This is a genomic window from Pseudomonas sp. RAC1 (assembly GCF_030658255.1).
GTDB classification, from domain to species: Bacteria; Pseudomonadota; Gammaproteobacteria; order Pseudomonadales; family Pseudomonadaceae; genus Aquipseudomonas; species Aquipseudomonas boreofloridensis.
The window spans coordinates 1-57,671 of sequence record NZ_JAUTXS020000034.1 but is presented as its reverse complement, the minus strand read 5'-3'; the positions used below and the strand labels follow the sequence as shown (position 1 = coordinate 57,671).

Below are 57,671 nucleotides of genomic sequence, written 5' to 3'. Positions count from 1 at the left end.
CCCCGCCGAATTGCTCCTGCATTACGGCACCGATGAGCAACGCAACCATTATCTGCCGCGCCTGGCGCGGGGCGATGAGATCCCTTGTTTCGCCCTCACGGGACCGCTGGCCGGGTCGGATGCCGGCGCGATGCCCGACACCGGTATCGTCTGCAAGGGCCAATGGAACGGCGAAGAAGTCATCGGTTTGCGCTTGAATTGGGAGAAACGCTACATCACCCTCGGCCCAGTCGCCACGCTCCTGGGCCTGGCGTTCAAGGCTTACGACCCCGACCATCTGCTCGGCGAGGAAGAATCACTGGGCATCAGCCTGGCGCTGATCCCCACTGACACCCCCGGTGTACAGATCGGCCAGCGCCACCTGCCCCTGGGCGCAGCTTTCATGAACGGTCCAAACAGCGGAACGGACGTGTTCGTACCACTGGACTTCCTCATCGGTGGCCAGAACATGCTCGGCAAGGGCTGGATGATGCTGATGAACTGCCTGTCCGTGGGTCGCTCCATCTCGCTGCCCGCCGTCGGCACCGGCGCCGCGAAATACACCAGCCTGGTGACCGGACAATACGCGCGCATTCGCGAGCAGTTCAATGTGCCGCTGGCCGCATTCGAGGGTATCCAGGAATCGCTCGCGCAGATTGGCGGCAATGCCTGGCTGATGGACAGTGCGCGCCTGCTCACCGCCAAGGCGGTAGACCTCGGTGAAAAACCCTCTGTCCTGTCGGCGATTCTCAAGTATCACCTCACCGAGCGCGGTCGAGCGTGCATCCAGCACGCCATGGACGTGCATGGCGGCAAAGGCATCATCATGGGCCCCAACAACTACCTGGGCCGCAATTGGCAAGGCGCGCCGATTTTCATCACGGTCGAGGGGGCGAACATCCTCTCGCGCAACCTGATGATCTTCGGCCAAGGGGCGATCCGTTGCCATCCGTTCGTCCTCAAGGAGATGGCCCTGGCAGGCCGTGAGGACCGCGATCAGGCACTGAAAGAGTTCGATGATTTGCTGATGAAGCACATCATCTTCGCCACCCGCAATGCGGCGAGTACTTTTGTATTGGGGTTAGGTCTTGGACACTTCGACAAGGTGCCGGGCGATGCACTCAGCCAGGGCTACTTCCGTGCACTGAACCGGCAGGCAGCAGCCTTCGCGCTGCTGGCAGACCTGTCGATGATGCTCCTGGGCGGCGCCTTGAAGCGTCGCGAGCGCCTCAGTGCACGACTGGGCGACGTGCTGAGTTACCTGTATCTCTCGTCCGCCGCACTCAAGCGCTACCATGATCTCGGCGCGCCCGACTACATGCAGCCTTTGCTGCGCTGGGCGCTGGAAGAGAGCCTGGGACAGGCAGAAACGGCCCTGGATCGATTGCTCGACAACTTCCCCAATCGCTTCGTCGGCGGCGCCCTGCGGGTACTGGTGTTCCCCTTCGGTCGGCGGCATACCGGCCCCAGCGATGAACTGGACGCTGAAGTGGCTGCACTGATCGGTCGGCACAAAGGTGACCCCGCTCTGGAAGAACTGCTCGCAGGGTGCTTCCGTCCTCAGGCGGATGGCGATCCGGTAGCAGCGCTGCAACAGGCTTGCGATCTACTGGACGACACCGAGCCGCTGCAAAAGGCTGTTCACCAAGCGCTCAAGGAAGGCAAGTTGCACCCTGCGCCCGGCCAGTCCTTGATCGATGCGGCAGTGCAATCAGGTGTGCTGCAGACCGCCGAGGCCGAGCGGCTGCGAGCGTCGGAGGCTGCACGCCGTGTCGTGATCGATGTGGATGCGTTCGACAAAGAGCAGCTCTTACCCACAGAAGGCAAGATTCGCTGAAGTGAATCTCTGACTCGATTGCCGACCGCCCTGGCGGTCGGTGGTCGACGTCAATCGCCCACCCTGCCCCCGCGAATAAAACCTGCGTATACTCCGCCCCCCGTTTCAATACCCGAGGACAGCCCCATGGCCAATTCCCACCTGGAGTATCACCTGCAACTGCTTCGACATCTGCGCACCATCCTGGTGGCCCTGGGCGAAGCCGAGCAGGTACCGGAAGAAAGCCATCTGCTGTTCCTGGAACGCTTCGACGAACTGTTGAGCCTACTGCCGCAGGATCCACTGGAAAGCCAGTACCTGGGCCAGGACATCATCTGCCAAGTCATCACCCGCTACCCGCAGATCGCACACTTGGTGCCGCGTGATCTGCTCTGGTTCTTCGGTGGCGACTGCCTTCACTACATGCCGGATGACGAACTGGATCTTTATCAGACCCTGGAAGAGCGGCGTTATGAGGCCGAACAGCAGGGCGAGCCGTTTGACTGGCATTTGGAGAAACAACTGCTAAGCGCCCCGGATCAGGGCGAGCGCCACTAGGCCTGAGTCACCCGCTGCTTGAGTTGCTAAGCGCCACTGCAATGACGTGGCGCTTTTCTTGAATCAGAGCATCACCGTTGGCTTGTTCCAAGGCGTGTTGAAGGCTCGTTGATGGGGTGACCAACGATAAGGGCCAGTCGAGAACATCTGGCTGCGGAAAACGCAGGAACGAAAAAAGACGCCGAAGCGTCTTTTTTGTGATTCAACAACATTTGAAAACGTTGAAGATCAAGATATGGAGCGGGAAACGAGACTCGAACTCGCGACCCCGACCTTGGCAAGGTCGTGCTCTACCAACTGAGCTATTCCCGCAATGTAAACCAACCACTTGAGGCTTGAAGTGACCTGAGCCCTTCAACACCGCTGTACCGTCATGAACGCCACAGAATTAACTGGAGCGGGAAACGAGACTCGAACTCGCGACCCCGACCTTGGCAAGGTCGTGCTCTACCAACTGAGCTATTCCCGCAAATGGCGTCCCCTAGGGGACTCGAACCCCTGTTACCGCCGTGAAAGGGCGGTGTCCTAGGCCACTAGACGAAGGGGACATACCCAACGCTTTTCAGCGCACCAGGTGTAAAGCCTCGCGGCTGACCCTGGATTTCTTTTCCAACCCTGCCAGACGGCAGCGTCGTGAAACTGGAGCGGGAAACGAGACTCGAACTCGCGACCCCGACCTTGGCAAGGTCGTGCTCTACCAACTGAGCTATTCCCGCAATGGCGTCCCCTAGGGGACTCGAACCCCTGTTACCGCCGTGAAAGGGCGGTGTCCTAGGCCACTAGACGAAGGGGACACGCTAGATCTTTTCACTGCCTGCGGCGCTTGGCGAAGAGCTTTACGCTGCAAGTGGCGCGCATTCTAGGGATGCACTCGGAAGCCGTCAACCCCTTTGTGGAAATTTATTTAAATCAATGACTTCCGTAATTCCCTGGTGTGCCCGCACAGGTGCCCGGGGATTGACGTTGCTTTTCTGGCGGCGGCCCGGCAAGCTCGCTGCAAAGTGCCAGCACTGTAGTTTTATGCGCCCGTGCCGACAACGCTATGGGCGCTTGAATGCGCTGCCCGCCAGGCTGCACTGTTCGCGCCCCCGCGGACTCACTACACTCAATGATGCAAAACTTCTTCATGAGGCGTTAACGGTGACACCACTTCTGATCACCCTGCTCATCGTGGCGGGTATCGCGTTGCTGATCGTGATCGGCTACCTCAACAATGTCGTGGAAAACGCCAAGCTCGAACGCACGCGCTTGAAAATCGAGCTCACCGATCGTTTGCGCCGGTGCGGTGAGATCACCGAGACCTTTCCCGGCCAGTTGATGACCCCGGCGCTCAAGCTGCTGCTCACGCGCCTGGAGTTGAACATCAATCAGCGGCAGTTGGCGCTGGACAAGCAAAATAGCGATATAAAGGCGCGAATCGGCGAACTGGAAGCCTTGATCGCCTTGGGCGACAAGCTGCCGGTGAACAATCCGCCCAGCCCGATCCAGACCGAGGTCAAGGCCAAGGACGTGCGGTTTCTGCTTGAATCGCTGCACAACCAGATCGTCCGGGCGACCCAGGAGAACTTCCTGCAGTCCAATGAAGGCAAGTACTGGGTCAAGGAAATCCGCCACATCCTCGTGCTGCTGCACATCGAGTTCTTCAATAACCTGGGACAACAGGCTTTGCAGCAGGGCCAACCCGGGCAAGCCCGACTGGCGTTCGAGCGCGGCGTGCAGTATCTGCGTAAGCAACCTGAGCCCAAGCAGTACGAAGAACAGTTGATCTACCTGGAGAAGCTACTGGCGCGGGCCAATGCCCAGGTACTCGACCAGATGGAGCCGACCGAGGACGAACAGAACGCCTTGACCGAAGGCCTCAAGACCGATGAAGACGAAACCTGGAAAAAGCGCGTGATCTACGATTGATCCGCGAATTCACTTGAGGAAGGGCCGCGCTGCGGCCCTTCTGTCTTTCAGCAGTCGCTCAAGCTGAGGAAGATCGAGGCCAAGTGCTCAAGCCCGCGCTGGTCTGCCTCGCTGAAGCGCGCCAAGGTCGGGCTGTCCAGATCCAGCACGCCGATCAACCTGCCCTCTTTCACCAGCGGTATCACCAGCTCGCTATTGGACGCGCTATCGCACGCGATGTGGCCGGGGAATGCATGCACGTCCTCGACCCGCTGGGTCTGCCGGGTCGCTGCCGCAGCGCCGCACACACCCTTGCCAAAAGGAATGCGCACGCAGGCCACCTGCCCTTGGAACGGGCCGAGCACCAGTTGCTCGTCGCGATTGATGTAGAAGCCTGCCCAGTTAAGGTCTGCCACTTGGTGATAGATAAACGCCGAGAACTGCGCGGCATTGGCGATGAAATCACGCTCGTCGGCGAACAGCGCCTGGACTTGCGCCGCCAGAAGTTCGTAGCCATCCAGGCCTTTGCCACTGGCATTGAGGTCGATCATTGATTCTGCTCCAGCAATTGCAGTCCGACCCAATAGCGGGCGAACTGATAGGCACAACGGCCATTACGGTTGCCCCGGCCGGTCGCCCAGCGCGTGGCGAGGATGTCGAGCGCTTCGTTGCGCTGCCATGTCAGCCCGGCGGTCGTGGCAAGCTGACCGATCCAGTGCTCGACCACATCGAGGAAGTGTTCCTGGGTGAATGGATAGAACGACAACCACAGGCCGAAGCGGTCGGACAGTGCAATCTTGTCCTCCACCGCTTCGTTGGGATGAAGTTCCCCATCGACCATTTTCCAGTTCTCGTTATCGCTCTGCTTCTCCGGCACCAAATGTCGACGGTTAGACGTGGCATACAGCAGCACGTTGTCCGGCGCCTGTTCGAGGGAGCCGTCCAGTACACTCTTGAGCACCCGGTAGTCACCCTCGCCCGCTTCGAACGACAGGTCGTCACAAAACAGGATGAAACGCTGGTCTAAACCCTGCAACTGTTCGACCACCCGCGGCAGGTCGGCCAGATGATCGCGCTCGATCTCGATCAGGCGCAGCCCCTGACCGGCGTGCTCGGCCAGTAACGCCCGCACCAGCGACGATTTACCGGTGCCACGCGAACCCCACAGTAGCGCGTGGTTGGCAGGCATGCCCTGAATGAACTGGTGCGTGTTGCGACCCAATTGCTCTCGCTGCTGATCGACGCCGATCAGATCGCTCAGGCGCATATCCAGGCTCACCTGCAACGGCATCAAATAGCCGCTGCGGCCATCACGCTGCCAACGCGCGGCCAGCGTTTCGCTCCAGTCTATAGTCGGCCGTTGGGCCGGAAGCAGCGGCTCAAGGCGCGCCAGCACCGATTCGGCGCGCTCCAGAAATGCGGTCAAGCGGGCGTCCATGATGGCTCCTACGATTTTCAGTGAGGCATGCCCGACGACGGCACACCAGGGAATCAACTGAAATGAACAGACAGACCCGCCAGCAGCCGGGGCTGATCGGCTATGCTTGCGCAGCGCAAAGGGCGTAGAGCCGGCTCGGGAAGCATGGATATCAAGTTCACCAATCGCCTGTCATACAAGCAAGCCCGGTTGACAGTCCTGGTCGGCTTCATCCTGGGGACATTGCTCAGTCTCATCCAGATCGGCATCGATTATGCCAGCGAAGACGCGTCCATCAACCGCGAAGTGCAGGCGCTGCTGCAAATAAGCCACGACCCGGCATCACGCATCGCCTACAACATCGATGCCGAACTGGCCCAGGAACTGACTCGGGGTCTGCTGCAGTCGCCCGCCATCGTGCGTGCTCGGCTGATCGACAACAACGATACCGTGCTGGCCGATGTGAGCCGTCTGCGCCAGGAAAACAGCTACCGGCCGCTAAGCGATTTTCTGTTCGGCGAGCAGCGCCAATTCAAAGACCCGCTGTATCTGGCGCACATGCCCAAGGACTACCTGGGCACGTTGTACCTGGACGTCGACACTTACGCCTTCGGCAGTCGTTTCCTCGAGCGCGCCGGCATCACCTTGCTCAATGGTTTTGCCCGCAGCCTGGTGCTGACGGTGATCCTGCTGGGGCTGTTCTACGTCATGCTGACCAAGCCGCTGGTCACGGTCATCAGCGCGCTGAGCAGCCGCGATCCGCGCCAACCCGGACAGGCGCGCCTGGACTACCCCAAAGGCCACGAGCACGATGAGATCGGCGTACTGGTCAAGGTCGCCAACCAACAATTCATCAGCATGGCCACCGAGATTCAGCAGCGGCGCAACGCCGAAAATCGCCTGACTCAATACCTGAACGAACTGGAAGACATCGTCTCGGCCCGTACCGACGAACTCAAAGCCAGCAACAGCCGCTTGAGTCAGTCCAATCAGGAACTGGAGGATGCCCGTCGCCGCGCCCTGGACATGGCCCAGGCACGCGCGGCCTTTCTGGCCAACATGAGCCACGAGATCCGCACACCGCTCAACGGCATGCTCGGCATGCTTTCCCTGGCGATGGACAGCGGCCTGAGCGGCGAGCAACGCCAGCAACTGTCGATCGCCCACGATTCGGGCAAGGTGCTGGTGGAACTGCTCAACGATATTCTCGACCTGTCCAAGTTCGATGCCGGGCAACTGGAGTTGGAACGCATTCCATTCGACCTCGGCACCTTGCTCGAGGACACCGCCAGCCTGCTGTCGCAGAATGCCGCGGCCAACGTCGAGCTGACCTGCCTGATCGCCTCGGATTTTCCGGCGAGCGTGCTGGGCGACCCAACCCGCGTGCGGCAGATCGTCAGCAATCTGTTGGCCAATGCGCTGAAGTTCACGCGCTTCGGGCGGGTCGATGTGCGCCTCTCGAGCATCGTCGGCGGCATTCGTCTGGAGGTGTCGGACACCGGCATCGGCATCCCCGAAGATGCCCAGGCGCGCATTTTCCAACCCTTTACCCAGGCCGGTGCAGGTATCACCCGCCAATACGGCGGCACCGGTCTGGGTCTGACCCTGACCCGCAACTTGTGCAAGGCCATGCACGGGCACCTGACCATTGAGTCGCAGACCGGATTCGGCAGCCGTTTCAGCGCCGACCTGCCCTTGCCCGCTCACCTGGAGGCGGTCCACCCGCCTGCGCTGCATGGACGGATCGTGGCCCTGACCAATGCCGCCAGCGGTCTGGCCGAACTGCTCGATCGCCTGCTACCGAACTGGGGCTTGGACTACGGGCGCTGCGAGCACACCGAGGAGCTCGACGGTGCCGCCCTGGACCTGTTGATCTGTGACGATGCCGAGCAACTACCTGACCTGCGCAAGCGAACACACGCACCGATCCTGCTGATCACCGCGTATGGCAATTTCCTGGCCGCCGAGCAGGCCCTGCGCCTGGCGCCCTTGCATCAGCTCGCGCGCCCGCTGGCACGCAATACGCTCTATCAACTGCTGCGCCGAACGCTACAAGGGGAAAACGGTAACCCACTGCCGACAGGTACAGCGCTATTGGCCGAGCGGCGGGCGCACATCCTGCTGGTCGAAGACAATCCGGTGAACCAGCTGGTGGCCATCGGCATGCTGGGAAAACTCGGCTGCCAAGTGCAAGTGGCTGCCCACGGCGCAGAAGCGCTGCAAATGCTCGAACACGACCGCTTCGACCTGGTGCTGATGGACTGCAACATGCCAGTGATGGACGGTTACGAAGCCAGTAGACGCATTCGTCAGGACGGTCGCTGGAGTCAGTTGCCGATCGTGGCCCTGACCGCCAACGCCATGCCCGAGGAGCGCGAGCGCTGTCGCGCAGCGGGCATGGACGACTACCTGGCCAAGCCGTTCCGGCGCGAAGAACTGCTGGCACTCATCGACCATTGGGTACCGTTCAACGGCTGAGCAGCCGCTCGATGTCGGCCTCCAGTGCCTGGGGCTTGGTGGTGGGTGCGTAGCGGGTGACCTTGCCGGTAGAGGGATCTAACAGAAACTTGGTGAAGTTCCACTTGATCTTCTGGGTGCCGAGTACGCCGGGGGCACGGCGCTTGAGCTCGGCGAACAGCGGATGGGTACCGGGTCCGTTGACCTCGATCTTGCGGAACAACGGGAAGCTCACACCGAAATTCAACTCGCAGAACTGCGCGATCTCGTGCGCATCCCCCGGCTCCTGCTTGCCGAACTGGTTGCAAGGAAAGCCCAGCACCACCAGGCCGCGACCGGCGTAGGCCTGCCACAGTTTCTCCAACCCTTTGTACTGCGGGGTAAAGCCGCACTGACTGGCGGTGTTGACCACCAGCAGCGCTTTACCGGCAAAGTCGCCCAAGGTTTTCTGCTCACCGCCGAGGGTGAGGCAGGGAATGTCCAGCAGCGCATCGGTCATGGGGGCTCTCCGTTCAATCACGCGGTTGGAAATCCAGGCACACCGAGTTGATGCAGTAACGCAGCCCGGTCGGCGGCGGACCGTCCGGGAACACATGGCCCAGGTGCGCATCGCACTGAGCGCAGGTCACCTCGGTGCGAATCATGCCGTGGGAGGTGTCGCGAATCTCGATCATCGCGCTGTCTTCGATCGGGGCGTAGAAACTCGGCCAGCCGCAGCCGGAGTCGAACTTGGTCTGCGAATCGAACAGCGGCAGACCGCAGCAAATGCACGAGTAGGTGCCCGCGCGCTTTTCGCTGTTGTACTTACCGGTGAAGGGCCGCTCGGTGCCTTTCAGGCGGCACACTTGATATTGCGCGGGATCGAGCATTTCGCGCCATTCTTCCAGGGTTTTGTCGATCTTTTGCATGGCTGGACCTCGGCAGGCTGAATTTCACCCTGCGCCGTCTTTTCCCTGGCGCGGGTGGCACGTATATTAGTCGGCTTGTGTGCAGACGGTCAGTCTGGCACCCGCGCCGCGTCCTTTTCAAATCTTTAGACGCCCGCGCCCCGCGACTTATCCATTCGGGATCACATCATGCAGTTCAGCAAATCGAACAAGCTCGCCAATGTCTGCTACGACATTCGCGGCCCGGTGCTCAAGCACGCCAAACGCCTGGAAGAGGAAGGCCAACGCATCCTCAAGCTGAACATCGGCAACCCGGCACCTTTTGGTTTCGAGGCGCCGGACGAAATTCTCCAGGATGTGATCCGCAACCTGCCGACGGCCCAGGGCTATAGCGACTCCAAAGGTCTGTTCAGCGCCCGTAAAGCGGTCATGCAGTATTGCCAGCAAAAGCAGATCGACGGTGTCGGCATCGAGGATATCTACCTGGGCAACGGCGTCTCGGAACTGATCGTGATGTCGATGCAGGCGTTGCTCAACAACCATGATGAAGTGCTGATCCCCGCGCCTGACTACCCGCTGTGGACGGCGGCCGTCAGCCTGGCCGGCGGCAAGCCAGTGCATTACCTGTGCGACGAGCAGGCCGACTGGTTCCCCGACCTGGACGACATCAAGGCCAAGATCACCCCCAATACCAAGGCGCTGGTAATCATCAACCCCAACAACCCGACGGGTGCGGTGTACTCGAAGGAATTGCTGCTGGGCATGTTGGAACTGGCTCGCCAGCACAACCTGGTGGTGTTCTCCGACGAAATCTACGACAAGATTCTCTATGACGAGGCCGTGCACATCAGTACCGCTTCGCTCGCGCCCGACCTGCTGTGCCTGACCTTCAACGGACTGTCCAAGTCGTACCGCGTCGCCGGCTTCCGCTCCGGTTGGCTGATCATTTCCGGACCCAAGCACAACGCACGCAGCTACATCGAAGGCATCGACATGCTGGCCAACATGCGCCTGTGCGCCAACGTGCCGGCCCAGCACGCGATCCAGACCGCCCTGGGCGGGTACCAGAGCATCAATGACCTGGTACTGCCGCCGGGCCGCTTGCTCGAACAGCGCAACCGTACCTACGAACTGCTCAACGACATTCCCGGCGTGAGCTGCGTCAAGCCCATGGGCGCACTGTATGCCTTCCCGAAAATCGACCCTAAGGTCTGCCCGATCCATAACGACGAGAAGTTCGTACTTGATCTGCTGCTGTCGGAAAAACTGCTGATCGTGCAGGGCACTGCGTTCAACTGGCCATGGCCGGACCACTTCCGCGTCGTCACCCTGCCACGGGTAGATGACCTCGAACAGGCCATCGGCCGTATCGGCAACTTCCTGCGCACCTATTCGCAGTAAGCTTTCTGACGCCTGCGGCACCTTTATCCAAGGTGCCGCAGGAATAGGCGCCCTCCCCCTCGGATGAATTCTTACATCCTGCAACGGTCTATCCACCGGCGCGCCTTTGCGCCTCTGGCATACTGCCGGGTACACAGTTTGAAATAGTCGGCCGGTTGAATCGCCCAGGCCGCCCCCTTATATACCCCGCAGTAGAGCGACATTTTCATCCGTCAGGAGAACGTAACAACCATGATGCGCATTCTGTTGTTTGTGGCCACCAACCTTGCGGTGGTGCTGGTTGCAAGCATTACCCTCAGCCTGTTCGGCTTCAACGGGTTCATGGCCGCCAACGGCGTCGACCTCGACCTGAGCCGTCTGCTGGTCTTCTGCGCCGTGTTCGGTTTCGCCGGCTCGCTGGTCTCGCTCTTCATCTCCAAGTGGATGGCGAAGATGACCACAGGTACGCAGATCATCACCCAGCCGCGCACCCATCACGAACAGTGGCTGCTGCAGACGGTCGAGGAGCTGTCCCGCGAGGCGGGCATCAAGATGCCCGAGGTGGGCGTGTTCCCCGCCTACGAGGCCAACGCCTTCGCCACCGGCTGGAACCGCAACGATGCCTTGGTCGCGGTATCCCAAGGTCTGCTCGAGCGTTTTTCGCGTGACGAGGTGCGTGCCGTGCTGGCCCACGAGATTGGTCACGTGGCCAATGGCGACATGGTCACCCTGGCGCTGGTGCAGGGCGTGGTGAACACCTTCGTGATGTTCTTTGCGCGAATCATCGGCAACTTCGTCGACAAAGTGGTGTTCAAGAACGAGGAAGGCCAAGGCATTGCCTACTATGTTGCCACCATCGTCGCCGAACTGATCCTGGGCATCCTGGCCAGCATCATCGTCATGTGGTTCTCGCGCCGTCGCGAATACCGCGCGGACGAAGCCGGTGCGCAACTGGCAGGCACCGGGGCGATGATCGCGGCACTGCAACGCCTGCGCTCGGAGCAGGGCATGCCGGTGCATATGCCCGATACGCTAAAGGCCTTCGGCATCAACGGCGGCCTGAAGCAAGGCCTGGCGGGCCTGCTGATGAGCCACCCGCCGCTGGAAGACCGTATCGACGCGCTGCGTCGCCGCGGCTGAGTCAATCGGCAGTGCAAAAAAGGGCGACTTCGGTCGCCCTTTTCATGTTTCATTTTTCAATGAAGTGCACGCTCAGCGCCGCACAGCGTAGACCCTCTCCAGCAGGCTAGTGACACCCGCCGCCTGAAATTTGGGGCTGCTGGCGATGACCTGAGGCGCCTGCAACTCCGTCACCTGCCATCCGCCGAGCCCTTGCCTCACCTGCGCTTGTGGCACTGAAAACGGCGGCCCCTCCATGAGCGATTGATCGTACTCCAGCGTCACCAACAGGCCTTCGCAGCGATCTGGCAAACAGCGGGACAGGTGATCCAGATAGCGCTCACGCATACTCAGGGGGAACGCGATCAGCGCGGCTCGGTCGTACACCGCCGTGCAGTCTGCCAGGTCCGACGCACGCAGTGCGAAGAAGTCCCCACACCACAACTCGAAGTCTGCACTGCGCCATACTTCGAACGCTCCCTGCCGCTCGACTTCGGCGGCAAGTCCCTGCTCGACGAAGAAGTCTTCGACTGCACGCCGCGACAGCTCCACGCCGAGCACCCGATAGCCCTGCCCCGCCAGCCAGACCATATCCAGACTTTTGCCGCACAAAGGTACGAATACCCGACTGCCTGGCGCCAACGTCGGCCAATGGCCCTGCAGATAGGCATTCACCTGAGGCTGATGAAAACCGATCTGGTTATCCGCCCACCGCTTGTGCCAAAACGCCGGCTCCATGATTTCTCCAGTATTTTCGATTGATTGACCGCAAATCTTATATTGGATATCGATCTTTACCTGATCGAAGATGGCAGCATCTTAACGCCCCAGGACACCGCCATGTTGCCCAGCCTGTTCATTTCCCACGGCTCCCCCATGCTTGCCCTTGAGCCGGGTGCCAGCGGTCCGGCGCTTGCCGGATTGGCTGCCGGCCTGCCGCGGCCGAAAGCGATCGTGGTGGTATCGGCGCACTGGGAAAGCCGTGAGCTGATGCTTACCAGCGCCGCTCGTCCCGAAACCTGGCACGACTTTCGCGGTTTTCCAGCGGCGCTGTACGCGGTGCAGTACCCGGCGCCCGGCGCGCCGGACCTGGCCAGGCAGATCGTCGACCAGCTCGGTCAGGCCGGCTTGATTGCGCACCTCGACGCCCACCGGCCGTTCGACCATGGCGCCTGGGTACCGCTGTCCTTGATGTACCCAGAAGCCGACATTCCGCTGCTCCAGCTTTCGCTGCCCAGCCATCGCCCTCCGGCGTTGCATGTGCAGATTGGCCGGGCGTTGGCCGGCTTGCGCGACCAGGGCGTTCTGCTGGTGGGGTCGGGCAGTATCACCCACAACCTGGGCGAACTGGATTGGCAGGCTGGCCCGGAGGTCATCGAACCCTGGGCGCGCAGTTTCCGCGATTGGATCGTCCAGCGACTGGTCGACGGTGACACCGCGGCTCTGCAGGACTATCGCCAGCAGGCCCCCTTTGCGGTGCGCAACCACCCCAGCGACGAGCACTTGTTGCCGCTGTTCTTCGCCATGGGCGCAGGCCAGCATTTTGGCATCGTGCATCAGGGATTCACGCTGGGTGCGCTGGGCATGGACATCTATCGGTTCGACTGAGACCGCCTTGCGCTTGATCGCACGGACAAAAAAAATCCCCAGCCTGAGCTGGGGATTTTTCATGACCGCGGGACTCAGTCCTCGCGATAGCGACGCAGCTTGAGCTGCTTGCCGGCTACGCGGGTGTCCTTGAGTTTGGTCAGCAGACGCTCCAGACCCTCCTCAGGCAGCTCGACCAGACTGAAGCTGTCGCGCACCTGGATGCGGCCGATGGCGTCGCGGGCCAGACCGCCTTCGTTGAGGATCGCACCCAACAGGTTCTTGGCGGCGATGCCGTCACGTGCACCCAGGGCAGTCCGGCAACGCACGCGGCCTTCAGCCAGTGGCATCGGTGCACGACGCTCGCGGTCGCCGCGCTCAGCGCGCTCGCCACGGTCACTGCGCTCGCCGCTACGCTCGCGCGGCGTGTGGGTCGGCACCAGCGGCTGCTCGCGCTCGACGGCGGCCAAGTCCAGCGACTGACCGTTGGTCGCCTTGCGCAGCAGGGCGGCGGACAGCGCACGGGCCGAGCAGCCCAAGTCGGCAGTCAAGCGATCGAACAGCTCACCGTGGGTCGCTTCGGCCTCGGCCACCAACGGTGCCAGGCTGGCGGTCAGTTTCTTGATGCGCGCATCCAGCACGGCTTGCGGGCCAGGCAGACGGGCTTCGGCGACCTTCTGCCCAGTGACGCGCTCGATCACCTGCAGCATGCGACGCTCACGCGGGGTCACCAACAGCAGGGCGCGACCTTCACGACCGGCACGGCCAGTACGACCGATACGGTGCACGTAGGATTCAGGATCGTACGGCATGTCCACGTTGAACACGTGGGTGATGCGCGGGACGTCCAGACCACGGGCAGCGACGTCGGTCGCGACGACGATGTCCAGACGACCGTCCTTGAGCGAGTCGATGACGCGCTCGCGCTGGTTCTGGGCGATGTCGCCGTTCAGCGCAGCGGCCTTGTAACCCTTGGCTTCCAGCGCAGCAGCCAGATCCAGGGTGGCCTGCTTGGTACGCACGAAGGCGATCAGCGCGTCGAATTCCTCGACTTCCAGCAGACGCAGTACGGCCGGGATCTTCTGGTCGGCATGGACCATCAGGTGCGCCTGGTCGATGGCGGTGACAGTCTGGGTCTTGCTCTGGATCTTGACGTGCTTGGGCTCGCGCAGATGACGCTCGGCGATCGAGCGGATCGACGACGGCAGGGTCGCGGAGAACAGCACGGTCTGACGGGTCGCCGGGATCGCGTCGAAGATCACTTCGAGGTCGTCCATGAAGCCCAGCTTGAGCATCTCGTCGGCTTCGTCGAGTACCAGGTACTGAACGGTGGAAAGCACTTTCTCGTCACGGCGCAGGTGATCGCAGAGACGGCCTGGGGTGGCGACCACGATCTGGGCGCCATTGCGGATGGCGCGCAACTGTGGACCCATCGGGGCACCACCGTACACGGCCACGACATTCACGCCCGGCATCTGCTTGGCGTAGGTTTCGAAAGCGGTAGCTACTTGCAGCGCCAACTCACGGGTTGGCGCCAGGATCAGGGCTTGCGGTTCGCGCTTGCTCACGTCGATCTTGTTGAGGATCGGCAGGGCGAAGGCAGCGGTCTTGCCGGTGCCAGTCTGCGCCTGGCCGATCATGTCGTGACCGGCGAGGATGATCGGGATCGACTGTTGCTGGATGGCCGATGGCTCTTCATAGCCTGTGGCCAATACGGCAGCAACGATGTTCGGATGAAGATCGAGAGCGGCGAATCCGCCGGTTTCCTGGGTCATGGGTCTGCCTCTATGTGCATCCGCAAAGACCCATGCTCCAAAGCTGCACATGCCTTGAAAGACCCGAAGGTCACCCAGGCAGCTTTGGCGGCGGGGATTTGCGAAAACGATTGAAAAAGAATTACGTGGGAAGGTCCGCCTAGCGGACGTGCAGCCGAAGCTGGACTCGGAGGATTTGCACCGCCTGATTTTGAGGTCCGCTAAAAGACCGGCGCGTACTATATACGAATTCGCGTAGCACCGTGAGAAAAATTTCTACGGGAACCCGCAGTCGGGCACGAGACGGACGCCGCCGACTGAAACGTTTCCGTTTCGCTCAACTGGCGGGCCTGATCGCCTTGATCAGATACTCCAGCGAATAGCCCAGACGCGTCGCCAGCGCTGCCGCCCGGTCACCCACCGCGTCCTGATCCAGGCTCTGCTCGAGGTCCGCAGGCACCAGCAGGATCACATTGCCTTCCTTGACCGGCAGCTCCCAGTAATGGCGGTGATACAAGCCGCGCAACAGCGCCGCCCCCAATGGCCGACCGTCATCGGCGGCCCATTGGTTGATCACCAGCCAGCCCCCCGGATTGAGCTGCTGCTGGCATTTTTCCAGAAAGCCCCACGCCAGGTGGCCAACGCCCGGCCCGTAGTCGGTATACAGGTCGACGAAGATCAGGTCGGCCTTTTCCGCCGTAGGCAGCAGTTCGAGTGCATCGCCGATGCGCACGTACAGGCGCGGATCGTCGTCCAGGCCCAGGTACTCCATGGCCAGACGCGGCACATCCGCGCGCAGTTCGATGGCTTCGACGTCTTCCAGCGGCAGGAATTTCAGACAGGCCTGGGTCAGGGTGCCGGCGCCCAGCCCGAGAAACAGCGCGCTTTCCGGTTGAGGGTGGCACAGCGCGCCGACCAGCATCGCCCGGGTGTAGTCGTACTCCAGCCAACTCGGATCGGCGGTGAAGGTGCAGCTTTGCTCGATGGCGTCACCGAACTCAAGGAAACGGTAGTCTTCGACCTCGTAAACGCTGATGACCCCGTAGGCATCCTCAACCCGGGCCAGCCGCCGCTCTTCCCGATCCATCGCCATCGCCGCCACCTGCCCGCGCAAAACCGGCATTGTCCGCCAATGCCTGCAGTGCAACAAGCCGGCGGGCAACTGTTACCATGGCCCGCATGCCCGAACCGACCTGACCGAGCCGATGATGAACCGACCCTGGACCCCCGACAGCTGGCGCGCCCTGCCGATCCAGCAGCAGCCGATCTACCCCGATGCCGCACACCTGCACAAGGTCGAGCAGACCCTGGCCAGCTATCCGCCGCTGGTGTTCGCCGGCGAAGCCCGCGAACTGCGTCGCCAGTTCGCCGAGGTCACCCAGGGCCGCGCGTTTCTGCTGCAAGGCGGCGACTGCGCCGAGAGCTTCGCCGAATTCTCCGCCGCGAAGATCCGCGACACCTTCAAGGTGCTGCTGCAGATGGCGATCGTCATGACCTTCGCCGCCGGCTGTCCGGTGGTGAAGGTCGGGCGCATGGCCGGGCAGTTCGCCAAACCGCGCTCGGCCAACGACGAAACCCTGGGCCAGGTCACCCTGCCCGCCTATCGCGGCGACATCGTCAACGGCATCGGCTTCGACTCGGCCAGTCGCATTCCCGACCCCGAGCGCCTGCTGCAGGCCTACCATCAGTCCACAGCCAGCCTCAACCTGCTGCGCGCCTTCGCCCAGGGCGGCTTCGCCGACCTGCACCAAGTGCACAAGTGGAACCTGGACTTCATCGCCAACTCGGCGCTGGCCGAGAAGTATCATCAACTCGCCGACCGCATCGACGAGACCCTGGCCTTCATGCGCGCCTGCGGCTTGGACAGCGCGCCGCAACTGCGCGAAACCAGCTTCTTCACCGCCCATGAGGCGCTGCTGCTCAATTACGAAGAAGCGTTCGTGCGCCGTGACAGCCTGACCGGCGACGCCTACGACTGCTCGGCGCACATGCTGTGGATCGGCGACCGCACCCGCCAGCTCGACGGCGCTCACGTCGAGTTCCTGCGCGGGGTGCACAACCCGATCGGGGTCAAAGTCGGCCCCAGCATGAACCCTGAAGAACTGATCCGCCTGATCGACGTGCTCAACCCGGACAACGACCCCGGTCGTTTGAACCTGATCGTGCGCATGGGCGCGAACAAGGTCGGCGACCACCTGCCACCGCTCATTCGTCATGTCGAGCGCGAGGGGCGCCAGGTGCTGTGGAGCTCCGACCCGATGCACGGCAATACCATCAAGGCCAGCAGCGGCTACAAGACGCGCGACTTCGCGCAGATCCTCGACGAGGTGCGGCAGTTCTTCCAGGTGCACCAGGCCGAAGGCAGCCACGCCGGCGGCATCCATATCGAGATGACGGGGCAGAACGTCACCGAGTGCATCGGCGGCGCGCGCCCGATCACCGAAGACGGCTTGTCGGACCGCTACCACACCCACTGCGACCCGCGGCTCAATGCCGACCAGTCGCTGGAGCTGGCGTTCCTGATCGCCGAAACCCTCAAGCAGGTGCGTCGCTGAACACAGCCCAAACCGGTTCGATCCGGGCGCCAGCCGCGATCGACGTCGAGGGCGGTCTTTACCGAGCCTTTACCCTGACCTGACCGCGCTTGACCTTGCGCACCCTAGACTGGGCTCATCCGGTAACCACCGGCCTGAAAAAGGAGAAACACCCATGCGCAAGACCCTGACCGCACTGATGTTCGCTGCCGCCCTGCCGACCGTCGCCATGGCCATGCCTGAACCCGGCCCGCACGGCGAAGGCCCTCATCACCGTGGCCCTGCGGCTTTCGCCCAGCTCGACCTGACCCCGGAGCAGCGCCAGCAGATCGGCCGGCTGATGGGCGAGCAGATGAAACAGCGCCGCGAGATCACCGAGCGCTACCTGGACAAGCTGCCGGCCCCTGAACAGAAGGCCATGAAGGACGAGATCAAGGCCGGTCACGACAAGACCCAGACCCAGATCCGCGCCCTGCTCAAGCCCGACCAGCAGAAGCAATTCGACGAACTGCAAAGCAAACGCGCGGCCGACAAAGCCGAGTGGGAGCAGTTCCAGGCCTGGAAAGCTGAAAAAGCCGCCAAGGCCCAGTAAGCTGCACGTTCGACGCCCGGCCCGCACTCCAGCGGGCCGGGCCTTTTCATGTCTGGGAGGTACTCGTCTTGCGCTCACTGTTCTGGCGCATCCTGGCCAGCTTCTGGCTGGCCATCGCCCTGGTCGCCGGCCTGTCGATCCTGCTTGGCCACATGCTCAATCAGGATGCCTGGATCCTCAGTCGTCACCCGGGCCTCAACACCCTCGCCAGCCGCTGGGTCAAGCACTACGAGCAGGAAGGCCTGCAAGCCTCGCAACGTTTCCTGGAACGGCGTAAACAGCGCTACAAGATCGACGTCCAGGTGCTCGACGACAGTGGCGACGCCGTGGTGCCCGGTACCTTCCCGCGTCGCGCCGAAGACTTCGAGCGCCGTCAGCACAATGACGAGCGCCTGCCCTGGCGTCGCCTCACCGAGGAGTACACCAGCCCCACCACCGGCCAGACCTACCTGCTGATCTACCGCATTCCTCATCCGGAACTGATGGCTTGGCACCGCGAGAGCCTGATCTGGCCGCTGAGCGCCCTGGGCATCGCGCTGGTGGTACTGACGTTGTTCAGTTTGCTGGTCACGCTGTCCATCACCCGTCCGCTGAGCCGTCTGCGCGGCGCGGTGCACGACCTGGGGCAAACCACTTATCAGCAGAACAGCCTGGCGCAGTTGTCGGTCAGGCGCGACGAGTTCGGCGTACTGGCCAACGACTTCAACAAGATGGGCGCGCGCCTGCAAAGCCTGATTTCCAGCCAGCGCCAATTGCTGCGCGACGTGTCCCATGAGCTGCGCTCGCCGCTGGCACGCCTGCGCATCGCCCTGGCCCTGGCCGAGCGGGCCGAGCCCGAGCAGCGCCAGGCGCTCTGGCCACGACTGACACGCGAGTGCGATCGCCTGGAAGACCTGATCAGCGAGATTCTGGTGCTGGCCCGGGTCGATGCCGAGCAGGCGCACCCGGAGCCGGTGGACGTCAACGCACTGCTGGGCAGTGTGCGCCGGGACGCTCAGCTCAGCGAAGCGGAGCAGGAGGTGCGCCTGGAAGCAGAACCCGGCTTGACCCTGCAGGGCTGGCCGACCTTGCTCGAACGGGCGCTGGACAACCTGGTACGCAATGCCCTGCGGTTCAACCCGGCGGGCCAGCCCATCGAAATCCATGCCCGCCGCGAGCACGAGCAGGTGCTGCTGAGCGTGCGCGACCATGGCCCTGGGGTCGCGCCGGAACACTTGCTGCACCTGGGCGAGCCGTTCTTCCGCGCGCCGGGGCAGCAGGCGGCGGGGCATGGGCTGGGCTTGGCAATCGCCCGCCGCGCCGCCGAGCGCCATGGCGGAACGCTGGTGCTGGAGAACCACCCACAAGGCGGGTTCGAGGCCCGGCTGGCGCTGCCGGTGACTCAGGCGCCCGTTTAAGGGCGCACGCCATCAGGCCTTGGTCACTCGCCCCAGGCGGTGACGAAGTCGGCGGTGTCCAGTACCGGCGGTGTGCGCGGCTCGCTAGTCGGGGTGCCCAGGTACAGATAGCCGATCAGCTCTTCATTGTCGGCCAGCCCCAGCCCCTTGTGCACATGGCTGTCGAAGGCCATGTCGCCGGTGCGCCACACCGCACCGATGCCTTGGGCATGGGCGGCGATCAGGATGCCGTGGGCCGCGCAACCGGCCGCCAGGCGCTGTTCGGACGCCGGCACCTTGGGATGCGCCTGCAAACGTGCGATCACCACCACCAGCAACGGCGCACGCAGCGGCATGGCCCGGGCCTTGTCCAGCGCAGCCTGGCTGGCATCGCCTTGGGCCTGAATCGCCTCGGCGAACAGCTCGCCCAACGCTTCGCGCGCCGCCCCCTCGATGGTCAGGAATCGCCACGGTCGCAGCTGTCCGTGATCCGGTGCACGCAGCGCCGCCTGGAACAACCCTTCACGCTGGGCCGCATTGGGCGCGGGATCGGTCAGGCGCGGCACGGAAACACGGTTGAGCAAAGCGTCGAGAGCCTCCACGGGCTACCCTCCTGGCAAATTGAAAGTGCCGCCATTCTCAGGTGCCCAGCCGCAAGCTTCAAGCTGCAAGCTGCAAGCTGTCAGCCAACGCCGGCTCGCTTCAACTTGCCGCTTGCAGCTTGAGGCTCGCCGCTTAAAATGTCGCCCTTTCCCGTTTCGAGTCAGATCACATGGCGTTGCCGACCTTAAGGATCATCGCGTTCATCATCGGCATCTTCCTGATCACCCTGGCCGTGAGCATGGTCGTGCCCATGGCCACGCTGATGATCTTCGAACGCACGGCCGATCTGCCCTCGTTCCTGTGGTCGAGCCTGATCACCTTCATCGCCGGCCTGGCCATGGTGCTGCAGGGGCGACCGGAACACGTGCACCTGCGCCCGCGCGACATGTACCTGCTGACCGTCAGCAGTTGGGTCGTGGTCTGCGTGTTCGCCGCCCTGCCCCTGCTGCTGACCCAGCACATCAGCTACACCGACGCCTTCTTCGAAAGCATGTCAGGCATCACCGCCACCGGCTCGACAGTGCTCAGTGGCCTGGACAGCGTGTCGCCGGGCATTCTCATCTGGCGCTCGATGCTGCACTGGCTCGGCGGCATCGGCTTCATCGGTATGGCGGTCGCGATCCTGCCGCTGCTGCGCATCGGCGGCATGCGCCTGTTCCAGACCGAATCGTCGGACCGTTCGGAAAAGGTCATGCCGCGTTCGCACATGGTGGCCAAATACATCGTCGCGGTGTACGTGGGCATCACCGTGCTCGGCAGCCTGGCGTTCTGGTGGGCCGGCATGAGCCTGTTCGATGCCATCAACCATGCCATGTCGGCGATCTCGACCGGCGGTTTCTCCACCTCCGATCTGTCCCTGGCGAAATGGGACATGCCGGCCGTGCACTGGGTGGCGGTGGTGGTGATGATCCTCGGCAGCGTGCCGTTCACGCTGTACGTGGCGACCCTGCGCGGCAACCACCGCGCGCTGTGGCGCGACCAACAGGTGCAGGGCCTGCTCGGTCTGCTGGTGGCCACCTGGATAGTGCTCGGCACCTGGTACTGGGCCACCACCGACCTGCACTGGCTGGACGCCTTCCGCCACGTGGCGCTGAACGTCACCTCGGTGGTCACCACCACCGGCTTCGCTCTGGGCGACTACAGCCTGTGGGGCAACTTCTCGCTGATGCTGTTCTTCTACCTGGGCTTCATCGGCGGCTGCTCCGGCTCGACCGCCGGCGGTATCAAGATCTTCCGCTTCCAGGTGGCCTACATCCTGCTCAAGGCCAGCCTCAACCAACTGATCCACCCGCGCGCGGTGATCAAGCAGAAGTACAACGGTCACCGCCTCGACGAAGAAATCGTGCGCTCGATCCTGACCTTCTCGTTCTTCTTCGCCGTGACCATCTGTGTCATCGCCTTGCTGCTGTCGCTGCTGGGCGTGGACTGGATGACCGCACTGACCGGCGCCGCCAGCACCGTCTCCGGCGTGGGCCCGGGATTGGGCGAGGTGATCGGCCCGGCCGGCAACTTCGCCAGCCTGCCGGATGCAGCAAAGTGGATCCTGGCCGGCGGCATGCTGCTCGGTCGCCTGGAGATCATCACCGTGCTGGTGTTGTGCATGCCGGCGTTCTGGCGCCATTGAGCGACGCCTCCAAGCGCGCCCGGTACTCGCTGGGCGTGGCGTCGAACCAGCGACGGAAGGCCCGGTAGAAATTGCTCGGGTCGGCAAAACCCAGCAGGTAGGCGGTTTCCAGCAAGGTCATGCCAGGCTGCGCCAGGTACTGCTCGGCCAATTCCCGACGGGTGTCGTCGAGCAGGGTCTGGAAGCTGGTGCCCTCCTCCTGCAACCGGCGCTGCAGGGTGCGCTGCGAAAGGTGCAGGGCCTGGGCCACGGTATCGCGCTTGGGTTCGCCCTGCGGCAGGATGCGGCACAGGGTCTGGCGCACCCGATGGGTCACTCGGCTTTCGGAAAAGCGTGCCAGGTACTCGCCCGCGAAGCGGTCGTGCAGTATGGCCATCGCCTCGTTGGCGGTGGGCAGCGGCGCCTCCATGTCCGCGCGTTCCAAGACCAGCGCATCGTGCCGCGCGCCGAACTCCAGAGGCGCACGGAAGGCCTGTCGGTAGGGTTCGATGTCTTTGGGCTGCGTGCCCTGGATCAGCACCCGCCGCGGCTGCACCGGGCGGCCGCTGAGCCAGGCGCACAACGACAGCGCACAGGCCAGCGACGCCTCGGCGCTGTGGCGGGTCGGCGGCAGGTGATCGCCATGCACGGTGAGGATCAGCGAGTAGCCTTCAGGGCCGAGGGTGAAGCTCAGGTCGGAGCTCTCGGCGATGATGCGCTGATAGCGTACCAGGCGCTCGAAGCCTTCTGCCAGGGTTCGACTGGACATCAGCGCATACCCCACCACATGGAACGACGCCGGGCGCACCACCCGCGCCATGTTCAGGCCGATGGCCTGGTTCCCGGACAGCTCGACCGCCAGCAACCACAGACGGGTCATGTCATCCTGGGGAAAGCGTGCATCCGGGTCGTCCAGCGCCGCGAAGTCCAGCCCCAACTGCTTGAACATGGCCCGGCAATCGAGTCCTTCGAGCTCGAGCGCTTTGACGATCCCTGAGGCCCAGCTGGCCGACGTGGTTCTTTCGCTCATGACAGGCTTCTTGTGCTGACCGCTCCTGCGGTGAATCGAAAGGATACTCAAATGGCGCCAATTGTCACTGGTGGGCGCTCCCAGTGACTCTAGACTCGAAACAGGCTCCACGCCGTATACCCCGAACAAAAACGCAGCGGCGAGAACCCCGCCATGAACAGCACGACGCAGTTTCGCAGTTTCGCCGAGTTCTATCCCTACTACCTCGGCGAGCATGCCAACCCCACTTGCCGACGCCTGCACTTCGTCGGCACCAGCCTGGTCATCGCGCTGTTGGCGTATGCCATCGGCAGCGGTCAGTGGCTATTGCTGCTGGCCATGCCGGTGGCCGGCTATGGCTTCGCCTGGGCCGGGCACTTCTTTTTCGAGAAGAATCGGCCGGCCACTTTCACCTATCCCCTCTATAGCCTGATCGGCGACTTCGCCATGTTCCGCGACATCCTGCGCGGCAAGATCAGCCTCTGAGCACGGGGCTCAGACCAGCTCGCGCAGCGCCGCCAGGCGCTCGCTTTCCTGGGCTTGCGCCTCGGCCAACCGATACAACTCGATATGACCGTCCCAGTGCTCGATGAGCGCGGTGCACGACTCGACCCAGTCGCCGCAGTTGAGGTATTGCACATCGCCCACCTGACGAATCTCGGCGTGATGGATATGCCCACAGACCACGCCTTGAAAGCCGCGTCGTGTGCATTCGTGGGCAATCGCATCCTCGAAATCGCTGATGAAGTTCACCGCACCCTTGACCTTGTGCTTGAGGTACGCCGACAGCGACCAGTAGCCATAGCCGTAACGGGCGCGCCAGTGGTTGAGCCAGCGGTTGAGCACCAGGGTGAATTCATAGGCGCGGTCGCCGAGAAAGGCCAGCCAGCGGTGGTAGCGGGTGATCACGTCGAATTGATCGCCATGCACCACCAGCAGGCGACGGCCGTCAGCCGTGAGGTGTTCGGCCTCGTCCACCAGTTGGATGTTGCCCAGGATCAGCCGTGAGTAACGGCGCAGGAATTCGTCGTGGTTGCCGGTGACGTAGATCACCTCGGTACCGCGTTTGCTCATGGTCAGCAAGCGGCGGATCACATTGGTGTGAGCCTGCGGCCAGTAGACGCCGCTGCGCAGCTTCCAGCCGTCGATGATGTCGCCGACCAGATAGATGCGATCGGCCTGATACCCCTTGAGGAACTGCGACAGGTGCTCGGCCTGGCAGTCACGAGTACCCAGGTGCACATCGGAGATCCACAGGGTTCGCACGCGTTGCTTGCGTGACGGGCGGAGCAGTTCGGCGTGTGTCATCGGGCGGCCTCCGGCGTTGTTTGCAGGAGACTGGCAGGTGCGGATGACAGGTTGGTGGCAGTCGTGTGACGAGTCACGCGCTGCCCACCGACACCCCCTCAGCGGTCGTTGTGGCCCAGGTCACGCTGCGGGTCGATGCAATCGCGCACCCGCTGCTTGAGCACCTTGGCTTCGGGGAAGCCGCCGTCGGCCTTGCGTTCCCAGAGCTGTCGCTCGTTGCAGGTGATGCGGAACACACCGCCGCTGCCCGGCTGCAGCGTGACCCGGCCCAGGTCGTCAGCGAAGGTGCTGAGCAATTCCTGCGCCAACCAGGCGGCGCGCAGCAGCCACTGACACTGGGTGCAATACTCGATGACGATTTCGGGCTTGGCATCGGCCATGGTCAAACGTCTCCTGCTGAAATGGGCCGCTTATACTAGCGGTCTTTGCCCACGGTTTTGAGACTCACGATGCGCCGTCTGCTGTTATGCCTGTTGCTGACCCTCACCCCGCTTGTCCTGCACGCGGCCGACGCGGCCCGGCCCAAGGTCGGCCTGGTACTGTCCGGCGGCGCCGCCCGAGGCCTGGCCCACATCGGCGTGCTCAAGGCCCTGGAAGAACAGGGCGTGCGCATCGACGCCATCGCTGGCACCAGCATGGGAGCGGTGGTCGGCGGGCTGTACGCCTCGGGCTACAGCATCGAGGAACTCGAACACCTGGCGCTGACCCTCGACTGGCAGCAGGCGCTGTCCGATGCGCCACCGCGCAAGGACGTGCCGTTCAGGCGCAAGCAGGACGACCGCGACTTCCTGGTCAAGCAGAAGCTCAGCTTTCGCGACGACGGCAGCCTGGGTCTGCCGCTGGGGGTGATCCAGGGCCAGAACCTGTCGCTGCTGCTGGAAAGCAAGCTGGCCCACACCGCCGACATCCGCGACTTCGACAAACTGCCCATTCCGTTCCGCGCCGTCGCCACCGACATCGCCAGTGGCGAAAAGGTGGTGTTCCGCCGTGGCCACCTGCCGCAGGTGGTGCGGGCCAGCATGTCGATTCCAGCGGTGTTCGCGCCGGTGGAGCTGGACGGCCGCCTGCTGGTCGACGGCGGCATGGTCGACAACATTCCGCTGGATGTCGTGCGGGAAATGGGCGTCGACCTGGCCATTGTGGTGGACATAGGCACCCCGCTGCGCTCGCGCAAGCAACTGGCCACTGTGGTGGACGTGCTCAATCAGTCGATCACCCTGATGACCCGGCGCAACTCCGAAGAACAGCTGGCCAGCCTGGGCCGCGAAGACATTCTTGTGCAACCACCGCTGAGCGCCTTCGGCGTCACCGATTTCGGCCGCGCCCAGGACATGATCGACGCGGGCTACCGTGCCACCCGCGCCCTCGACGCGCGCCTGGCCGGGCTGCGCCAGGCCGGTGACGCCGAACTGGCCGTGGCCCGCTCACCGCGCCAGCGCACGCCGGTGATCACGGCGATCAAGGTCGAGAACGACTCGAAGGTCAGCGACGAGGTGATCCGCTACTACATCCGCCAGCCCATCGGCGAGCCGTTGGCGCTGGATCGCCTGCAAACCGACATGGGCACCCTGTACGGGCTGGACTACTTCGACCGCGTGCAGTACCGCGTGGTACACAAGGGCGACGACAATACCCTGGTGATCAATGCCCGTGGCCGGCGTGGTGGCACCGACTACCTGCGTCTGGGCCTGAACCTCTCGGACGACATGCGCGGCGACAGCGCCTTCAACCTCGGTGCCAGCTACCGCGTCAATGGCATCAACCGGCTGGGCGCCGAATGGCTCACGCGCGCGCAGATCGGCGACCAGCAGGAGCTGTACAGCGAGTTCTACCAACCGCTGGACGTGGGCTCGCGCTACTTCGTCGCCCCCTATCTGTCCCTGGGTTCGCAGAACATCGAAGCCACCCTGGACAACGATCCGGTCGCCGAGTACCGCCTGGAACGCTACGGGTTCGGCCTCAACCTGGGCCGACAGATCGGCACCTACGGCGAAGTGCGACTCGGCGTCGGCAAGGCCTGGGGCGAGGCTGAGGTGCGTATTGGCGATCAAAGCCTGCCCAAAGTCAGCTTCAACGAGGGCTTCTACGAACTGAAGTACTCCTTCGACACCTTCGACAACGTCTACTTCCCCCACAGCGGCGAAGACATCGGCCTGAGCCTGCGCAAGTTCGACCGCTCGCTGGACTCGGACAGCGACTACCGCCAATGGCAGTTCCACCTGGACAAAGCCTTGAGTTACGGCGCCAATACCTGGGTGCTGGGTGGCCGCTACGGGCGCACCCTGGACGATACCGAGGTGGTGACTTCCAGCTTCGTGCTCGGTGGAGCCAGGCAACTGTCGGGGTTCCGCCAGGATTCGCTGTCAGGCCAGAACATCAGCCTGATGCGCATGGTGTATTACCGCCGGCTGACGCCTCGGGCCTATGTGCCGTTGGATCTGCCCTTGTACCTGGGCGGGTCGCTGGAGCGTGGCCGCGCGTGGAACAACGACAACGACTTCGACAGCGGCTACATCAACGCGGCCAGCGTGTTCCTGGGACTGGAGACGCCACTGGGGCCTTTGAACATCAGCTACGGGATCAACACCGAGCATCAGAAGGCGGTGTACTTGAATTTGGGCAGCAGCTTCTGAGTGTCGACGGGCCCGGCCAAAGAAATGGAAAAAGCGGATGGGGCCGCCATCCGCTTTTGCGTGTGCGCGCGGGTGCGCCGTTAAACCTCAAGGCTTCTCCAGGTTGCCGAGAATTTTCGCATGCACCCGCATGCACACGTCCAGGTCCGCCTCGTCAACGCCGGTGAACAGCTCCGCGCGCAAGGCGTTAGCGATGGTCTCGATCTGGTCGATCAGCGGCTTGGCCGGCGGACACAGCAGGATTTTCTTGGCGCGGCGGTCTTCCATGACGGCCTGGCGACGGACCAGCCCCTGGTTTTCCAGGCTGTCGAGCAGTCGCGCCAGGGTAGGACCTTCGACGCCGACGCTCTGCGCCAGCTCGCGCTGGGTGGGTGCTTCGCTGAACCGGGCCAGGTGCAGCAACACCAGCCACCGCGCCTGGGACAGATTGAGCCCGGCCAGACGACGGTCCAGTTCGGCACGCCAGCCTCGGGACATCTGTGCCAGTTGCATGCCGAAGCGGTGTTGATTGTCGGTGAGGGGCATAGGCAACTCTGTGGAGGGAAACTAATAGTTAGTCAGCTAATCATGCCCCACAGGATCAGGCAAGGCTCGGCCTGTGGGAATTCGCCGAAAATCGACGCAGAGCATGACGCCGGTCAGCTCAGAGCTCGAACTCGGCCGCCAGTGCTGCGCGTACGCAGTACAGCACGCCTTCCGGCACCCGCTGCGCGAACTGTGGCAACAAGGCCGACACCGGTGGCAGCTCGCCTTCGCCGTCGAGGAAGGCGTCCTGAATTTCCATCATCAGCTCCTCGGGCAGGTCCAGCGCCTGCTCCAGGCTCAGTTCCTGACGACCGATGGCCTCGGCCAGCAGGCTGTACACGTTCTTCTCGCTGCACGCCAGTTGCCCGGCGATCTGCGCCGGCGTCATCCCCGCACGGGCCAGACTGACCAACTCGTGGCGCAGGTCGAGCACCACCTTGGGCGCCTCCTCGGTGCCACCGGCGCCGTTGAGCACCTCGAGGAAGGCCTGGCCATAGCGCTCCAGCTTGCGTGCACCGACGCCGCTGACCTGGGCCATGTCGCTGAGGCTGGTGGGCTGGCTGCGCAACATCTCCAGCAAGGTGGAGTCGGGGAAGATGACGTACGGTGGCACGCTGTGCTCCTCGGCCAACTTGCGCCGCAGGGTGCGCAGCGCCTCCCACAGCTCGCGCTCCTCGGCACGCACCAATTGGCTGGCCGGGCTGCCGCCACCGCTCGAGGACTTGGCCACGGTTTGCGGCTTGAGGTCGCGGCGCAGTTGCAGGTTGACCTCGCCGCGCAGCAGCGGCCGGCACGTGTCGGAAAGCCGCAGGCCGCCGTAGCCTTCCAGATCGATGTCCACCAACCCGCGCGCCACCAACTGGCGGAACAGCGAGCGCCATTCGTGTTCGCCCAAGGCCTTGCCGACGCCGAACACCGAGAGCTTCTCGTGACCGAAACTGCGCACCTTCTCGTTGTCCTTGCCCAGCAACACATCGACCAGATGCCCGACACCATAGCGCTGTCCGGTGCGGAACACCGCCGACAGGGCCTGGCGCGCGGGCTCGGTGGCATCCCAGGTCTGCACCTGGTCGACGCAGTTGTCGCAATGGCCACAAGGCTGCTCCAGCACTTCGTCGAAGTACGCCAGCAGCGCCTGACGACGGCAGCGGGTTTCCTCGCACAGCGCCAGCATGGCATCGAGCTTGTGCTGCTCGACACGCTTGTGGCGCTCGTCGCCTTCGGAGTTCTGCAGCATCTGCTTGAGCATCACCATGTCCTGCAGCCCATAGGCCATCCAGGCATCGGAGGGCAGGCCGTCACGTCCGGCACGGCCGGTTTCCTGGTAATAGGCCTCGAGCGACTTGGGCAGGTCGAGGTGGGCGACGAAGCGCACGTTGGGCTTGTCGATGCCCATGCCGAAGGCGATGGTCGCGACCATGATCAGCCCCTCCTCGTTGAGGAACCGGTGCTGGTTGGCCGAACGGGTCTCGGCGGGCAGGCCCGCATGGTACGGCAGCGCCGGGAAGCCTTGCTCGCAGAGGAAGGCCGCCGTCTCGTCGACCTTCTTGCGCGACAGGCAATAGACGATACCCGCGTTACCCCGACGCTCGGCGAGGAAGGCCATCAATTGCTTGCGTGGCGATTCCTTGGGCACGATGCGGTAGAAGATGTTGGGCCGGTCGAAACTCGACAGGAACCGCTCGGCGCCCTGCAGGTGCAGGCGCTGGACGATTTCCTCGCGGGTCCGCATGTCGGCGGTGGCGGTCAGGGCGATACGCGGCACATGGGGGAACAACTCGGCGAGCTGACCCAGTTGCAGGTACTCGGGACGGAAGTCGTGCCCCCACTGCGACACGCAGTGCGCTTCATCGATCGCGAACAGGGCGATGTCCAGGTCGCGCAGGAAGTCCAGCATGCGCGGCTGCACCAGGCGCTCAGGCGCCAGGTAAAGCATCTTCACTTCGCCGCGGCGCAGGCGCGCGGCCAGGTCGCGCTGCTGCTCGGCACTCAAGGTGGAGTTCAGCGCCGCCGCCGCCACGCCGAGTTCGTCGAGGGTGGCGACCTGGTCGTCCATCAGCGCGATCAGCGGCGACACCACCACGGTCAGGCCGTTGCGCAACAGGCCGGGCACCTGGAAGCACAGCGATTTGCCGCCGCCGGTGGGCATCAGCACCAGCGCATCGCCACCGTTGGCCACGCATTCGATGATCGCCGCCTGGCGACCCCGGAAGCTGTCGTAGCCGAAGATGTCCTTGAGGACGCGCTGAGCCTGTTCGAGCATTTGCCACTCCACGATCGTCGTACCATCCCGCAGACAGGCTGGACGATAAATCCGCTGCGCACACGCCGGATGCGTAAGCGTTTTTTGCCGAATGACGCCAAGGCGCCACCTGGCTCGAAAACGGCGAAGTATACCCCACTGCCCTGCCCTGCGGCAGGCTGGGATGACAGACGTTCCCTTTGCCCCGCCATCGCTGCAAGGTGCTAGAATTCAGCATCGTTTATTCCCCAAGGTAGCCCCGTAATGTCCTTCGCCGAGCAACTGACCCGCCTGCAAGCCTTCCTCGACGCCGACGAGCTGCACGAAGAGGCGCTGGACTACGTCGCCGCACACGGCTACCTGACCGCGCTGTCGATCTGCTCGGAGGAGGTGCCCGAACGTGAATGGATCGACGCGCTGTTCGCCGAGGAACCGCATTACGCCAGCGAAGCCCAGCACGTCGAAATCGAGGCCACCCTGGTCGCCCTCAAAGGCCACATCGCCCGCCAACTGGCCAGCGACGAGGAATTCGACCTGCCCTGCGAGCTCGACCTGACCGACGAGCCGGACGATTCCGAACTGCGCGGCTGGTGCATCGGGTTCATGGAAGGCGTGTTCCTGCGCGAAGAAGCCTGGTTCGAGAATGCCGAAGAGGAAGTCAGCGAAATGCTGCTGCCGATCATGGTCGGCTCGGGCCTTTTCGACGAACAGCCGGAGTTCGCCGACATCGCCAGCAACGCCAACTTGCAGGACGACATGATCGTGCAGATTCCCGAGGCCCTCAGCGCCTTGTTCCTGCTGCTGCACGCCCCGGAAGAGAAGCCGGCACTGCTCAAGCCACGCCACCACTGATCGGCGGTGGTGCGCTATCTGCTGCTGGCCATTGGCTGGCTCAGTGTCGCGCTGGGGGTGATCGGCATCTTCCTGCCGGTCTTGCCGACCACCCCGTTCCTGCTGCTGGCAGCCGCCTGTTTCGCCCGCAGCTCCCCGCGCTTCCACGCGTGGTTGGTCGAGCATCCCCGGCTCGGCCCCTGGATCCGCGACTACCTCGATGGACAGGGCATTCCACTCAAGGGCAAGGTGTACGCCATCGGCCTGATGTGGGCCAGCATCGGCCTGTCGTGCTACCTGGTGCCCTTGTTCTGGGCACGGGCCTTCATGCTCACCAGCGCCGTGCTGGTCAGCCTCTACATCCTCAAGCAGAAGACCCTGCACCGGCCCTGAACAGACCGGCGCAGCCGCCTGGCAATCAGACCGTATCCACCTTCAACGAATGATCGTTGAGCATGCCGTTGATCAGCGCCGCCGTGTCGTAGCCGGCAGCGATCAAGCCGCCAGCGCCCGGGGTCACCCCGTAGTGCTGCGCCAGGTCGACACCCGCCAGGTCGATGGTCTGGGTCGGCGCCGCACCCGCCACGCTGCTCACTTCCAGGGTCGATACCACCCCGGCACCACTGCCGCTGATCTTGAAATGCAGGTAGTCGTCCAGTGACGCCGCCGTGGCGTTCTCGCCCTGCAGCAGTTGCGACAGATCGAGCGTGTCGCTGCCTGGGGTGAAGTCGGTGACGCGGTCGTGCCCGCTGTCGCCCTGCTGCCAGATGAAGGTGTCGTTGCCGCTGCCCCCCGTCAGGGTATCGTTGCCCGGCCCGCCGATCAGGGTATCGTTACCCGCGCCGCCGACCAGCAGATCGTCGCCCTTGCCGCCATTGAGCACATTGTCGCAGTCGTTGCCGAACAGCCGATCGTCATGGTCAGAACCGATCAGGTTCTCGATGCTGACCAGGGTATCGAGCCCCGCACCCACGGTATTCTGTTGCCCGACATGGGCCAGATCGACGGTCACGCCCGTGCCAGCGCTGGCATAGCTGGCGGTGTCATTGCCCGGGCCGCCGTCGAGCAGGTCGTCGCCTGGCCCGCCGATCAGCAGGTCGTTGCCCTCCCCACCGTACAACCGGTCGTTGCCCTCTCCCCCCACCAGCACATCGTGCCCGGCGCCACCGATCAAAGTGTCGTCGCCGTTACCCGCCAACAGCACATCGTCGCCCGCACTCCCCACCAAGGTGGTCCCCGGCTGATAGGTGATGTCCACAGCGCCAGTGGCGACGCCGCCATGGTTGTCGCTGAGGGTATAACTGTCGTCCCGGACTTCGTTCTCGGCCTGGCTGTAATCGATCACCAGGCTCAATTTGTAACTCTCGGCCGCCTTGCTGTTGCCTTGCGCATTCTCAGTGTTGATCACATGCAGGCTGTACACCCCGTCATGGCTGGCGGTGAAGCGGCCACCCTCGTCGATAGCCTGATAATTGCCCGTGGCGTCCTTCCACTGCATCTGCAGATTGCCGGCCGGACGGTCGTGATCCAAGGTCAGGCTCTCACCCTTGCGCAAGCTGACCGTCAGCGTGTCTTCGTCGTTGGCATTGCTGGTGCTGATGGCGCCCAGGTAGCCCGCGACCACCAGCGCGGCGGTCATGCTGCTCGACACCGCCGTGAAGTCGCTGCGCAGCAGTTCCTTGAATTGGTTCGCCGTGGTGTTGGCCGTACCGTCGAAGCGCAGGGTCTGCACCTGACCGGCGGCGGCGAAGCCGGCCCCCTTGTCGGCGAAGCCGGTGGTGAAGGTGGTCGGCGCGGCACTCAGGCGATCATGGTCAGCATCGCTGTCGTTGGCCAACAGGGCCTGCATCGGCACGTTGATGCTGGCCCCCGTGATGTTGGTGATGATGTGGTCGGCCCCGGCGACCGGCGCGCTGTTGCTGTTGAGCTGCACCACCAGGCTGGCGCTGCTGGTATCGCCGTCGTTGTCACTGACGGTGAAGCCGAAGCGCTCCACGTGGCGACTGCCATCGTCCTTGGGCGGTGCGTAGGTGAACTCGCCGGTGTCCATGTCCACCAGCAGCGTACCGCCGAGTGCGGTCTTGACTGCCAAGGTATTGCCCTGCGTGTCGAAGCTGGCCTTGTCCGGTCCGCCCGACACGCTGTAGCCACCCTGCCCGCCATTGGCTTTGGGGTCGAAGGTGTAGGTGGTGCCATCGACCAGCAATGCCTTGATGAAACCGCCGTCGGCCCCAAAGTGCCCGCCACTCATCAGGCTGCCGGTGATCGGCGCGCCCTGCACGGTGCCGGTGAGTACCGCGCTGAGCTGACTGAGGTCGGTGACCACCACCGAGCCGGTGTCGACATGGCTACTGCCGTCGTAGGCCAAGGGATCGAGATTGGCCTGATTGACCCCGGTGCCCATACCGATTGCGTAGGACTTGATGCCCTGGTCGTCAAGGAACCGCTCCCAAGCGGCCTCGCGCACCGACGTCATCGCGTGCCCATTGGTCGGTACGCCATCGGAGAAGAAATAGCTGACATTCTGCGCCCCGGCGATCTTGCCGCTGCTGAGGAAGGCTTCTTGGGCCTTGGTCACCGCCGAGTCGTAATAGGTGGAACCGTCGGCGGTCAGCCCTGCGACCACGCTCTTGGCCTCGGCGATCGACACCCAGACCGGCGTCTTGACCCAGGCGCCGGTAGCAAAGGTCACCACCTGCACCTTGATGTCGCCCATCTCGTCGTAGCGTTCGAGCAACGCGTTGATCGACTGCTTGGCCAGGTCCAGTCGGCTCAGCCCTTGAACACCGGAGGCGAAGTTCATGCTGCCGGACACGTCGATCACCAGCAGGATGTTGGAGTCCAACTGGCCCGGCGTGATGCTGCGCTCGGCGCACACGGCTTTGGGTACGTCATCGACGATGGAAATGGCGATGGTGCTGGTCACGCTGTTGCCCAGCGAATCGGTGGCTTTGTAGGTGAATTGCTCGATGACCCGGTTGGCACCGTCATCGGCACCACTCGGCGTCTTCGGCGCTGAGGTAAGGGTGTAGGTGTAGGTGCCGTCCGCATTGACCTGAATCTGGCCGAACTGACCGACCGTACTACCGACCAGGCTATAGGTCACGACACCCACGCCACCGCCGACCGAGCCCGCCAGGTTGCCAGTGGCCGTTTCGCCGGTGGACTGCGGATCGCTGCCGATGACCGTACCCGCGGCCAGATCGTGGCCGTCCTTGACCAGATCCAGCGCCTTTTCGTACACCGTCACATCGCTGTTCTCACAGGCCAGCAAGCGGCTGTCCTGCACGTTGATGGTCAGAGTCGTGCTGCTTTCATCGCCATCGGCATCACGGATGGTGTAGACGAACACGTCGGTGGCACCGGCCTTGGATACGCTGTTCGGGTTGGCGTGATAGGTGGCGTTGCCTTGGGCGTCGAGGGTCAGGTAACCGTACTGGCCAGCCACCTGCACACCGAGCTGGCCAATTGCCGATGTCGAGGTATCCGACCCGACGCGCACGCCCACGACATACTGGCCGTCGGTCCGCACGTCGGCGCCGACGATGTCATTGTCCAGCACATTGCCGCTGACCGCGCCGCCTTCGGTCACGCTGGCGACGTCGCAGTGCGCCTTCGGCACGTCATCGACGATGCTGATGACCACGGTGCCCGTGGTCGAATTGCCCAGCGAATCCTTCACCTGATAGGTGAACGACTCGGTCAGCGTATTCGCCCCGTCATTGAGGTTATCCGGCGACTTCGGCGCCGAAGTGAGCGTGTAGGTGTAGGAACCGTCGGCGTTGAGCTGGATCTGGCCGTATTGGCCGACCGCGTTGCCCACCAGCGCGAAAGTCATTGCACCGATGCCGCCGCTGACCAACCCGGCCAGTGAGCCAGAGGCGGTTTCCACGGTGGAATGCGGATCGCTGCCGATGACCGTGCCCGACGCCAGGTCATTGCCGTCCTTGACCAGATCGAGGGCCTTTTCGTACACCGTCACGCCACCACCTGGCGCAACCACCAGCGAGCAGTCGTGGATATCGATGGTGATGGTGGTGGTGCTTTCGTCGCCGTCGGCATCGCGGATGGTGTAGACGAACACGTCGGTGGCACCGGCCGGCGTCACGCCGTCCGGCCTGGCGTGATAGGTGGCGTTGCCCTGGGCATCGAGGGTCAGGTAACCGTACTGGCCGACCACCTGCACGCCGAGCTGGCCAATGGCCGAGGTGGAAGTGTCGGCGCCCGCGCGCACGCCCACGACATACTGGCCGTCGGCCCGTACATCGGCACCGATCACATCGTTGACCAGCACATTGCCGCTGACGCTGCCGCCCTCGTAGACGTTGACAAAATCGCTGTCCGCCTTCGGCACGTCATCGACGATGCTGATGACCACGGTGCCCGTGGTCGAGTTACCCAGCGAATCCTTCACCTGATAGGTGAACGACTCGGTCAGCGTATTCGCCCCGTCATTGAGGTTATCCGGCGACTTCGGCGCCGAAGTGAGCGTGTAGGTGTAGGAACCATCGGCGTTGAGCTGGATCTGGCCGTACTGGCCGACCGCGTTGCCCACCAGCGCGAAGGTCAAGGCTCCTACGCCGCCACTCACGGTTCCGGCCAACGTTCCGGACGCGGTTTCCGCGTTCGACTGCGGGTCGCTGCCCACCACGGTGCCCGGGGCGAGGTCGTTGCCGTCCTTGATCAGATCGAGCGCCTTCTCGTACACCGTCACCCCATCGTTGGGACCGACGATCAGTGCACAGTCGCGGACATCGATGGTCAGGGTGGTAGTGCTCTCGTCGCCGTCTCCGTCGCGCAGGGTGTAGACGAAGACATCGACCGCACCGGAGGGCGGTGCGACATTGGGATTGGCGTGGTAGACCGCATTACCGGCGCCATCGAGGGTCAGGGTGCCATACAGGCCCACCACGGCAGTTCCCAGGTTGCCGCTGGCCGAGGTCGAGGTGTCGGCGCCCGCGCGCACGCCCACCACATACTGGCCGTCGGCCCGAACATCGGCGCCGATCACATCGTTGACCAACACGTTGGCGCTGACGTTGCCGCCCTCGTAGACCGTAGCGACGTCGCTAGACGCCTGAGGCACGTCGTCGACAATGTTGACGTCCAGGCTGGCCGTGGCGCGGCTGCCGTCCGTGTCCTGGGCAATCACACTGAAATGCTCGCTCAGGCTGTTCGCCCCCTGGCCGGCAGGGTGGCCTTCGTTACCGCGCAAGGTGTAGCTGTAGCTCACCACGCCGGTGGCCGGATCGTAGCCGAGCAGGGTCAAGGTGTTGCCCAGGGCCGTGACGATCGACTGCGGCAAGCCCGCGACCACGCCACCACTGACCACGGCGATGCCACCGACGCTCAGGCTCTGCAGGCCGTCTGCCGCGCTGACGGTGAAGCTGCCCTGCTGGGTCAACGCCGCCGGATCGGGGGAGGTGCCCGTGCTCAGGTTCTTCTCGTAGACCGTCAGCTCACCGCCGTCCACGTCCAGGCCACGGAGGATCACCGGATCGTCCAGATTGGTGACGTTCAGGGTCAGGGTCGCGCTGCTGGTATCGCCGTCGGCGTCGCGCAGGGTGTAGGTGAAGGTCTCGGTGCCGCGCCCGCCTCCGTGGAGGTTCTTGAAGTCCGCAGCGTCGGGGTCGAGGGTGTAGGTGTAGGAACCGTCGGCCGCCAATTGCAGGGTGCCATAGGTGCCGGCATAGGTGCCGGCGACCACCGGGCCGCTGGCGATGCGGTCGGCGCCCTGGATGTCGTTGTCCAGCACGTTGCCGGTCAACTGCACTGACTGTTCGTTGGCGCTGAGCGGATTGCTGTCGTTGACCGCCGTGGGCACGTCGTCGCGGATGATCACATCCAGCGAGCCGCTGGCGGTATCGCCGTCGGTGTCGCTGGCCAGCACCGAGAAGTGCTCGCCCAGCAGGTTGGCGCCGTCGCCTGCGGGGTGCTGCTCGGCGCCAGTGAGGGTGTAGCTGTAGCTGACCAGGCCGTTGGCCGCGTCATAGCCGGTAATGGTCAGTTGGTTGCCAAGGCCGCTGGTGATCGACTGGCCGACACCGGTCACCACGCCGGCGGTGACCACGTTGATGCCGCCGACGCTGAGGTTGAACAGCCCGTCGAGCGCGTCCACGGTGAAACTGCCGGTTTGCGTCAGGGCCTGGGGATTGGGCGCCGAGCCTTGTGGCAGATTGGCTTCGTTCAGGCTCAGCTCTGCAGGATTCAGGTCGAGACCGCCCAGGGTGACGGGGTGGTCTGGGGGCGTAACCGGCGGCGTGACAGGCGGATTCACCGGAGGCGTCACCGGCGGTGTAACAGGTGGGGTGACCGGTGGAGTCACAGGCGGCGTGACAGGTGGCGGATTGGTCGCGGGGCCCGCGCCTGGGGGGTTACCGCTCGGGTCGAGTCCGCCGAGGTCACGATTGGCCAACTCGGGCGTGCCATTGAAACCGGCGGTGGGGAAACCGACCGTAGGGTCGACTCGCCCGGCGACCTCGGTCAGCAGCACGAAGCTGTGCCCACCGCCCAACGCACCCGGTGCGCCATTGGCACCGGGACCGGCGGCAGGCGCCTCGCCTTCCTGGGTCGGGTCACCGCCCGCGGCGATGGCCTGCTGCAAGCGCTCGACGTCGCTGAACTGGGCCTGGGTGGGCGTCGGATCGGGCGCCTGGACGTGGGGCGCATGATGGGCCAGCAGGTCCGGCGTGAGCGTCAGGCTGCTGCCTCGCCCGAGGGTCAGCTCGGCACCGTTGGCTAAACGAACTGCCACGGCACCACCCAGGCCCGTGTCCAGTTGCTCCCCAGCGAACAGCCGATCGCCCTCCACCAGCAAGCGCCGGGCCCCATCACTGGCGACCGCGAACACCTGACCGATCACCTTGCTCACCACCCCGATTGAACCCGCCATGAACATACGCCTCCGATGCTGGTGCTCGTTACAGGCGATTCCGGAAACCGCGCGACGCGATCAGGTTCAACCACTTCACCTGTCAGATCCGTGAGAAATCCCGCTCACTTTGGACCTAATACGCAGGGACTAATACCAAGTAGCCATCAATTAATCGCCAATATTTTGTCGCCAAAATACGCCTAAATTTTGCTTTCCGGCGCCCGCACTGCAAACAAACGTGGAACTTTCAGTAAAGCCCGGAAATCAGGTACTTCAGCCAATTAACCGAGCGACTGTGTAGAACAATGTCTCGGTTTTCTTAGAGCTCATAAGTTTTTTTTCGCATAGCACTTATGAAGAAATCTTCTTAACTTTGCCACGAAATGTTCTTAGCTCTGTTGTTACAAACCTGAAACGGTTTTAACATGCATTTCCGTCATTTTTTTGGCGAGTGCAGCACCTTATTCGATCAGGGAGAAGTACCCGATGCGCGTTCCAACCCCCATCACCAGTGCCATCTTGTTGGCCATGGTCTGTGCCAACGCACAGGCGATGTCGATCACCGAGGCCGTCCAGAGTGCCGTGGACTACCACCCTCAGATCAGTTCCAACCGCAACAGCAAGCTCTCGGCCGATGAGGATGTGAAGTTCGCGCGCGGCGGCTACTTCCCCACCGTCGACCTGGTCGCCGGCTACGGGCGCCAGCGCTCGGACAACCAGAACACCCGTGGCGTGAACCCTGATGGCACGCGCAACCACGACAAGGCGACCCTGAACTACACACAGTCCGAACTGCGCCTGCGGCAGATGATCTTCGACGGTTTCAACACCTCCAACGAAGTCGGTCGCACGCAATCGGTAGCCACCTCGCGCGCCTACTACACCCAGGCCGTGGCCCAGGACGTGGCGCTGCGCGCCATCGAGGTGTACCTGGAGGTGCTCAAGCGCCGCGAACTGGTGACCCTGGCTCGTAACAACCTGCAAGCGCACCTGCGCGTGAACGATCAGATCGGCCTGCGCAGCGAACGCGGCGTAGGCAGCACCGCCGACCTCGACCAGTCCCGCGCCCGACGCGCGCTGGCGGAAAACAACCTGGACACCGCCGAAGTGGACCTGGCCGACGCCGAGGCCAACTTCTACAGCGTCGTCGGCCGTCAGCCGGAAGAGCTGGAAGCACCGAGCAGCATCAAGATCCAGATGCCCAACACCCTGGACGAAGCCCGCCAGGGCATGCGCGAGAACAACCCGTACCTGAAATCGGCACAAGCCGACGTGAATGCCGCCGAGAAGCAGTACGAAGTGGCCAAGTCGCCCTTCTACCCGCGCCTGGATGCGGTGCTGGCCACCGGCGCCAACAACAACACCGGCGGTGAGCGCGGTCACAGCAACAACGACTGGCAAGCCGGCGTCGAGCTCAGCTACAACCTGTTCCGTGGCGGCAGCGACAAGGCGCGCCTGGAGTCCGATTCGTACAAGATCAACCAGGCCATGGACATCCGCAACAACGCCCTGCGCGAGCTCACCGAGAACCTGAGCCTGGCGTGGAACGCCATGAACAATGCGCGCAAGCAGACCCCGAGCGCCCGCGAATACGCCGAGACCACCACGCGGGTGCGCGCGGCGTACCAGGACCAGTTCGGTCTGGGCCAACGCACCCTGCTCGACGTGCTCGACAGCGAAAACGAGCTGTACAACGCCAACCGCCGCTACACCGAAGTGCGCTACACCGAGGAATACTCGATGTACCGCGTGCTGGCGACCATGGGCGAGCTGCTGACCAAGCAGCGCATCACCCTGCCGCCGGAAGCCATCGCCACCACCGAAGTCCGTACTCAGGCGCAATTGCCCGAAATGCGTTGAGTCCTGCGACGCGGTCGGGGCTCAGCCCTGGCCGTGATTGCGCTTGAAGGTCTCGGCGCCCATGGCTTTGATCTGCCCTTCGATCAGCGCCTCGAACGGTCGCAGCAGCGCATCGAACCGGACCGGCGCCTCCAGGACGTCGAGCGCCTGCACCACCGCCTCGATCGTCGACAGCGCCCCCGGCTGCGGCGCCTTGCGCAGGCGATAACGCGAAGGCGGCACTTGGCCCAGGGTCAGGCGTGGCAGCGCGTCGAGCAGTGGGTTGAGGTACAGCAGCTTGCGCGCCTTGCGCCAGGTACCGTCGGGCACGATCAGCAGCAGCGGCAACGCGTCGTGCTCGGCGTAGGGCTGCACGATCTCTGCCTGCTCGCCGGGAAACAGCAGCGCCGGACGATAGCCTGGCGTGGCCAGCAACGCGGGCAGTTCGTCGAACACCTCGCCGCTCAGCAACTCGGCATTGCGCAGGCCCAAGGCGGCCAGTCGCGCGGTGTTCAGCGCATGGGGGGTCTCGCTGGCGTGCTGCAGCAGGACCACGCGGGTACGGCTGGGCAGCGATGGGATCAGCGCGCAGAGGCAGTGGGCAAGCGGACGCTGGCAGCGTGTGCAGCGGGGTCTGGACATGGGCTCTCCTCAAGGCGCGCAGTGTGCCACACCGGCCTGCGGTGTGGCTGCTGATCGCCGCGATGACGCCCTCTTCGCGCTTACCGGCTGAAGCGCTCCGCCAAGCTGTGCAGGTACTCGGCCATGCGCTCCAGGTCCTGGCTGATCTCGGCGCCCTGCTTGGCCTGCCCGGCGCTCTCGTCGCACAACTGGGCGATGCGCACGATCTGCTGGTTGATGTCCTCGGCCACATGGCTCTGCTGCTCGGAGGCCGTCGCCATCTGCTGGCTCATGCCGGTGATGCGGCTGACGGCCTGGACGATGCCGGTCAGCGCCGTCTGCACCGCCTCGACGCTGTGCATGCTGTCGCGGGAAATCTGCTCGCCGCGCCCGGCGCTGGTCACCGCACGCTCGGCGCCAGCACGCAGCGTATCGATGATCTGGTGAATTTCCTCGGTGGAGGTGCGGGTGCGCTGCGCCAGCGAACGCACCTCATCGGCCACCACCGCGAAACCGCGTCCCTGCTCGCCCGCACGCGCGGCTTCGATGGCGGCGTTGAGCGCCAGCAGGTTGGTCTGTTCGGCGATGGCGGTGATCACGTCCACCACGCTGCCGATGCTCAGGGTCTGCTCGGCCAGGGCGTCGACCGCCTGGCTGATGTCGCCGACCGCCTCGCTCATGCTGCCCATGGCGCGCAGGCTCTGGCGCGCCAGTTCGCTACCCTGCTGCGCCAACTGGTCAGCATCGCCGGCAGCATGGGCGGTGCTCTGCACATTCTGGGTGACCTCCTGGATGGTCGCGGCCATCTCGGCGATGGCGGTGGCCGACTGGTCGGTTTCGCTGCGCTGACGGTCGAGCATCCGCGCCTGGGCGTCGGACAGCTCAGCCGACTGCGCAGCCCGCGACTTGACCCCGACGCCCGCGTCCACCAGGCGAGTCAGGGCCGTCTGTAGCCGTGCCTCTTCGCTGATGATGGCCAGGTCGAGCTGCCCGCGCAGACCCGGGTTGTCGCTGTAGGTCAGCGCCACCAGCGGGCTGGTGAAGGCCTTGGGGTGATCGGCGAGGGTGCGGCGGATGGCCCGGTTCTGGCGGTGCTCGATCAGCCAGCCGGCGCCGAGCAGGCTGGCCAGCAGCACGCCGAGGGCGCCCGGCAGCGGCAGCCACAGCATGCCCGCGGCGGCGATCGCTGCCGCGACCAGCAGGGGTCCACCGGTGCCGAGCCATTGGGTCAGGCGCGCCACCTTCGGCACCGCTGAACGTCCGGCATTGAGCCGCGCATAGAGCGCCTCGGCGCGGCGAATCTGTTCGCGGCTGGGCACCGAGCGCACCGACTCGTAGCCGCTGAGCCGACCGTTCTCGTAGACCGCCGTGACATAGGCGCTGACCCAGTAGTAGTCACCGTTCTTGGCCCGGTTCTTCACCACCCCCATCCAGGCTTTGCCTTGCTTGATGGTGTCCCACATGTGACCGAATACCGCCGGTGGCATGTCGGGATGGCGCACCAGATTGTGCGGCTGGCCCACCAGTTCCTCGTAGGTGAAACCGCTGATGGCCACGAAGGCCTCGTTGCAATAGGTGATCCGACTGTCCAGGTCGGTGGTGGAGATCAGCCGCTGCTCACTGGGGAAAGTTCTTTCTTGCTCGGTCACGGGCAAATTCGTGCGCATCGCGGGCGGTCCTTGCTGGTTCGGGTGTAGGAATTGAACAAAACGTTTACAGGTTTAGCAGAGCGCGTCAGTGCCGGATAACGCCATTCGACGAACAGCCACCGACGCGACGACGCGGTGATAGGAAAAGGCCGATCAGGCCCAGGGTGGCGCCGGTCATCAACCGACGTTCAACTGCGACTTGAGCAAGTCACGAAAAGTCTGGATCAGCGGTTCGCGACTGCGGCCCCGGCGAATGATCAGGGAAAACGGCGCCTGGTAGCCGAAGGTCGCGGGCGACAGCACACGCAGGTCGCCTTTGTCGGCCCAGGCCTGGGCGTAATGCTCGGGCAGGTAGCCGATGTAGGCGCCGGAGAGGATCAGGATCAACTGCGCCTCCATGCTCTCCACCGTGGCCGCGCTGTGCTTGAAGCCATGCCGGGCCAGTTCCGCCTGGCTCCAGTAGCCGCGCCCGACCATGCGCTGCTGGGTGATGACCTGGGCGGGGATGCGCCGCTCGGCGTACAGCGGATGACGGTTGCTGCAGTACAGCCAGTGCTGCTCGCGGTACAGCGGTTGGTACAGCAACCCGCTCATGCGCGAAGAAAAGGCGCCGATGGCCAGGTCCAGGCGGTTGTCCTGCACCCCCAGTTGCAGCTCGTAGGGGCTGGACACCGACAGGTGCAGGTGCACGGCCGGGTGCTCCTGGCTATAGGCACCGATCGCCTCGGCCAGCGGCAGGGCGCGGTCGCCCACGGTGGAGTCGATCACGCCGAGGTTGAGGGTGCCGCGCAGTTCGCCCTTGAGCGCGGCGGCGTACTGCTCGAAACCGTCCAGCTCGCCAAGCAGGCGCAAGGTCTCCTGGTGGAACAGCTCGCCCTTGCTGGTCAGGCTGAAACCGCCACGGCCGCGGTGGCACAGCACCAGGCCGAGGCTGCTTTCCAACTGGCTCATGTAGGTGCTGATGGCCGACGTGGACAGGTTGAGGTCGCGCTGGGCATTGGCGAAGCCCTGGTGACGCACCACGCTGGCAAAGATGCGCAGCAGCTTCAGGTCGGGCAGCGTTGAGGCCATGACACACCGGTCCACTCGGAAAATTCCGACAGAGTCTACAGCGCCTGGAGAGTGATAGTTTAGAAATTTCTGAAGTAAGTATTTGTCGGTAGCGATTCTTCCACGCCACTACCTCTCGCACACTCGGCCGAAATGTCCCTGGTCGCCGGCCCGTGCCTGGCTCGAGCGCGCCGCGACACAGGTTCGAACAAACACAACAATCGACCGACTGATGAGGCCCACCGTGGACAAGATTCTCCACCAACCACTGGGCGGCAACGAAATGCCGCGTTTCGGCGGCATCGCCACCATGCTGCGTCTTCCCCACCTGCAGAGCGCCGAAGGCCTGGACGCGGCCTTCATCGGCGTGCCGCTGGACATCGGCACCTCGCTGCGCGCCGGCACCCGCTTCGGCCCTCGGCAGATCCGCGCCGAATCGGTGATGATCCGCCCCTACAACATGGCCACCGGCGCCGCCCCGTTCGACTCGCTGTCGGTGGCCGACATCGGCGACGTGGCGATCAACACCTTCAACCTGCTCGACGCCGTGCGCATCATCGAAGAAGCCTACGACCAGATCCTCGAACACAACATCATCCCGCTGACCCTGGGCGGCGATCACACCATCACCCTGCCGATCCTGCGCGCCCTGCACAAGAAACACGGCAAGATCGGCCTGGTGCACATCGACGCCCACGCTGACGTCAACGATCATATGTTCGGCGAGAAGATCGCCCACGGCACCACCTTCCGCCGCGCCGTCGAAGAAGGCCTGCTGGACTGCGAGCGCGTGGTGCAGATCGGCCTGCGCGCCCAGGGCTATACCGCCGACGACTTCAACTGGAGCCGCCGCCAGGGCTTTCGCGTGGTGCAGGCCGAGGAGTGCTGGCACCAATCCCTGGCACCGCTCATGGCCGAAGTGCGCGAGAAGGTCGGCGGTGGCCCGGTGTACCTGTCGTTCGACATCGACGGCATCGATCCGGCCTGGGCGCCCGGCACCGGCACCCCGGAGATCGGTGGCCTGACCACCATCCAGGCCATGGAGATCATCCGTGGCTGCCAGGGCCTGGATTTGATCGGCTGCGACCTGGTGGAGGTCTCGCCGCCCTACGACACCACTGGCAACACCTCGCTGCTGGGAGCGAACCTGCTGTTCGAAATGCTCTGCGTGCTGCCGGGCGTGGTGCATCGCTAGGCCCGAATCCATGCGACACCCGGGCAGGAGCCGTGGGACAGGGCCATAGAGGCCCGCCAACACTCGATGAGGAGCACCGGGCGCGGTCAGCGTGCCCGGATCGATCTCGCATAATAAAGATAATCGGAGACCCCCATGGCCTTGGACATCATCGTTGTACTGATCTACGCCGTCGGCATGCTGGGATTGGGCTGGTACGGCATGCGGCGGGCGAAAACCCACGAAGACTACCTGGTGGCCGGACGCAACCTGGGGCCCACGCTGTACATGGGCACCATGGCCACCACCGTGCTGGGCGGCGCCTCGACCGTCGGCACCGTGCGCCTGGGCTACGTGCATGGCATTTCCGGCTTCTGGCTGTGCGCAGCCCTGGGCCTGGGCATCGTCGCCCTCAACCTGTTCCTGGCCAAACCGCTGCTGCGCCTGCGCATCTTCACCGTGACCCAGGTGCTGGAGCGCCGCTACAACCCCATGGCGCGCCAGGCCAGCGCAGTGATCATGCTGGTCTATGCATTGATGATCGCGGTGGTCTCGACGCTGGCCATGGGTACCGTGCTGCAGGTGCTGCTCGATGTGCCGTTCTGGATGGCGCTGCTGTTCGGCGGTGGCGTGGTGGTGGTGTACTCGACCATCGGCGGCATGTGGTCGCTGACCCTCACCGACATCGTCCAGTTCGTCATCAAGACCGTAGGCCTGATGTTCATCCTGCTGCCGGTGTGCGTGTTCAAGGTCGGCGGCTGGGACAGCCTGGTGGCCAAGCTGCCAGCGGCGAGTTTCCAGCTCACCACCATCGGCTGGGACACCATCGTCACCTACTTCCTGATCTACTTCTTCGGCATCCTCATCGGCCAGGACATCTGGCAGCGAGTGTTCACCGCACGTGACGCCAAGGTGTGCCAGCGCGCCGGCACCGCCGCGGGTGTGTACTGCGTGATCTACGGCCTGGCCTGCGCGCTGATCGGGATGGCCGCCCATGTGTTGCTGCCGGACCTGGCCAACCCCAACAACGCCTTCGCCGAGATGATCAAGACCACCCTGCCCGACGGCATCCGTGGCCTGCTGATGGCCGCGGCCCTGGCGGCGATGATGTCCACCGCCAGCGCCTGCCTGCTGGCCGCCTCGACCACCCTCACCGAGGACCTGCTGCCACGGCTGCGCGGCGGCAAGCAGTCGAGCCTGAACGTCAACCGGCTGTTCACCCTGCTGACCGGCCTGGCGATGCTGGCCATCGCCCTGGTGGTGGACGATGTGATCGCCGCACTGACCCTGGCCTACAACCTGCTGGTCGGCGGCATGCTGATCCCGCTGATCGGGGCGATCTTCTGGAAACGCGCGACAACCGCCGGCGCCATCGCCAGCATGTCGCTGGGCTTCGCTACGGCACTGTTGTTCATGGTCAAGGATGGCCTGGAAGCCAACTCGCCGATCTACTACAGCCTGGCGGTCGGTCTGGTGAGCTTCATCGTGGTCAGCCTGCTGTCGCGCAAGCCGATGGCAGCGGTCAACCTGGCCTGATCCACGACTGGAGTTTTCGCCCGCAACGCAAAAGGCCGCCGCCTCCTGCTCAAGGAGGCGGCGGCCTTTTTCCTGTCGCGGTCAGCGCCGACGGGGCTGGCGCTTGCGCTGTTCTGCGTCGCTGGGAATCGGCACCGGCTGCAGCGGTGGCGGAATCAGACCCAAGGCGACGCCGAGGTCATGGAGCCAGTTGGTCATTGGTTTATTCATCATTGCCCCCTTTACGGGTCAGCCTCACGGCGAAGCGGTTCTGCGGTGCGTCAAACAGATCATAGTCGGATGTTCTGATTGTCGCCTGCGTCTAATCCTACACATAGGGCCGATTCTGCCGCAGATCAAGCGCGAAAGGCGCCAGCCGACGGTCGGTTAACTGTTTCACCTTGTTGCCGATGGCGATACCTACACCGCTCCGGGGGTGATTTGCGGCTTGGCCGACACCTTGTCGAAGGTGGCGGCGTCCAAGGCATCGCTCTCCTGATCGAGGCGCAGGCGCGGGCTGTCGGCGCCCGGAATGGCACTGTCGATCAGGCTGAGCAGGCGCGAGCCACGTTCGGTCAGCACGAAATTCTCGCCATTACCGCCCTCCTCTTCAGGGCGCGGGGCGATGAAGCCACGGTCGAGCAACAGCTTTTCGTATTCGCAAGCGCGGGTCTTGAGCCGGTCCACATCGCCCACTGGCTCACCGGCACTGGCCAGCGCTGCCGCGTGCTGTTCGGCGTAGGGGCGCGGAGTGAAATGTTCACCTGCGCCGTTCTGCACTTCGTGCAGCAGGCGTTCGATCAGATCCCAGTCGTAGGTGCTCGTGCTCATGGCGGTGGCCTCGTTCAATGGGCGAAGGGCTGTACAGAGGGTGGGACCGGCGGCGTGTCGCTGGCGTTCAAAACGTCTGCTGGTCAATGACCTTGTGCGTTCAGGCGGGGCACCGCTCGGTCGATAGCGGTAGGAGGCAAAGCGCTTGTCAGTCCGATGCCTTGAGCACTGATGCCTTGAGCACGGGGAGTGCAAAGGCGACAATTCCTACGCCAAAAAAAGGAAAAGACAAAAAGGAACTCGAGTTTGAACAAGAAACAGCGTGACGAAATAAGCAAATTCCTTAGCTATGTGCTGCGCCATGCACCTCACGCCATCGGCCTGACGTTGGACCGCGATGGCTGGGCCGAAGTCGATACCCTGCTGCAAAACGCCGCCCAACATGGGCGCAACTTCGACCTCGCTGCGCTGCGCGAGGTGGTCGATACCAACGACAAGAAGCGCTTCACCCTTTCGCAGGACGCCCGCTACATCCGCGCCGCCCAAGGCCACAGCACCGATCAGGTGGATGTTCAGCATGTCGAGAAAACGCCTCCGGCCCTGCTCTATCACGGCACCGCGAGCCGCTTCATGGCCTCCATCGAACGCCAGGGGCTGCTAGCCGGCACACGTCACCATGTGCACCTCAGCGAAGATCCGCAGATTGCCCTGGGCGTGGGCAAACGCTACGGGGAGCCCGTGTTGCTGGAAATCGATGCGGCGAAGATGCGCGACGCTGGCGCGAAGTTCTATCAAGCGGACAATGGTGTGTGGCTGGTGGATCACGTACCGGTGGGCTTCTGGAGTCGGTCACAGCGGGCGTGCTGACTGGCTGCCCTGCAATCACGCCCCAAGCTTGAAACACACCCACACAGCGCGATCCTCGCCACCTTCGGCGCAGGTCGCAAAGACACAGCGCTGCTCAGGGCAGCCCCTCCATATCTCGAATCCCCGAGGCACACGCCCCCAGGCGATGGCCCTTTCACGAAGAATGGACAAGGCGTACGACTCGACCGTCAGATGAAGAAGTCGAGCCGGAAGTAGACCGGACGCTCTTTGTCGGGCACGGCGTCCGGGCGCTCCAGGCTATGGGCGAAAGTGACGCTGGCAGCCAGGTGCCGGCCCCGGGCGAACAACTCCAGCGAATGGCTACTGGCGCGGCCGTGACGGTCGCCGTTGTAGCGGTCGTTGCGGATCACGCCCAGGTCATAGCCCAGGCCCATCCCGTACTCGGCGATCACCGGCTGCAACACCGGCCAGGTCACCGGTCGGGTCCAGCGCAGGTCGTTGCGCCAGTAGGCGCCGCTGTCCCCGGACAGCGACTGATCCTTCAAGCCACGCACCGACGACAGCCCGCCGAGGCTGATGCGCTGCGGGCTGAACAGCACGTCCTCGCTGCGCTGGGCGGTGGCCAGGCTGGAGAAGGACAGGTGCTCGCCAAGCACCTGGAAGCCCTGCACGTAGCTCAGCGTGGCGGTGTACTTGCGGTAGCGCGCCACTGGCTCGCCGGGCTGGGGATGGCCGTTGCTCTGGGCGTCGAAGGCGCCGATGCCCGACTGAGTGCCAAGGTCAAGGTTGACGAAGGCGGTGCCGATGCGCCGGCCGTGGTTGATGCCGAATTGCGCTTCGCTGAGGCGGTTGCTGCTGGCTTGCAGACGGCTGTCTTCGATGTAGTTGTTGGTGCGCAGGTGCGCCAGGCCGACGTTCACCGAGGTCTTGCTGGTGGCATCGCGGTGCAGCACACGGTCGGCGCGCAGTTGGTGGTTCTGGCTGTCGCCAGTCTGCTTGAACGTGAAGCCGTTGGCCTGGGCTTCGGAGCGATAACCGGACTCGCTGTAGCTGTAGCTGAAGTTCCACCAACCCCAGGGCAGGTTGTACGCCAGCGTGCCGTTCTTCGACCCTTGCGTGTGGTCGCTGACCACATCGTGACCACCGCGCAGGGTCAGTTGGTCGGCCAGGCCCAGGGGGCTGTCCCATTCGAAACCCAGGTTGACCTGCTGCTCGCCGGTGCTGCGCTGGCCTTCGTTGTTGCGCGACAGTGAGGCGCGCCAGGGCTTGTCGGGCTGGCCTTTGACCTGCACCACACTGGCGCCGACGGCGTCACCGGGCAGCAGCTCCATTTGCGCACGGGTCGAAGGCAGGCGATTGAGCTGATCGACCATTTGCTCGATCTCGCGCAGGTTGAGCACCTCGCCTTCACGGCCGGGGAAGGCCATGGCGATCTCACGCGGCGACAGACCGCTGGCCGGGTCAGCCCGCAGACCTTGCACACGCCCTTCGACCACCAGCACCTGCAGGTGACCGCTGGACAGGTCCTGCTGCGGCAGATAAGCGCGGCTGGTGACCAAGCCACGGTCCAGGTACAGGTCGGTGATGGCCTTGAGCAGGACATTGAGTTGACTGACGCCCAGGCACTGACCAATGAAGGGCTTGGTCAGACGCTCGCGGTCGGCGGCGCTGAGGCTGTCGGCCCCCTTGATTTCGAGGGTGCGGATGGTGAAGCAGCGGGTGTCTTCGGGCAGCGGCTGGGTGCTGGGCGTCGCCGTGTTACCAGGCAGGTCGCGCAGCTCATCGAGGCGCCGCTGCTGTTCTTGCAGTAGGCGGTCCTGACGATCGCGGATGAGGTCTTGCTCCAGCGGCGTGGCGGCCAGGGCGTCGGCGCTGGAGAAACCAACAGTCAGCAGCAGGAGCGCGTGAGCGGCGCGCGTGCGAAACCATGTCGCCATGTTCCAGTCCCTGGACGGTAAAAACGGGGGGCGAAGCATAACCCCATGGCTTTTTGACGTCAATTTGCCATCAGCCGTACTACCAAGCCCCCTGGGTCATTGACCTGAACCTTTGCCGCCGGGCGCTACTCCACCCTGTGACTGCACAAGGAGGAAACGACGATGAACGTTCTGTGCCGCATGACCCTGTTCGCCAGCCTGTCCTGCGCCCTGCCCGCCTGGGCCTGCACGCCCGACGAGGCAACGCAAAAACGAGAGGAACTGGCAGGGCTGGTGACGCACTTGACCGAGCAGAACCCGCAGAAGGCCAAGGAAATCAACGAAGAACTCCAGGGCATGGAGTTGGGCACGGCGAGCAAGGACCTGCCGGATAAATGCCAGCTGATCGACAAGCGGATTCAGGAGTTGAAGGAAGCGGAGCGCAAGGCAGGATAATCACTGGCCATGCCTGTGCAGGAGCGACCTCGCGCCGCTCCTGCACCGTTGTGCAATTACTCGGCCTTCGGCGCGCGCTTTTTCAGCGGTGCCAGGCCATCAGCGCTGGTCAGCGGGGCATTCGGACGCGGCTTGGCGCTCGGCTTGCGCTTGGCCACTGCCTTCTTGTCAGCGGCCTTCTTGTCGGTCTTTTTCTTCTTCACGCCCGCCGCCTTGCCCGACGCCTTGACCTTCTTCGGCCCGCTGTAGGTGCCCTTGACCTCCTTGATCACCCGGCGCTCGAACTGCTGCTTGAGGTAGCGTTCGATACTCGACATCAGGTTCCAGTCGTTGTGGGTGATCAGCGAGATCGCCAGACCTTCGCCACCGGCACGCCCGGTGCGGCCGACGCGGTGCACGTACTCGTCGCCGCTGCGCGGCATATCGAAGTTGATCACCAGGTCCAGGCCATCGATGTCCAGGCCGCGCGCGGCCACGTCGGTGGCCACCAGCACCTTGGAGCTGCCCTGCTTGAAGCGCTCGATGGCCAGCTTGCGGTCCTTCTGGTCCTTCTCGCCATGCAGCACGAAGGCCTTGACGTCCTTGGCCACCAGGTGACCGTAGATGCGGTCGGCCAGGGCCCGCGTGTTGGTGAAGATGATCGCCTTGTCGAAGGTCTCGTTGGCCAGCAGCCACTGCACGATCTGCTCTTTGTGCTGGTCGTGGTCGGCGGTGATGATCTGCTGGCGGGTGCCTTCGGCCAGTTGGGAGACGCTGTTGAGCATCAGGTGCTCAGGCTCCTTCAGCACCTTGCCGATGATGTCGCGCAGCGCCGCGCCGCCAGTGGTGGCGGAGAACAGCAGGGTCTGCTCGCGCTGCTCGCACTCTTTGCACAGGCGCTCCATGTCGTCGGCGAAGCCCATGTCGAGCATGCGGTCGGCTTCGTCGAGGATCAGCACCTGCACGTGGGACAGGTCGAGGTTGCCGGCGTTGAGGTGCTCGAGCAGGCGGCCCGGCGTGCCGATCAGCACGTCCGGCACCTTGCGCAGCATCGCCGCTTGTTCCTTGAAGTCTTCACCGCCAGTGATCAGGCCAGACTTGATGTAGGTGAACTGTGAGAACAGTTGCACCTGCTTGAGGGTCTGCTGGGCCAGCTCGCGGGTCGGCAGCAGGATCAAGGCACGGATTTCCACGCGCGGACCGCTGAGGTCGACCAGACGGTTGAGCAGCGGCAGCACGAAGGCGGCGGTCTTGCCGCTGCCAGTCTGCGCCGTCACGCGCAGGTCGCGCCCTTGCAGGGCCAGGGGGATGGCCGCCGCCTGCACCGGGGTCGGCTCGACAAATTTCAGCTCGGCCACGGCTTTGAGCAGGCGTTCGTGCAGGGCGAATTGGGAAAACACGGGTGTACCTCAGGTAGATGCGGACAATTCGGCTGCATAGGTTAACGTTTTCCGCTGCCGACGCCGAATTTCTTTTGGCACCCTGCCCCGCTTCCGCGCTCTAATGGCGCCTCGTCAGGCAATTGCAGACCGTTTTTCGCTATGGATATCCAACGACTCTGGGTCGACGCTCTGGACCTCTGGGGCACCCTCGACCAGCACCCTTTGTTGCACGCGGCCCTGGGCCTGGGCGTGCTGCTGCTGATCTCGCTGGTGCTGGGGCGCATCGCGCGCTTTCTGGTGCTGCACGCCAGCCGCCTGCTGGCGCGCCAACCGGCGCTGCGCTGGATCGAAGACCTGCGCCATAACAAGGTGCTGCAGCGCCTGGCACAAACCACCCCGTCGCTGGTGATGCAATTCGGTCTGCGTCTGGTGCCGGAACTGTCCGACACGGCGCAGCATTTCCTCGGCAACCTGGCCCTGGCCTTCACCCTGCTGTTCCTGAGCATGGCCCTGTCGTGCCTGCTCGACGCACTGCTGGACATCTACGCCCGCACCGAGCACGCCCGCACCCGCTCGATCAAGGGCTACGTGCAGTTGGCGAAGATGGTGCTGTGGGTGTTCAGCGCCATCGTCATCGTCGCCACCCTCATCGACCGCTCGCCGCTGCTGCTGCTCTCGGGCCTGGGTGCGATGTCGGCGGTGCTGCTGTTGGTGTACAAGGACACCCTGCTGTCGTTCGTGGCCAGCGTGCAGCTCACCAGCAACGACATGCTGCACGTCGGCGACTGGATCGAGATGCCCCAGGTGGGCGCTGATGGCGATGTGATCGATATCACCCTGCACACGGTGAAGGTGCAGAACTTCGACAAGACCATCGTCTCCATCCCCACCTGGCGCCTGATGAGCGAGTCGTTCCGCAACAACCGCCAGTCCAAATGGAAACCCTACTATCAAATCTGAAGCCCCCGTAGCTCCTAGCCTCCAGATTAGTACCCCTACCCAATCCAAACCTACTACGTCGATTCGACCCAGTTCGGCCCTGCCCGCCCCCCCCCGAAGACTAACCCCTCCTCCGGCTCGCAGAGCGCCCAAGTTCTTCACCCTCCCCGCGATCCTTCTCGGCCAGCTCCCACCCAGGTCATCCCTACCTCATAAGCGACCAGGCACACTGACCTCGCAACCTCGCCACGCCCTTCTCGTAACATCAGCGGCCATCAACCAGGCCACCAAGCTGGCCACCAAGAAGCGGTACCCACCACTGGACGAGACAAATAAGCCGACCTCATTATGGTGACGGGGGCTCAGGCGCCGGCCAGCAGATGACGACATCGCCCGCCCCAAGCTGATGCACTACACAAGTCCAATCAGTACAAGTCCAATCAGAGCCCAACCACTTACAAGCTCAATCAGTACCACTGGGGGGGGGGGCTTATCTACTAGCCACAAACAAGGAGAGACTAGAGCCGTGCAGCCATTGAAGGAACAAGAAAAGACGCAGCTCTGGCTCGACCAGTTCGATCAGTCTAACGACCGTCAGTTGGCGGAAATTCTGCTGGACTCAATCAACTACTGCCCTCTCAATGAATTCAAGAACAGCCTAACTAAGCTAATTAAAACTGAGCTCCCGCTCAAACAACCTTCAGCACTATTTATTGAACGCGAGCTTCAGAAAACAAAGGCAGCACTGCCTCCTCCAATTTACAAGGAAAAGCTAACCTTAAAGTCCGAGTCTAAGTCAATTCCCAAGAGGAGACACCTCAGAGCCCATGGTTCTGCGATGCAGGCTGTTCAATCTCTGACTTATACAACGCAGGATGTGGGCAGTGAAGGGTTCGTAGCTTTCATTGGCAATACGGTATGCCGTTCCAACCCGACCCGCTTTTTACTTCAACCCACAGCGGACAATGTAAGAATATCGAAGGTACGCAATTTCGTGATTCTGACTGATTTCATCGGTAGTGGGAAACGGGCTTTCGACATGCTTAACGCGATGTGGAACGTAGCCTCAATCAGAAGCTGGTATTCGTTTAAATTCGTGAAATTCTGGGTGCTCGCTTACAGCGGAACTGAGCAGGGCATCACCAGGGTTCAGAAGCACCGGTTCGCTCCGAAAGTCCGGGTTGTGACCGAGTGCCCTACGCTCTTCAATAGTTTCGATGAAGACCTGGATGAAATGGTTGAGCTCTGTGAAACCTACGGAGCTCATAGTTCTAACCCGCTGGGTTGGGAAAACACAGCAGCCCTGCTCGCTTTCGAGCATGGTGCGCCCAATAACATGCCCGCCATCTTCGTATCAGAAAAGAACACGGGCAATAAAAGGTGGGCGCCGCTATTTCCCAAACGCGTAACGGACAACCTTTGGCGATCGACGGAAGTCAACATTGGTAGCATCACCAAAAAGGCCTTGGAAGCTCTCAAGCTCAGCGACATATCCAGGTCACGCCGTTTCCAGAAAGCAAGCGATGCGACCAAATCGGCAATGATCGTGCTGCTCGCCTACTCCCAGGGGAAACGACGAGTTGCTGAGCTTCGACGCGTTCTGCCGCTATCACTCGACTCGCTCCTCAGCGCCAAATATCTTGCTCAGAAACGAGGTTGGCTAACTGACACAGGAGCGCTGACTGCAGCAGGGCAAAGGACTATCCGTACCCTGCGCCGCGAAGGGCGGAAAATTTTTATAGCCGACGATCCCTTCGCTTCGTATTATCCGCAGCAGCTGAGGGCTCCGCAGTAGCGGAATCTAGTATCCCGTGCGTTGTACGGGACGATAAGGGAGCAAATTATGCTTGCCGTTGGAACGATCTCACGCCTACCGGAGGTGGGAGCCTTCCTTTACTCGCTGGCGATGTCTGGCGATCTGAAGGCTCCCTCCGCCAGGGCGGAATCTAAAGGTAGATGAGTCGCTGGAGCCCTCAGCCCTACCTCAAAGAAGGCCGCCAGGAAGGTGTGCCTGAGAAGACTCTGCAGAATGCTGTCAAAACAGCGAAGCAGATGAAGCACGGCTGTCCGCCGATCTTCAGCCTGAATCACCTCTCTCATCTGACTGGCACCACGTACACGTTTTTGCATGAAACGGTCAGCCGGGATAATGAGGAAGAGGCGTACAAGGTCTTCAGACTCAGAAAGCCAAATGTGGGCCATAGCCCAGATCGGTTCAGATGGATATGCGCACCGACAGAAGATCTACTGAGGGTGCAACGGTGGATAAATGCCCACATTCTGTCCAAGTTCGAGCCCCACGAGGCCAGCTACGCCTATGACAATCGCCATGGCGTACTTGAGGCAGCAAAGCTGCATTGCGAGGCGCGCTGGCTGATCAAGCTCGACCTGACCAACTTTTTCGAATCGATCCTGGAGCCGCGCGTCTATGAGCTTTTCAGGTCATTCGGGTACCAGCCATTGGTGGCATTCGAGCTCGCCAGACTTTGCACTCGCGTGAGAACAAGCGGCAATCCTGATCAACGATACAAAAACAAGACGCCTCCCGAAGGACTTCCTTATACCGGCGACTCTCGCATTGGCCACCTACCCCAGGGTGCCGCCTCTTCCCCGAGAATCGCGAACCTGGTGATGCAGTCACTGGATGAGAATCTGCAGGCGTACGCGACGGAGAACGATCTGGACTACTCGCGGTACGCGGACGACCTAGTGTTTTCTTCAAAAGGAGCATTTGATCGGTCAAAGGCCACCCAGCACATCAAATCGATCAACAGCTGCCTGGTTGATGAAGGGTTCTGGCTCAACAAGGCCAAGACCAAGATCGTTACGCCAGGCACTCGCAAGATCGTGCTGGGCCTGTTGGTTGACGGGAAGAAGCCCCGGCTTCCGAAATCGTACAAGAAGTACGTCAGCGATCACATTTACTACCTGTCCCACCCTACGATTGATGCCAAGGCCCATGCGGAGAGTCGGGGTTTTCAGTCTGTCCAGGGGCTGATCAACCATGTCAGTGGAAAAATCGCCTACGGCTTCAGCATTGAGCCAGTTTGGGGTAAGGAGCAAGGCGACCGCCTCAGACGAGTTTGCAGGGAGCTTGACTTCGACCACGTGATCTTTCCCTAGCCATATCTCTTGGATGCATGACCTCAAGCACCAGTAGCATGACCTCAAGCACACGTTGCATGACCTCAAGCACTAGCTGCAAGCTTGTATCCGCCTGTAGGCTGAAAGGTATCTGTGACGAAGATTTGAGGCACTATGATTGAATCGGTTCCGGGGCCGCGTATTTTGCGGCCAAACGACGCCGTGTTGTTCCTGGACTTTGACGGCGTCCTGCATCCTGACGCGGCTTTTCGTACCAGACATGGAATCGAGTTGAGAGCACCAGGTGAGCTTATGATGCACGCGAAGACCCTGGAGAATATTTTGCTGGATTTCCCTGCGCTAAGGATTTGTCTCTCAACATCCTGGGTTCGCCTTCTCGGTTATGGACGAGCACGAACTGCATTGCCTACCTCATTGCAAGAGCGAACCGTATCGGCTACATGGCATTCAAGGATGCGAGGTATGACGGCAGACGGGTATGACATGTTTAATCGTTACGAGCAGATTTGCGGAGCAGTAACGCGTGGTCGTTTGAAGCGGTGGATCGCTTTGGATGACGATCCAGATTTGAGTTGGCCGATCCAGGATTCCCGCTTGGTTCGCTGCGACCGTCACGAGGGTCTGGGGCGTTTATCTACGCAAGATGAGTTGCGCTGGAAGCTGGCGAAACTGTTCGACTAGCAGCAAGGCGTCGTTTGCCCGACTGGCTGATGGTGATTCATGCTCCTCTCTCCGACACGGACGGTTGCGCACGCCCCATTCGCAGCCTTAAGCAATGATCCGCATCGACGTCACCTAGCTCGCCAGTGAGCCACTGGACATGCGTGCGGGTGCCGATGCGGTGCTTGCTAGGCGCCAGTCAGTGCGCAAACTGTCACCTCAGTAATGGTATTTCTGGCGCCTTCGGCGGAACGCCTCCTCAGACCCTTCCATGATCTCAAGCACCGCATGCGATGCGTCCTTTTTGTCGAGACCTCCCTGCGCAAGAACACATCCTTTCCCTTGGCGCGATTCAAGCGCAACCACGAGTTCAGCGTCAGCGTTAACAGGGAGATTTGCATTGTGGGTTGCGAGGATGACTTGGCGCGTTTGCTTAGCTTGGCGCAAAAGAGGGACAAGCTCCTTGTAAATAAAGCTCGCATCGACCTCATCTTCAGGCTGATCAATCACGATCGGGCCATCCCCCTTCACCAACAACATGTGAAGAATAGCGGTGTTTCGCTGGCCCTCCGAAAGCTGTCCGCCTTCCAGGTTACCGACCAAGGTCTGGTCAGCACGGTAAAGCTCGATGTCGACGACATCGGGAATGCGGCTCAAACGAAAATCCCGCCAAGTATCGGTTTGCTTGAAGAGGTAGTCCCCAATTTCACCTTGGAATTGACGCAAGACCTCTGGCCCCTTCTCTGGCTGAGCCAATACAAACTCGATGTGCTCCCAAGGCGAAGGATGCCTCTCTGCAGCTTCGGAAAAGCTGTTCAGCAACGCTTGGCCTATCGGCCACCATTCTCGACCTATACGAGTGCGTCTATCAGGCTCAATGGTCATCCAAAGCTGCTCGAAATGCTCTCGATAAGCCATAGGCCTTATCGAAACCCTTATGGCCCCACCGGTCTTTTGAGTAAGCTCAGAAGCCGCTGCCGTGCGACACGCCGCCTGTTCTGCCCACAAGGAGAACAACCGGGCCAATGACTGCTCCAGAGAAGCCTCTGCACCATCCAAGGCATTGCATTCGCGGTTCTTTTCATCCAACGCTGACTGCTTGGCCTGCTTGCTACGGTCAAGCTCTTGAAGGCGGCTAACATCCTGCGGCTGGATTCCCTTTTCATCACACGCCTTTACGAATGCCGTGCGCGCGGCATCGAGCGTCTGGATCACCTCATGCCGCTCAACATTTTGAACAAACAGCGTCTCTGTCTCTGCGAGCATCTCATTCAGCACCGTCGAAAGCTTCTCCTTGAAACGCTGCCGTAGCGCGTCCGCCTCTCTCGCATGCCCTGTAATCCATTCGGCATGGGGCCAGACATCGGCGACGACGGTTGAGTTACCTTCCACGGCGTTCAAGGCTTCAACAGACGATTTAAGGATCCCGATATCGCCATCCACCCGATCACGTTTCTCCTGGAGGAAGCGCTTTGCTCGCTGAGCGTGCTGATAGGCGGCAGCCTCCTCCTGGACGTCCTTACGCGCCTGCCATTGACGCTCAAGCTCACCCAACTCCTGAGTCAGGGAGACGATCTGATCGGTGATCGCCTTGACTTGATCCCGAGCCGCGAAGAGCCGCTTGATCTCCGCGATCAAGATACGCTCTTCACCGGCTAGCTTATTCAAATCATCGATGCAGGCTTCATCAAGCATTCGCAGCAACTGTGGCTGACCGTCCGGCGCCGTGAGGTCACTCAACTGCTGCTGGCTGTAGAACTGTACTGGGATCTGGCGCAGGTAGGTCGCAAGATCATGGGCTTGGCCTTGGATCAGAGACACACCCTTCCCGGGCGAGTACGACAAAACATCCACTTGCCCTGGAACGCCCTCCCACTCGACTTGAATTTCCGCGTTTTCAAGTAGTGTCTGCCGGGCGCGACTGGCTTTCGCCAGCGTCTTCTCCGAAAGAGATTCGCTCTGCGCGCGCGCAAACATCATCCGGAGCAGTTCAAGGATGGTGGACTTACCTGAACCCCTCGCTCCGATCACAGTATTCAGATTGGGAGAGAAACAGATCCTCTGGTCTTCCAGGTATCGGGTATTGGAGATGCTTATAGAGCCAATTCTTGGATGTCGCTCAAAATCACTTGGCCTCGCGTCGTCAAGACATATCCTGGAAAGGGGATCAAAAAATGCCTGCTTCAGCGCCTCGATAGACGGTTTCGAACATTTCAGCCAGGTGTGGCGATAGCCAAGTGAATTGGCTTTCGGCTCCCCTTGCTCATCCATCTTGAGAGACTTGGCATCCGAGGATCGTACGTAAGCTGGCTGCTGACCTGGTCGCGACCAATGGGGGTTTTTACCGCCCAAGATACCTGAGGTCTTTGCATTAAGAGGATACTGGGTGACCTCAACGGCCAAGAGGTCGGGGTGCTGGTAATCGAGCCTGTTGGCTGCGTCGGCAAACAAACCGTCGTTTTGATCAGCATGCGCAGGAATCACCAATCCGCCATACTCTTTCTGAACAATGTCGATCAGCTCAGCAAGGCTGACAGTCCCACCCCGATGCCGGAGAGGCAAAGGCTCCCCTCGATCAAACCGCTCGTGCGACGGCAGCCCGAGCTTGGTCAGCACACCGTTAGCCCTTACCAAATCCTCGACGCTGCTGGTGGTCTCGAACAGGCAAAGAACGTGGTACGCGATCCATAAACCCCACCTGCCCAACAGTGGGGTAACGAGTTACCGTGGCATCTCTGGCGAGCAGTTCCACGGTAGCAGCGCTTCGTAGTCTGCTACCGACGAGGCGTGCGGTAGCCGCTCTAGTACGTGGCGCA

45 protein-coding genes, 5 tRNA genes and 2 pseudogenes (1 of these 52 running past the window's edge) are annotated in these 57,671 nt (G+C 62.8%); 24 read left to right on the top strand and 28 right to left on the bottom strand.

Annotated elements, in window-relative coordinates:
• Positions 1-1,816: the 3' portion of an acyl-CoA dehydrogenase gene (locus Q7C30_RS13870; protein WP_317871818.1), read on the top strand. It extends 632 nt beyond the left edge of the window; only the last 1,816 of its 2,448 coding nucleotides appear in the window; the start codon falls outside the window, past its left edge; its stop codon occupies positions 1,814-1,816.
• Between the two features lie 126 nt (positions 1,817-1,942).
• Entirely contained in the window at positions 1,943-2,353 is a 411-nt protein-coding gene (locus Q7C30_RS13865) for a PA2817 family protein (RefSeq protein WP_304484470.1), read from the top strand.
• A gap of 236 nt (positions 2,354-2,589) precedes the next feature.
• Here Q7C30_RS13865 and Q7C30_RS13860 read toward each other — a convergent pair.
• The 5 genes from Q7C30_RS13860 to Q7C30_RS13840 form a co-directional block, all read right to left on the bottom strand.
• Positions 2,590-2,665: transfer RNA gene (locus tag Q7C30_RS13860), tRNA-Gly, on the bottom strand.
• An 81-nt stretch (positions 2,666-2,746) separates the two neighbouring features.
• Positions 2,747-2,822: transfer RNA gene (locus Q7C30_RS13855), tRNA-Gly, on the bottom strand.
• Between the two features lie 3 nt (positions 2,823-2,825).
• Positions 2,826-2,901: transfer RNA gene (locus tag Q7C30_RS13850), tRNA-Glu, on the bottom strand.
• Between the two features lie 92 nt (positions 2,902-2,993).
• Positions 2,994-3,069: transfer RNA gene (locus tag Q7C30_RS13845), tRNA-Gly, on the bottom strand.
• A 2-nt stretch (positions 3,070-3,071) separates the two neighbouring features.
• Positions 3,072-3,147: transfer RNA gene (locus tag Q7C30_RS13840), tRNA-Glu, on the bottom strand.
• Positions 3,148-3,493: 346 nt separating this feature from the next.
• Here Q7C30_RS13840 and Q7C30_RS13835 point away from each other — a divergent pair.
• The gene (locus Q7C30_RS13835) at positions 3,494-4,261 is read left to right on the top strand and encodes a hypothetical protein (RefSeq protein WP_029612970.1); all 768 of its coding nucleotides are present in this window, start codon (positions 3,494-3,496) and stop codon (positions 4,259-4,261) included.
• A gap of 47 nt (positions 4,262-4,308) precedes the next feature.
• Here the strand turns inward: Q7C30_RS13835 and Q7C30_RS13830 are convergent, their stop codons facing one another.
• Together Q7C30_RS13830 and Q7C30_RS13825 are read right to left on the bottom strand one after the other, a co-directional pair.
• Entirely contained in the window at positions 4,309-4,791 is a 483-nt protein-coding gene (locus tag Q7C30_RS13830; protein WP_317871817.1) for a GAF domain-containing protein, read from the bottom strand.
• Positions 4,788-5,678 (bottom strand): ATP-binding protein, encoded by an 891-nt coding sequence (locus tag Q7C30_RS13825; protein WP_295483434.1) that lies wholly within the window; start codon positions 5,676-5,678, stop codon positions 4,788-4,790. The genes Q7C30_RS13830 and Q7C30_RS13825 overlap by 4 nt, the downstream gene beginning before the upstream one ends.
• 102 nt (positions 5,679-5,780) lie before the next feature.
• Here Q7C30_RS13825 and Q7C30_RS13820 point away from each other — a divergent pair, with 102 nt between their 5' ends.
• Positions 5,781-8,135 carry a response regulator gene (locus Q7C30_RS13820; RefSeq protein ID WP_317871816.1) on the top strand — a complete coding sequence of 785 codons (2,355 nt, stop codon included), beginning with the start codon at positions 5,781-5,783 and terminating at the stop codon, positions 8,133-8,135.
• On the opposite strand, the gene Q7C30_RS13815 is transcribed toward Q7C30_RS13820, so the two are convergent.
• Both Q7C30_RS13815 and msrB read right to left on the bottom strand, forming a co-directional pair.
• Entirely contained in the window at positions 8,125-8,613 is a 489-nt protein-coding gene (locus tag Q7C30_RS13815; RefSeq protein WP_317871815.1) for a glutathione peroxidase, read from the bottom strand. The two genes, Q7C30_RS13820 and Q7C30_RS13815, sit on opposite strands and share 11 nt — an antisense overlap.
• A 13-nt stretch (positions 8,614-8,626) precedes the next feature.
• Complete coding sequence (gene msrB / locus Q7C30_RS13810; protein ID WP_029612960.1) at positions 8,627-9,022, bottom strand: peptide-methionine (R)-S-oxide reductase MsrB; 396 nt, start codon at positions 9,020-9,022, stop codon at positions 8,627-8,629.
• A 168-nt stretch (positions 9,023-9,190) separates the two neighbouring features.
• Here msrB and Q7C30_RS13805 point away from each other — a divergent pair, with 168 nt between their 5' ends.
• Together Q7C30_RS13805 and htpX are read left to right on the top strand one after the other, a co-directional pair.
• The gene (locus Q7C30_RS13805; protein ID WP_029612957.1) at positions 9,191-10,402 is read left to right on the top strand and encodes a pyridoxal phosphate-dependent aminotransferase; all 1,212 of its coding nucleotides are present in this window, start codon (positions 9,191-9,193) and stop codon (positions 10,400-10,402) included.
• A 231-nt stretch (positions 10,403-10,633) separates the two neighbouring features.
• Positions 10,634-11,521, top strand: a complete 888-nt coding sequence (gene htpX, locus Q7C30_RS13800; RefSeq protein ID WP_029612955.1) for a protease HtpX — start codon at positions 10,634-10,636, stop codon at positions 11,519-11,521.
• A gap of 72 nt (positions 11,522-11,593) precedes the next feature.
• Here htpX and Q7C30_RS13795 read toward each other — a convergent pair whose 3' ends face one another.
• Positions 11,594-12,238 carry a thiopurine S-methyltransferase gene (locus Q7C30_RS13795; protein ID WP_317871814.1) on the bottom strand — a complete coding sequence of 215 codons (645 nt, stop codon included), beginning with the start codon at positions 12,236-12,238 and terminating at the stop codon, positions 11,594-11,596.
• Between the two features lie 102 nt (positions 12,239-12,340).
• On the opposite strand from Q7C30_RS13795, the gene Q7C30_RS13790 reads away from it, so the two are divergent.
• Positions 12,341-13,108 carry a class III extradiol ring-cleavage dioxygenase gene (locus Q7C30_RS13790; protein ID WP_039576265.1) on the top strand — a complete coding sequence of 256 codons (768 nt, stop codon included), beginning with the start codon at positions 12,341-12,343 and terminating at the stop codon, positions 13,106-13,108.
• Between the two features lie 74 nt (positions 13,109-13,182).
• Here Q7C30_RS13790 and Q7C30_RS13785 read toward each other — a convergent pair.
• Positions 13,183-14,896 (bottom strand): annotated as a pseudogene (locus Q7C30_RS13785) (DEAD/DEAH box helicase).
• Between the two features lie 282 nt (positions 14,897-15,178).
• Positions 15,179-15,934 carry a spermidine synthase gene (locus Q7C30_RS13780; protein WP_317871891.1) on the bottom strand — a complete coding sequence of 252 codons (756 nt, stop codon included), beginning with the start codon at positions 15,932-15,934 and terminating at the stop codon, positions 15,179-15,181.
• A 115-nt stretch (positions 15,935-16,049) separates the two neighbouring features.
• On the opposite strand from Q7C30_RS13780, the gene Q7C30_RS13775 reads away from it, so the two are divergent.
• From Q7C30_RS13775 to Q7C30_RS13765, 3 genes are all read left to right on the top strand, one after another.
• A complete protein-coding gene (locus Q7C30_RS13775) occupies positions 16,050-17,396 on the top strand; it encodes a 3-deoxy-7-phosphoheptulonate synthase class II (protein WP_039576261.1) in 1,347 nt (448 codons plus the stop codon).
• Between the two features lie 154 nt (positions 17,397-17,550).
• The gene (locus Q7C30_RS13770; protein ID WP_039576259.1) at positions 17,551-17,967 is read left to right on the top strand and encodes a Spy/CpxP family protein refolding chaperone; all 417 of its coding nucleotides are present in this window, start codon (positions 17,551-17,553) and stop codon (positions 17,965-17,967) included.
• Between the two features lie 68 nt (positions 17,968-18,035).
• Positions 18,036-19,364: a HAMP domain-containing sensor histidine kinase gene (locus Q7C30_RS13765; protein WP_317871813.1), complete on the top strand. Its 1,329-nt coding sequence runs from the start codon at positions 18,036-18,038 to the stop codon at positions 19,362-19,364.
• Positions 19,365-19,387: 23 nt separating this feature from the next.
• On the opposite strand, the gene Q7C30_RS13760 is transcribed toward Q7C30_RS13765, so the two are convergent.
• Positions 19,388-19,945, bottom strand: a complete 558-nt coding sequence (locus Q7C30_RS13760) for a nitroreductase family protein (protein ID WP_039576256.1) — start codon at positions 19,943-19,945, stop codon at positions 19,388-19,390.
• A gap of 170 nt (positions 19,946-20,115) precedes the next feature.
• Here Q7C30_RS13760 and Q7C30_RS13755 point away from each other — a divergent pair, with 170 nt between their 5' ends.
• On the top strand, positions 20,116-21,570 hold the full coding sequence (locus Q7C30_RS13755; RefSeq protein WP_039576254.1) for a TrkH family potassium uptake protein: 1,455 nt from the start codon (positions 20,116-20,118) through the stop codon (positions 21,568-21,570).
• On the opposite strand, the gene Q7C30_RS13750 is transcribed toward Q7C30_RS13755, so the two are convergent.
• Positions 21,527-22,579: an AraC family transcriptional regulator gene (locus tag Q7C30_RS13750; protein ID WP_317871812.1), complete on the bottom strand. Its 1,053-nt coding sequence runs from the start codon at positions 22,577-22,579 to the stop codon at positions 21,527-21,529. The two genes, Q7C30_RS13755 and Q7C30_RS13750, sit on opposite strands and share 44 nt — an antisense overlap.
• A gap of 153 nt (positions 22,580-22,732) precedes the next feature.
• On the opposite strand from Q7C30_RS13750, the gene Q7C30_RS13745 reads away from it, so the two are divergent.
• Entirely contained in the window at positions 22,733-23,044 is a 312-nt protein-coding gene (locus tag Q7C30_RS13745) for a DUF962 domain-containing protein (RefSeq protein ID WP_116887807.1), read from the top strand.
• 9 nt (positions 23,045-23,053) lie between these two features.
• Here Q7C30_RS13745 and Q7C30_RS13740 read toward each other — a convergent pair whose 3' ends face one another.
• A complete protein-coding gene (locus Q7C30_RS13740) occupies positions 23,054-23,866 on the bottom strand; it encodes a UDP-2,3-diacylglucosamine diphosphatase (RefSeq protein WP_039576249.1) in 813 nt (270 codons plus the stop codon).
• A gap of 98 nt (positions 23,867-23,964) precedes the next feature.
• Complete coding sequence (locus tag Q7C30_RS13735; RefSeq protein WP_029612945.1) at positions 23,965-24,246, bottom strand: SelT/SelW/SelH family protein; 282 nt, start codon at positions 24,244-24,246, stop codon at positions 23,965-23,967.
• A gap of 69 nt (positions 24,247-24,315) precedes the next feature.
• Between Q7C30_RS13735 and Q7C30_RS13730 the strand changes: the two genes are divergently transcribed.
• Positions 24,316-26,499, top strand: a complete 2,184-nt coding sequence (locus Q7C30_RS13730) for a patatin-like phospholipase family protein (protein ID WP_317871811.1) — start codon at positions 24,316-24,318, stop codon at positions 26,497-26,499.
• Positions 26,500-26,586: 87 nt separating this feature from the next.
• Here the strand turns inward: Q7C30_RS13730 and Q7C30_RS13725 are convergent, their stop codons facing one another.
• Complete coding sequence (locus Q7C30_RS13725; RefSeq protein WP_029612943.1) at positions 26,587-27,024, bottom strand: MarR family transcriptional regulator; 438 nt, start codon at positions 27,022-27,024, stop codon at positions 26,587-26,589.
• A 118-nt stretch (positions 27,025-27,142) separates the two neighbouring features.
• Entirely contained in the window at positions 27,143-29,287 is a 2,145-nt protein-coding gene (gene recQ, locus Q7C30_RS13720) for a DNA helicase RecQ (RefSeq protein WP_295483392.1), read from the bottom strand.
• Positions 29,288-29,530: 243 nt separating this feature from the next.
• Between recQ and Q7C30_RS13715 the strand changes: the two genes are divergently transcribed.
• Entirely contained in the window at positions 29,531-30,118 is a 588-nt protein-coding gene (locus Q7C30_RS13715; protein ID WP_029612941.1) for a YecA family protein, read from the top strand.
• Positions 30,119-30,127: 9 nt separating this feature from the next.
• Positions 30,128-30,490 carry a YbaN family protein gene (locus tag Q7C30_RS13710; protein WP_029612940.1) on the top strand — a complete coding sequence of 121 codons (363 nt, stop codon included), beginning with the start codon at positions 30,128-30,130 and terminating at the stop codon, positions 30,488-30,490.
• Positions 30,491-30,515: 25 nt separating this feature from the next.
• Here Q7C30_RS13710 and Q7C30_RS13705 read toward each other — a convergent pair whose 3' ends face one another.
• On the bottom strand, positions 30,516-36,989 hold the full coding sequence (locus tag Q7C30_RS13705) for a retention module-containing protein (RefSeq protein WP_317871810.1): 6,474 nt from the start codon (positions 36,987-36,989) through the stop codon (positions 30,516-30,518).
• 468 nt (positions 36,990-37,457) lie between these two features.
• Here Q7C30_RS13705 and Q7C30_RS13700 point away from each other — a divergent pair, with 468 nt between their 5' ends.
• A complete protein-coding gene (locus Q7C30_RS13700; RefSeq protein WP_317871809.1) occupies positions 37,458-38,831 on the top strand; it encodes a TolC family outer membrane protein in 1,374 nt (457 codons plus the stop codon).
• Between the two features lie 21 nt (positions 38,832-38,852).
• Here Q7C30_RS13700 and Q7C30_RS13695 read toward each other — a convergent pair whose 3' ends face one another.
• From Q7C30_RS13695 to Q7C30_RS13685, 3 genes are all read right to left on the bottom strand, one after another.
• On the bottom strand, positions 38,853-39,452 hold the full coding sequence (locus tag Q7C30_RS13695) for a DTW domain-containing protein (RefSeq protein ID WP_317871808.1): 600 nt from the start codon (positions 39,450-39,452) through the stop codon (positions 38,853-38,855).
• A gap of 80 nt (positions 39,453-39,532) precedes the next feature.
• The gene (locus Q7C30_RS13690) at positions 39,533-41,098 is read right to left on the bottom strand and encodes a PAS domain-containing methyl-accepting chemotaxis protein (protein WP_317871807.1); all 1,566 of its coding nucleotides are present in this window, start codon (positions 41,096-41,098) and stop codon (positions 39,533-39,535) included.
• Between the two features lie 159 nt (positions 41,099-41,257).
• Positions 41,258-42,151, bottom strand: a complete 894-nt coding sequence (locus Q7C30_RS13685) for a LysR family transcriptional regulator (RefSeq protein ID WP_029615208.1) — start codon at positions 42,149-42,151, stop codon at positions 41,258-41,260.
• A 223-nt stretch (positions 42,152-42,374) separates the two neighbouring features.
• On the opposite strand from Q7C30_RS13685, the gene speB reads away from it, so the two are divergent.
• Entirely contained in the window at positions 42,375-43,325 is a 951-nt protein-coding gene (speB, locus tag Q7C30_RS13680; RefSeq protein ID WP_029615209.1) for an agmatinase, read from the top strand.
• Positions 43,326-43,460: 135 nt separating this feature from the next.
• Positions 43,461-44,840 carry a sodium:solute symporter gene (locus Q7C30_RS13675; protein WP_039576230.1) on the top strand — a complete coding sequence of 460 codons (1,380 nt, stop codon included), beginning with the start codon at positions 43,461-43,463 and terminating at the stop codon, positions 44,838-44,840.
• Positions 44,841-44,921: 81 nt separating this feature from the next.
• On the opposite strand, the gene Q7C30_RS13670 is transcribed toward Q7C30_RS13675, so the two are convergent.
• Complete coding sequence (locus Q7C30_RS13670; protein ID WP_295484792.1) at positions 44,922-45,050, bottom strand: PA1414 family protein; 129 nt, start codon at positions 45,048-45,050, stop codon at positions 44,922-44,924.
• A gap of 189 nt (positions 45,051-45,239) precedes the next feature.
• Entirely contained in the window at positions 45,240-45,650 is a 411-nt protein-coding gene (locus Q7C30_RS13665) for a hypothetical protein (RefSeq protein WP_029615210.1), read from the bottom strand.
• Between the two features lie 246 nt (positions 45,651-45,896).
• Here Q7C30_RS13665 and Q7C30_RS13660 point away from each other — a divergent pair, with 246 nt between their 5' ends.
• On the top strand, positions 45,897-46,457 hold the full coding sequence (locus tag Q7C30_RS13660) for an RNA 2'-phosphotransferase (RefSeq protein ID WP_317871806.1): 561 nt from the start codon (positions 45,897-45,899) through the stop codon (positions 46,455-46,457).
• A 188-nt stretch (positions 46,458-46,645) separates the two neighbouring features.
• On the opposite strand, the gene Q7C30_RS13655 is transcribed toward Q7C30_RS13660, so the two are convergent.
• Positions 46,646-48,355 carry a ShlB/FhaC/HecB family hemolysin secretion/activation protein gene (locus tag Q7C30_RS13655; protein ID WP_317871805.1) on the bottom strand — a complete coding sequence of 570 codons (1,710 nt, stop codon included), beginning with the start codon at positions 48,353-48,355 and terminating at the stop codon, positions 46,646-46,648.
• 162 nt (positions 48,356-48,517) lie between these two features.
• On the opposite strand from Q7C30_RS13655, the gene Q7C30_RS13650 reads away from it, so the two are divergent.
• Positions 48,518-48,790, top strand: a complete 273-nt coding sequence (locus Q7C30_RS13650) for a hypothetical protein (RefSeq protein ID WP_317871804.1) — start codon at positions 48,518-48,520, stop codon at positions 48,788-48,790.
• Positions 48,791-48,846: 56 nt separating this feature from the next.
• Here Q7C30_RS13650 and Q7C30_RS13645 read toward each other — a convergent pair whose 3' ends face one another.
• On the bottom strand, positions 48,847-50,169 hold the full coding sequence (locus tag Q7C30_RS13645) for a DEAD/DEAH box helicase (protein ID WP_317871803.1): 1,323 nt from the start codon (positions 50,167-50,169) through the stop codon (positions 48,847-48,849).
• A gap of 141 nt (positions 50,170-50,310) precedes the next feature.
• Between Q7C30_RS13645 and Q7C30_RS13640 the strand changes: the two are divergent.
• The 4 genes and pseudogenes from Q7C30_RS13640 to Q7C30_RS13625 all read left to right on the top strand — a co-directional run.
• Positions 50,311-51,072: pseudogene (locus tag Q7C30_RS13640) on the top strand (mechanosensitive ion channel family protein); the annotation flags it as partial.
• Between the two features lie 544 nt (positions 51,073-51,616).
• Positions 51,617-52,885 carry a hypothetical protein gene (locus Q7C30_RS13635; protein WP_317871801.1) on the top strand — a complete coding sequence of 423 codons (1,269 nt, stop codon included), beginning with the start codon at positions 51,617-51,619 and terminating at the stop codon, positions 52,883-52,885.
• A gap of 161 nt (positions 52,886-53,046) precedes the next feature.
• The gene (locus Q7C30_RS13630) at positions 53,047-54,213 is read left to right on the top strand and encodes a reverse transcriptase family protein (RefSeq protein ID WP_317871800.1); all 1,167 of its coding nucleotides are present in this window, start codon (positions 53,047-53,049) and stop codon (positions 54,211-54,213) included.
• A gap of 135 nt (positions 54,214-54,348) precedes the next feature.
• On the top strand, positions 54,349-54,876 hold the full coding sequence (locus tag Q7C30_RS13625) for an HAD domain-containing protein (protein WP_317871799.1): 528 nt from the start codon (positions 54,349-54,351) through the stop codon (positions 54,874-54,876).
• A gap of 198 nt (positions 54,877-55,074) precedes the next feature.
• Here Q7C30_RS13625 and Q7C30_RS13620 read toward each other — a convergent pair whose 3' ends face one another.
• Both Q7C30_RS13620 and Q7C30_RS13615 read right to left on the bottom strand, forming a co-directional pair.
• Positions 55,075-57,489: a TrlF family AAA-like ATPase gene (locus Q7C30_RS13620; RefSeq protein WP_348532643.1), complete on the bottom strand. Its 2,415-nt coding sequence runs from the start codon at positions 57,487-57,489 to the stop codon at positions 55,075-55,077.
• 87 nt (positions 57,490-57,576) lie between these two features.
• Positions 57,577-57,671 (bottom strand): transposase domain-containing protein (locus tag Q7C30_RS13615; RefSeq protein ID WP_317871890.1); only part of this gene is annotated, 95 nt, incomplete at its 5' end.

Bases quoted from the DNA above. Each gene is read 5' to 3' on its own strand.
- Q7C30_RS13865 (WP_304484470.1), top strand. From the start codon at position 1,943: ATGGCCAATTCCCACCTGGAGTATCACCTGCAACTGCTTCGACATCTG.
- Q7C30_RS13830 (WP_317871817.1), bottom strand. From the start codon at position 4,791: ATGATCGACCTCAATGCCAGTGGCAAAGGCCTGGATGGCTACGAACTT.
- Q7C30_RS13825 (WP_295483434.1), bottom strand. From the start codon at position 5,678: ATGGACGCCCGCTTGACCGCATTTCTGGAGCGCGCCGAATCGGTGCTG.
- Q7C30_RS13820 (WP_317871816.1), top strand. From the start codon at position 5,781: ATGCTTGCGCAGCGCAAAGGGCGTAGAGCCGGCTCGGGAAGCATGGAT.
- Q7C30_RS13815 (WP_317871815.1), bottom strand. From the start codon at position 8,613: ATGACCGATGCGCTGCTGGACATTCCCTGCCTCACCCTCGGCGGTGAG.
- msrB (WP_029612960.1), bottom strand. From the start codon at position 9,022: ATGCAAAAGATCGACAAAACCCTGGAAGAATGGCGCGAAATGCTCGAT.
- Q7C30_RS13805 (WP_029612957.1), top strand. From the start codon at position 9,191: ATGCAGTTCAGCAAATCGAACAAGCTCGCCAATGTCTGCTACGACATT.
- htpX (WP_029612955.1), top strand. From the start codon at position 10,634: ATGATGCGCATTCTGTTGTTTGTGGCCACCAACCTTGCGGTGGTGCTG.
- Q7C30_RS13795 (WP_317871814.1), bottom strand. From the start codon at position 12,238: ATGGAGCCGGCGTTTTGGCACAAGCGGTGGGCGGATAACCAGATCGGT.
- Q7C30_RS13790 (WP_039576265.1), top strand. From the start codon at position 12,341: ATGTTGCCCAGCCTGTTCATTTCCCACGGCTCCCCCATGCTTGCCCTT.
- Q7C30_RS13780 (WP_317871891.1), bottom strand. From the start codon at position 15,934: ATGGCGATGGATCGGGAAGAGCGGCGGCTGGCCCGGGTTGAGGATGCC.
- Q7C30_RS13775 (WP_039576261.1), top strand. From the start codon at position 16,050: ATGAACCGACCCTGGACCCCCGACAGCTGGCGCGCCCTGCCGATCCAG.
- Q7C30_RS13770 (WP_039576259.1), top strand. From the start codon at position 17,551: ATGCGCAAGACCCTGACCGCACTGATGTTCGCTGCCGCCCTGCCGACC.
- Q7C30_RS13755 (WP_039576254.1), top strand. From the start codon at position 20,116: ATGGCGTTGCCGACCTTAAGGATCATCGCGTTCATCATCGGCATCTTC.
- Q7C30_RS13750 (WP_317871812.1), bottom strand. From the start codon at position 22,579: ATGAGCGAAAGAACCACGTCGGCCAGCTGGGCCTCAGGGATCGTCAAA.
- Q7C30_RS13745 (WP_116887807.1), top strand. From the start codon at position 22,733: ATGAACAGCACGACGCAGTTTCGCAGTTTCGCCGAGTTCTATCCCTAC.
- Q7C30_RS13740 (WP_039576249.1), bottom strand. From the start codon at position 23,866: ATGACACACGCCGAACTGCTCCGCCCGTCACGCAAGCAACGCGTGCGA.
- Q7C30_RS13735 (WP_029612945.1), bottom strand. From the start codon at position 24,246: ATGGCCGATGCCAAGCCCGAAATCGTCATCGAGTATTGCACCCAGTGT.
- Q7C30_RS13730 (WP_317871811.1), top strand. From the start codon at position 24,316: ATGCGCCGTCTGCTGTTATGCCTGTTGCTGACCCTCACCCCGCTTGTC.
- Q7C30_RS13725 (WP_029612943.1), bottom strand. From the start codon at position 27,024: ATGCCCCTCACCGACAATCAACACCGCTTCGGCATGCAACTGGCACAG.
- recQ (WP_295483392.1), bottom strand. From the start codon at position 29,287: ATGCTCGAACAGGCTCAGCGCGTCCTCAAGGACATCTTCGGCTACGAC.
- Q7C30_RS13715 (WP_029612941.1), top strand. From the start codon at position 29,531: ATGTCCTTCGCCGAGCAACTGACCCGCCTGCAAGCCTTCCTCGACGCC.
- Q7C30_RS13705 (WP_317871810.1), bottom strand. From the start codon at position 36,989: ATGGCGGGTTCAATCGGGGTGGTGAGCAAGGTGATCGGTCAGGTGTTC.
- Q7C30_RS13700 (WP_317871809.1), top strand. From the start codon at position 37,458: ATGCGCGTTCCAACCCCCATCACCAGTGCCATCTTGTTGGCCATGGTC.
- Q7C30_RS13695 (WP_317871808.1), bottom strand. From the start codon at position 39,452: ATGTCCAGACCCCGCTGCACACGCTGCCAGCGTCCGCTTGCCCACTGC.
- Q7C30_RS13690 (WP_317871807.1), bottom strand. From the start codon at position 41,098: ATGCGCACGAATTTGCCCGTGACCGAGCAAGAAAGAACTTTCCCCAGT.
- Q7C30_RS13685 (WP_029615208.1), bottom strand. From the start codon at position 42,151: ATGGCCTCAACGCTGCCCGACCTGAAGCTGCTGCGCATCTTTGCCAGC.
- Q7C30_RS13675 (WP_039576230.1), top strand. From the start codon at position 43,461: ATGGCCTTGGACATCATCGTTGTACTGATCTACGCCGTCGGCATGCTG.
- Q7C30_RS13670 (WP_295484792.1), bottom strand. From the start codon at position 45,050: ATGAATAAACCAATGACCAACTGGCTCCATGACCTCGGCGTCGCCTTG.
- Q7C30_RS13665 (WP_029615210.1), bottom strand. From the start codon at position 45,650: ATGAGCACGAGCACCTACGACTGGGATCTGATCGAACGCCTGCTGCAC.
- Q7C30_RS13655 (WP_317871805.1), bottom strand. From the start codon at position 48,355: ATGGCGACATGGTTTCGCACGCGCGCCGCTCACGCGCTCCTGCTGCTG.
- Q7C30_RS13650 (WP_317871804.1), top strand. From the start codon at position 48,518: ATGAACGTTCTGTGCCGCATGACCCTGTTCGCCAGCCTGTCCTGCGCC.
- Q7C30_RS13630 (WP_317871800.1), top strand. From the start codon at position 53,047: ATGAGTCGCTGGAGCCCTCAGCCCTACCTCAAAGAAGGCCGCCAGGAA.
- Q7C30_RS13625 (WP_317871799.1), top strand. From the start codon at position 54,349: ATGATTGAATCGGTTCCGGGGCCGCGTATTTTGCGGCCAAACGACGCC.